The organism is Streptomyces dengpaensis (assembly GCF_002946835.1).
GTDB lineage: Bacteria > Actinomycetota > Actinomycetes > Streptomycetales > Streptomycetaceae > Streptomyces > Streptomyces dengpaensis.
The window spans coordinates 4,231,425-4,287,285 of the sequence record NZ_CP026652.1 but is presented as its reverse complement, the minus strand read 5'-3'; the positions used below and the strand labels follow the sequence as shown (position 1 = coordinate 4,287,285).

At 70.4% G+C, this 55,861-nt stretch carries 52 protein-coding genes and 1 pseudogene (2 of these 53 only partly in view); 33 read left to right on the top strand and 20 right to left on the bottom strand.

Translation table 11 applies throughout. The annotated features are described in order from the left end of the window. The 3 genes from mhpA to C4B68_RS19750 all read left to right on the top strand — a co-directional run. Window positions 1–1,393, top strand: partial view of a bifunctional 3-(3-hydroxy-phenyl)propionate/3-hydroxycinnamic acid hydroxylase MhpA gene (mhpA, locus tag C4B68_RS19760; protein ID WP_099502082.1) — the 3' portion only. 251 nt of this gene lie to the left of the window's left edge; 1,393 of the gene's 1,644 nt are visible here — the last part of the coding sequence; its start codon lies off the left edge, out of view; the stop codon is at window positions 1,391–1,393. Next, complete coding sequence (locus tag C4B68_RS19755; protein WP_099502083.1) at window positions 1,390–3,408, top strand: acetoacetate--CoA ligase; 2,019 nt, start codon at window positions 1,390–1,392, stop codon at window positions 3,406–3,408. Before mhpA ends, C4B68_RS19755 begins: the two co-directional genes overlap by 4 nt. Window positions 3,409–3,557: 149 nt before the next feature. Continuing rightward, window positions 3,558–4,181 (top strand): malonic semialdehyde reductase, encoded by a 624-nt coding sequence (locus C4B68_RS19750; RefSeq protein ID WP_099502084.1) that lies wholly within the window; start codon window positions 3,558–3,560, stop codon window positions 4,179–4,181. A 143-nt stretch (window positions 4,182–4,324) separates the two neighbouring features. Here the strand turns inward: C4B68_RS19750 and C4B68_RS19745 are convergent, their stop codons facing one another. Beyond that, the gene (locus tag C4B68_RS19745) at window positions 4,325–5,290 is read right to left on the bottom strand and encodes an alpha/beta fold hydrolase (protein WP_099502156.1); all 966 of its coding nucleotides are present in this window, start codon (window positions 5,288–5,290) and stop codon (window positions 4,325–4,327) included. 189 nt (window positions 5,291–5,479) lie between these two features. Between C4B68_RS19745 and C4B68_RS19740 the strand changes: the two genes are divergently transcribed. From C4B68_RS19740 to C4B68_RS41955, 4 genes are all read left to right on the top strand, one after another. Next, window positions 5,480–6,199 (top strand): alpha/beta fold hydrolase, encoded by a 720-nt coding sequence (locus tag C4B68_RS19740; RefSeq protein WP_099502085.1) that lies wholly within the window; start codon window positions 5,480–5,482, stop codon window positions 6,197–6,199. Window positions 6,200–6,742: 543 nt separating this feature from the next. Continuing rightward, window positions 6,743–7,129: a hypothetical protein gene (locus C4B68_RS19735; protein WP_099502086.1), complete on the top strand. Its 387-nt coding sequence runs from the start codon at window positions 6,743–6,745 to the stop codon at window positions 7,127–7,129. Window positions 7,130–7,334: 205 nt separating this feature from the next. Then, window positions 7,335–7,751: an SsgA family sporulation/cell division regulator gene (locus C4B68_RS19730; RefSeq protein WP_167459115.1), complete on the top strand. Its 417-nt coding sequence runs from the start codon at window positions 7,335–7,337 to the stop codon at window positions 7,749–7,751. Next, complete coding sequence (locus C4B68_RS41955) at window positions 7,748–8,491, top strand: hypothetical protein (protein WP_167458944.1); 744 nt, start codon at window positions 7,748–7,750, stop codon at window positions 8,489–8,491. The genes C4B68_RS19730 and C4B68_RS41955 overlap by 4 nt, the downstream gene beginning before the upstream one ends. 8 nt (window positions 8,492–8,499) lie before the next feature. Here the strand turns inward: C4B68_RS41955 and C4B68_RS19725 are convergent. Beyond that, window positions 8,500–8,992 (bottom strand): annotated as a pseudogene (locus tag C4B68_RS19725) (alcohol dehydrogenase catalytic domain-containing protein); the annotation flags it as partial. 71 nt (window positions 8,993–9,063) lie between these two features. Between C4B68_RS19725 and C4B68_RS19720 the strand changes: the two are divergent. Beyond that, the gene (locus C4B68_RS19720; protein ID WP_306511304.1) at window positions 9,064–9,543 is read left to right on the top strand and encodes an ATP-binding protein; all 480 of its coding nucleotides are present in this window, start codon (window positions 9,064–9,066) and stop codon (window positions 9,541–9,543) included. Between the two features lie 115 nt (window positions 9,544–9,658). On the opposite strand, the gene C4B68_RS19715 is transcribed toward C4B68_RS19720, so the two are convergent. Further along, complete coding sequence (locus tag C4B68_RS19715) at window positions 9,659–10,312, bottom strand: FMN-dependent NADH-azoreductase (RefSeq protein WP_099502088.1); 654 nt, start codon at window positions 10,310–10,312, stop codon at window positions 9,659–9,661. Between the two features lie 141 nt (window positions 10,313–10,453). Between C4B68_RS19715 and C4B68_RS19710 the strand changes: the two genes are divergently transcribed. From C4B68_RS19710 to C4B68_RS19695, 4 genes are all read left to right on the top strand, one after another. Continuing rightward, window positions 10,454–10,813 carry a winged helix-turn-helix transcriptional regulator gene (locus C4B68_RS19710; RefSeq protein WP_099502089.1) on the top strand — a complete coding sequence of 120 codons (360 nt, stop codon included), beginning with the start codon at window positions 10,454–10,456 and terminating at the stop codon, window positions 10,811–10,813. 237 nt (window positions 10,814–11,050) lie between these two features. After that, the gene (locus C4B68_RS19705) at window positions 11,051–12,418 is read left to right on the top strand and encodes a DUF2252 domain-containing protein (protein WP_240634416.1); all 1,368 of its coding nucleotides are present in this window, start codon (window positions 11,051–11,053) and stop codon (window positions 12,416–12,418) included. Between the two features lie 243 nt (window positions 12,419–12,661). After that, window positions 12,662–13,669 carry a J domain-containing protein gene (locus C4B68_RS19700; RefSeq protein ID WP_099502158.1) on the top strand — a complete coding sequence of 336 codons (1,008 nt, stop codon included), beginning with the start codon at window positions 12,662–12,664 and terminating at the stop codon, window positions 13,667–13,669. Window positions 13,670–13,807: 138 nt separating this feature from the next. Continuing rightward, window positions 13,808–14,137 (top strand): rhodanese-like domain-containing protein, encoded by a 330-nt coding sequence (locus C4B68_RS19695; RefSeq protein WP_099502091.1) that lies wholly within the window; start codon window positions 13,808–13,810, stop codon window positions 14,135–14,137. A 282-nt stretch (window positions 14,138–14,419) separates the two neighbouring features. Here C4B68_RS19695 and C4B68_RS19690 read toward each other — a convergent pair whose 3' ends face one another. The 6 genes from C4B68_RS19690 to paaA all read right to left on the bottom strand — a co-directional run bounded on the left by C4B68_RS19690 (window position 14,420) and on the right by paaA (window position 19,297). Next, on the bottom strand, window positions 14,420–15,553 hold the full coding sequence (locus tag C4B68_RS19690; protein WP_099502092.1) for an acyl-CoA dehydrogenase family protein: 1,134 nt from the start codon (window positions 15,551–15,553) through the stop codon (window positions 14,420–14,422). 127 nt (window positions 15,554–15,680) lie between these two features. Then, window positions 15,681–16,745 carry a 2Fe-2S iron-sulfur cluster-binding protein gene (locus tag C4B68_RS19685; protein ID WP_099502093.1) on the bottom strand — a complete coding sequence of 355 codons (1,065 nt, stop codon included), beginning with the start codon at window positions 16,743–16,745 and terminating at the stop codon, window positions 15,681–15,683. Beyond that, the gene (gene paaD / locus C4B68_RS19680) at window positions 16,745–17,278 is read right to left on the bottom strand and encodes a 1,2-phenylacetyl-CoA epoxidase subunit PaaD (RefSeq protein ID WP_099502094.1); all 534 of its coding nucleotides are present in this window, start codon (window positions 17,276–17,278) and stop codon (window positions 16,745–16,747) included. The genes C4B68_RS19685 and paaD overlap by 1 nt, the downstream gene beginning before the upstream one ends. Then, window positions 17,272–17,988, bottom strand: coding sequence for a 1,2-phenylacetyl-CoA epoxidase subunit PaaC (gene paaC / locus C4B68_RS19675; RefSeq protein ID WP_099502159.1), 717 nt, complete (start codon window positions 17,986–17,988; stop codon window positions 17,272–17,274). The genes paaD and paaC overlap by 7 nt, the downstream gene beginning before the upstream one ends. A 17-nt stretch (window positions 17,989–18,005) precedes the next feature. Then, window positions 18,006–18,293, bottom strand: coding sequence for a 1,2-phenylacetyl-CoA epoxidase subunit PaaB (paaB, locus tag C4B68_RS19670; RefSeq protein ID WP_099502095.1), 288 nt, complete (start codon window positions 18,291–18,293; stop codon window positions 18,006–18,008). 2 nt (window positions 18,294–18,295) lie between these two features. Further along, window positions 18,296–19,297 carry a 1,2-phenylacetyl-CoA epoxidase subunit PaaA gene (paaA, locus tag C4B68_RS19665; RefSeq protein ID WP_099502096.1) on the bottom strand — a complete coding sequence of 334 codons (1,002 nt, stop codon included), beginning with the start codon at window positions 19,295–19,297 and terminating at the stop codon, window positions 18,296–18,298. A 637-nt stretch (window positions 19,298–19,934) separates the two neighbouring features. On the opposite strand from paaA, the gene C4B68_RS41950 reads away from it, so the two are divergent. The 3 genes from C4B68_RS41950 to C4B68_RS19650 are packed head-to-tail and all read left to right on the top strand — an operon-like array spanning window position 19,935 to window position 22,710. Then, complete coding sequence (locus C4B68_RS41950) at window positions 19,935–20,708, top strand: DUF5819 family protein (RefSeq protein ID WP_420824028.1); 774 nt, start codon at window positions 19,935–19,937, stop codon at window positions 20,706–20,708. Continuing rightward, a complete protein-coding gene (locus C4B68_RS19655) occupies window positions 20,705–21,925 on the top strand; it encodes an HTTM domain-containing protein (RefSeq protein ID WP_099502097.1) in 1,221 nt (406 codons plus the stop codon). Before C4B68_RS41950 ends, C4B68_RS19655 begins: the two co-directional genes overlap by 4 nt. Beyond that, the gene (locus C4B68_RS19650; protein ID WP_099502098.1) at window positions 21,922–22,710 is read left to right on the top strand and encodes a TrmH family RNA methyltransferase; all 789 of its coding nucleotides are present in this window, start codon (window positions 21,922–21,924) and stop codon (window positions 22,708–22,710) included. The genes C4B68_RS19655 and C4B68_RS19650 overlap by 4 nt, the downstream gene beginning before the upstream one ends. Before the next feature lie 21 nt (window positions 22,711–22,731). On the opposite strand, the gene paaN is transcribed toward C4B68_RS19650, so the two are convergent. Continuing rightward, window positions 22,732–24,438 carry a phenylacetic acid degradation protein PaaN gene (gene paaN, locus C4B68_RS19645; RefSeq protein ID WP_099502099.1) on the bottom strand — a complete coding sequence of 569 codons (1,707 nt, stop codon included), beginning with the start codon at window positions 24,436–24,438 and terminating at the stop codon, window positions 22,732–22,734. A 148-nt stretch (window positions 24,439–24,586) separates the two neighbouring features. Here paaN and C4B68_RS19640 point away from each other — a divergent pair, with 148 nt between their 5' ends. Both C4B68_RS19640 and C4B68_RS19635 read left to right on the top strand, forming a co-directional pair. Further along, window positions 24,587–26,101: a 3-hydroxyacyl-CoA dehydrogenase gene (locus C4B68_RS19640; RefSeq protein ID WP_099502100.1), complete on the top strand. Its 1,515-nt coding sequence runs from the start codon at window positions 24,587–24,589 to the stop codon at window positions 26,099–26,101. Continuing rightward, window positions 26,098–26,688 carry a TetR/AcrR family transcriptional regulator gene (locus tag C4B68_RS19635; RefSeq protein WP_099502101.1) on the top strand — a complete coding sequence of 197 codons (591 nt, stop codon included), beginning with the start codon at window positions 26,098–26,100 and terminating at the stop codon, window positions 26,686–26,688. Before C4B68_RS19640 ends, C4B68_RS19635 begins: the two co-directional genes overlap by 4 nt. A gap of 23 nt (window positions 26,689–26,711) precedes the next feature. On the opposite strand, the gene C4B68_RS19630 is transcribed toward C4B68_RS19635, so the two are convergent. After that, window positions 26,712–27,197, bottom strand: coding sequence for an Lrp/AsnC family transcriptional regulator (locus C4B68_RS19630; RefSeq protein WP_099502102.1), 486 nt, complete (start codon window positions 27,195–27,197; stop codon window positions 26,712–26,714). 189 nt (window positions 27,198–27,386) lie between these two features. On the opposite strand from C4B68_RS19630, the gene pdhA (C4B68_RS19625) reads away from it, so the two are divergent. The 6 genes from pdhA (C4B68_RS19625) (at window position 27,387) to C4B68_RS19600 (ending at window position 34,808) form a co-directional block, all read left to right on the top strand. Continuing rightward, entirely contained in the window at window positions 27,387–28,544 is a 1,158-nt protein-coding gene (gene pdhA / locus C4B68_RS19625) for a pyruvate dehydrogenase (acetyl-transferring) E1 component subunit alpha (protein ID WP_099502103.1), read from the top strand. Continuing rightward, complete coding sequence (locus C4B68_RS19620; protein ID WP_099502104.1) at window positions 28,541–29,545, top strand: alpha-ketoacid dehydrogenase subunit beta; 1,005 nt, start codon at window positions 28,541–28,543, stop codon at window positions 29,543–29,545. Before pdhA (C4B68_RS19625) ends, C4B68_RS19620 begins: the two co-directional genes overlap by 4 nt. Beyond that, complete coding sequence (locus tag C4B68_RS19615; protein ID WP_099502105.1) at window positions 29,545–31,164, top strand: dihydrolipoamide acetyltransferase family protein; 1,620 nt, start codon at window positions 29,545–29,547, stop codon at window positions 31,162–31,164. Before C4B68_RS19620 ends, C4B68_RS19615 begins: the two co-directional genes overlap by 1 nt. 159 nt (window positions 31,165–31,323) lie before the next feature. Further along, window positions 31,324–32,304, top strand: a complete 981-nt coding sequence (locus C4B68_RS19610) for an NTP transferase domain-containing protein (RefSeq protein ID WP_099502106.1) — start codon at window positions 31,324–31,326, stop codon at window positions 32,302–32,304. Beyond that, window positions 32,301–33,662 (top strand): molybdopterin molybdotransferase MoeA, encoded by a 1,362-nt coding sequence (locus tag C4B68_RS19605; RefSeq protein WP_099502107.1) that lies wholly within the window; start codon window positions 32,301–32,303, stop codon window positions 33,660–33,662. Before C4B68_RS19610 ends, C4B68_RS19605 begins: the two co-directional genes overlap by 4 nt. A gap of 48 nt (window positions 33,663–33,710) precedes the next feature. Then, window positions 33,711–34,808, top strand: a complete 1,098-nt coding sequence (locus C4B68_RS19600) for a potassium channel family protein (RefSeq protein WP_099502108.1) — start codon at window positions 33,711–33,713, stop codon at window positions 34,806–34,808. A gap of 139 nt (window positions 34,809–34,947) precedes the next feature. Here C4B68_RS19600 and C4B68_RS19595 read toward each other — a convergent pair whose 3' ends face one another. Together C4B68_RS19595 and C4B68_RS19590 are read right to left on the bottom strand one after the other, a co-directional pair. Further along, entirely contained in the window at window positions 34,948–35,796 is an 849-nt protein-coding gene (locus C4B68_RS19595) for an ABC transporter permease (protein ID WP_099502109.1), read from the bottom strand. After that, window positions 35,793–36,836 (bottom strand): ATP-binding cassette domain-containing protein, encoded by a 1,044-nt coding sequence (locus C4B68_RS19590; RefSeq protein ID WP_099502110.1) that lies wholly within the window; start codon window positions 36,834–36,836, stop codon window positions 35,793–35,795. Before C4B68_RS19590 ends, C4B68_RS19595 begins: the two co-directional genes overlap by 4 nt. Window positions 36,837–36,980: 144 nt before the next feature. On the opposite strand from C4B68_RS19590, the gene C4B68_RS19585 reads away from it, so the two are divergent. Next, entirely contained in the window at window positions 36,981–37,961 is a 981-nt protein-coding gene (locus C4B68_RS19585) for an NAD(P)H-quinone oxidoreductase (protein WP_099502111.1), read from the top strand. 63 nt (window positions 37,962–38,024) lie between these two features. On the opposite strand, the gene C4B68_RS19580 is transcribed toward C4B68_RS19585, so the two are convergent. Next, window positions 38,025–38,525 (bottom strand): hypothetical protein, encoded by a 501-nt coding sequence (locus C4B68_RS19580; RefSeq protein WP_143674339.1) that lies wholly within the window; start codon window positions 38,523–38,525, stop codon window positions 38,025–38,027. A 234-nt stretch (window positions 38,526–38,759) separates the two neighbouring features. Between C4B68_RS19580 and C4B68_RS19575 the strand changes: the two genes are divergently transcribed. Then, window positions 38,760–39,302, top strand: coding sequence for a bacterial proteasome activator family protein (locus C4B68_RS19575; protein WP_099502113.1), 543 nt, complete (start codon window positions 38,760–38,762; stop codon window positions 39,300–39,302). 178 nt (window positions 39,303–39,480) lie between these two features. Here C4B68_RS19575 and C4B68_RS19570 read toward each other — a convergent pair whose 3' ends face one another. Next, window positions 39,481–41,136: a protein kinase domain-containing protein gene (locus tag C4B68_RS19570; protein WP_099502114.1), complete on the bottom strand. Its 1,656-nt coding sequence runs from the start codon at window positions 41,134–41,136 to the stop codon at window positions 39,481–39,483. 399 nt (window positions 41,137–41,535) lie between these two features. Here C4B68_RS19570 and C4B68_RS19565 point away from each other — a divergent pair, with 399 nt between their 5' ends. Next, entirely contained in the window at window positions 41,536–43,101 is a 1,566-nt protein-coding gene (locus C4B68_RS19565; protein ID WP_104880003.1) for a protein kinase domain-containing protein, read from the top strand. A gap of 128 nt (window positions 43,102–43,229) precedes the next feature. Here C4B68_RS19565 and C4B68_RS19560 read toward each other — a convergent pair whose 3' ends face one another. After that, window positions 43,230–43,619: a pyridoxamine 5'-phosphate oxidase family protein gene (locus C4B68_RS19560; RefSeq protein ID WP_240634720.1), complete on the bottom strand. Its 390-nt coding sequence runs from the start codon at window positions 43,617–43,619 to the stop codon at window positions 43,230–43,232. Window positions 43,620–43,813: 194 nt separating this feature from the next. After that, window positions 43,814–44,500 (bottom strand): response regulator, encoded by a 687-nt coding sequence (locus tag C4B68_RS19555; protein WP_180289256.1) that lies wholly within the window; start codon window positions 44,498–44,500, stop codon window positions 43,814–43,816. A gap of 356 nt (window positions 44,501–44,856) precedes the next feature. On the opposite strand from C4B68_RS19555, the gene pdhA (C4B68_RS19550) reads away from it, so the two are divergent. From pdhA (C4B68_RS19550) to C4B68_RS19540, 3 genes are read left to right on the top strand one after another with little or no spacing between them, the layout of a single operon-like run. Continuing rightward, complete coding sequence (gene pdhA / locus C4B68_RS19550; RefSeq protein WP_099502118.1) at window positions 44,857–46,017, top strand: pyruvate dehydrogenase (acetyl-transferring) E1 component subunit alpha; 1,161 nt, start codon at window positions 44,857–44,859, stop codon at window positions 46,015–46,017. Window positions 46,018–46,019: 2 nt separating this feature from the next. Further along, complete coding sequence (locus C4B68_RS19545; protein WP_099502119.1) at window positions 46,020–47,000, top strand: alpha-ketoacid dehydrogenase subunit beta; 981 nt, start codon at window positions 46,020–46,022, stop codon at window positions 46,998–47,000. Between the two features lie 10 nt (window positions 47,001–47,010). After that, the gene (locus C4B68_RS19540) at window positions 47,011–48,444 is read left to right on the top strand and encodes a dihydrolipoamide acetyltransferase family protein (protein WP_099502120.1); all 1,434 of its coding nucleotides are present in this window, start codon (window positions 47,011–47,013) and stop codon (window positions 48,442–48,444) included. A gap of 88 nt (window positions 48,445–48,532) precedes the next feature. On the opposite strand, the gene C4B68_RS19535 is transcribed toward C4B68_RS19540, so the two are convergent. After that, on the bottom strand, window positions 48,533–49,435 hold the full coding sequence (locus tag C4B68_RS19535) for a D-alanyl-D-alanine carboxypeptidase family protein (protein ID WP_099502121.1): 903 nt from the start codon (window positions 49,433–49,435) through the stop codon (window positions 48,533–48,535). Window positions 49,436–49,686: 251 nt separating this feature from the next. On the opposite strand from C4B68_RS19535, the gene C4B68_RS19530 reads away from it, so the two are divergent. Both C4B68_RS19530 and C4B68_RS19525 read left to right on the top strand, forming a co-directional pair. Further along, window positions 49,687–50,358 (top strand): GntR family transcriptional regulator, encoded by a 672-nt coding sequence (locus C4B68_RS19530; RefSeq protein ID WP_373682226.1) that lies wholly within the window; start codon window positions 49,687–49,689, stop codon window positions 50,356–50,358. Then, window positions 50,355–51,659 carry an MFS transporter gene (locus tag C4B68_RS19525; RefSeq protein ID WP_099502122.1) on the top strand — a complete coding sequence of 435 codons (1,305 nt, stop codon included), beginning with the start codon at window positions 50,355–50,357 and terminating at the stop codon, window positions 51,657–51,659. The genes C4B68_RS19530 and C4B68_RS19525 overlap by 4 nt, the downstream gene beginning before the upstream one ends. 56 nt (window positions 51,660–51,715) lie before the next feature. Here C4B68_RS19525 and C4B68_RS19520 read toward each other — a convergent pair whose 3' ends face one another. Next, window positions 51,716–52,540 (bottom strand): maleylpyruvate isomerase family mycothiol-dependent enzyme, encoded by an 825-nt coding sequence (locus C4B68_RS19520; RefSeq protein WP_099502123.1) that lies wholly within the window; start codon window positions 52,538–52,540, stop codon window positions 51,716–51,718. A 155-nt stretch (window positions 52,541–52,695) separates the two neighbouring features. Between C4B68_RS19520 and C4B68_RS19515 the strand changes: the two genes are divergently transcribed. Beyond that, the gene (locus C4B68_RS19515) at window positions 52,696–53,508 is read left to right on the top strand and encodes a carbon-nitrogen family hydrolase (RefSeq protein WP_099502124.1); all 813 of its coding nucleotides are present in this window, start codon (window positions 52,696–52,698) and stop codon (window positions 53,506–53,508) included. 85 nt (window positions 53,509–53,593) lie between these two features. Here the strand turns inward: C4B68_RS19515 and C4B68_RS19510 are convergent, their stop codons facing one another. Next, window positions 53,594–54,088, bottom strand: a complete 495-nt coding sequence (locus C4B68_RS19510) for an LURP-one-related/scramblase family protein (protein ID WP_099502125.1) — start codon at window positions 54,086–54,088, stop codon at window positions 53,594–53,596. A gap of 201 nt (window positions 54,089–54,289) precedes the next feature. Here C4B68_RS19510 and C4B68_RS19500 point away from each other — a divergent pair, with 201 nt between their 5' ends. Beyond that, window positions 54,290–55,861 carry the 5' portion of a thioredoxin-like domain-containing protein gene (locus tag C4B68_RS19500; RefSeq protein ID WP_099502127.1) on the top strand. The gene runs 297 nt beyond the window's last position, so 1,572 of the gene's 1,869 nt are visible here — the first part of the coding sequence; its start codon is at window positions 54,290–54,292; its stop codon lies off the right edge, out of view.

The window sequence follows — 55,861 nt, the reverse complement described above, 5'->3', positions numbered from 1 at the left end:
CCGCGTGATCGCCGAGTTCCCGCGCTCCTCGCACGGACACCACGGCTTCCCGCAGACCAGCATGTTCGACCAGCCCAAGCTGGAACGCCTGCTGCGCGACGCCCTGGCGCGCCGCCCGGAGTGCGAACTGCGGGGCGGAGTGGAGGTCGTGTCCGTCACCCAGTCCGTCACACGGGACACCGGACCGGACGGTCCGCCGGGTCCGGTCCGGGTTACTTTCCGCCGCGACGGCAGCGACGAGGCGGAGCACGTGTGGGCCGATGCCGTCCTCGGCTGCGACGGCGCGGGCAGCCTCACGCGTGACTCCATCGGCGCCGTGTGGGAGGACCTGCACTTCGAGGAGAGCTGGAGAGTCATCGACGTGCGCACCAGCCGCCCGGTGCGCACCTGGGAAGGCGCCGAGCAGATCTGCTGCCCCACCCGGCCGGCCACCTTCATGCGCGTCGGCGAGGATCGCTACCGCTGGGAGTTCCGGCTGCCCGACGACGAGCGCCTGGACGGCCCGGACGGATGGGAGCGCCTGCGTGAGCTGGTCGCCCCCTGGGTGGACCTGCCGCCCGATGCCTCGCCGGGCGGCGACTTCGAGGTGATACGGCAGGCGCAGTACACCTTCCGGGCCCGCCTCGCCGACCGGTGGCGACGGGGACGCGTCTTCCTGCTGGGCGACGCCGCCCACCTCACCCCGCCTTTCGTCGGGCAGGGTCTGTGTGCGGGCCTGCGGGACGCCCGCAACCTCACCTGGAAACTCGCCCGCGTGCTCCAACAGGGCGCGGACGAGCGGCTGCTGGACACCTACGAGCGTGAGCGCAAGCCGCACGTCCGCCACGTGATCCGCATTGCGGTCGCCGTCGGCTGGGCCATGACCGGCGGCCAGGACCGCGCTGCGGCGATCCGCCGAGCCGTCGTGGGCGCGGCCTGCCGTCTCCCCGGCGTGACCGCGGCGGTGAGCCGCGACCTCAGCCCCGCCCTGGCCGCCGGCCCGCTGGTACGGCGCCGCTCCCGGCTGACCGGCCGCGTGCTGGCCGGCACCTTCTGCCCGCAGCCCCGGGTGCTGCACGACGGCAGGAGAGTGCGCCTCGATGACGTCCTCGGGGACTCCTTCGCCGTACTGACCGCTGTGCCGCCCACTGCGCAGGTGACGGCCGTGGCCACGGCACTCGGCGCACGCACGATCCGCGTCGACGACCTGGGCGACGACGGCAACCTGTCCGCCTGGCTGGCAAGGGGCCGGGCCGACACCGTCCTGCTGCGCCCCGACCGCGTCGTGATGGACACCGTCCCCGCCGGCACCGGCGACTTCACGGGCACTGCCGTGTGGGCACCGCTGCTGCACACGGCCCGCCGTCCCGCCGAGGACCGGCCCGTCCCCCTGCCGAGGAGCACCACACCATGACCACCCCGCACCCCACGCCGTTTCCGGAGCCCTTCTTCACCCCCGACCCACAGGCGGCCACCCGCAGCCGGATCGCGGACTTCGCCCGATGGGCGGCCCGGCACCACGGCGCCGAAGGGATCCAGGACCCCAGGGACTACCAAGCCCTGTACCACTGGTCCGTCACCGACCTGGAAGGGTTCTGGGCCGCGGTGTGGGAGTACTTCGCCGTCGACGCGGCGACTCCGTACGAGCAAGTCCTGGCCGAGGAGACCATGCCCGGCGCCCGCTGGTTCCCCGGCGCCACCCTCAACTACGCCCACCACGCGCTGCGCAACCTGCAGCCGGACGCTCCCGCGATCACCGCGCTGGACGAGACCGGATCCGGTTACGAGATCACGGGCCAGCAGCTGCGCGCCCGGGTCGCGTCCGTCGCAGCCACCCTGCGCGACCTGGGCGTCGGACAGGGCGACCGGGTGGTGGGTTACCTGCCCAACACCCCCCACGCCGTCATCGCCTTCCTCGCCACCGCCAGTCTGGGCGCGGTGTGGTCGGTGTGCGGCCAGGACTACGCACCCAAGGCCGCCGCCGACCGTTTCGCCCAGCTCGAACCCGCGGTGCTGATCACCGCGGACGGCTACCGCTTCAACGGCACCACACACGACCGCCGGACCGCCTCGCTCGAACTGGCCGGCGCGCTGCCGACGCTGAAGGCCACGGTGCTGGTGGATCACGTGGGCCTTGCCTGGCCCGAGGGCGGGCACCCGGGACTGACGGTGCCCTGGGAGGACGCGGCCACCCGCACCGAGTACCTCTCTTTTGCCCCGGTGCCGTTCGACCACCCTCTGTGGGTCGTCTTCTCCTCCGGCACCACCGGCCTGCCCAAGGGCATCGTCCACGGGCACGGCGGGGTCCTGCTCGAGCACTTCAAGATCCTCGGCCTGCACAGCGACCTGGGCGTCGGGGACCGCCTGCTGTGGTACACCACCACCCACTGGATGATGTGGAACCTGGTCGTCTCCACCCTGCTGACCGGTGCCACCACCTGCACGTACGACGGCAGCCCCGCACCGCTTGCGCGCCCGGACATCCTGTGGGAGCTGGCGGACCGCCACAAGGTCACCGTCTTCGGCACCAGCCCCCAGTACCTGCTGGCCATGAGCAAGCTGGGCGTCGAACCCTCCGTGCACGACCTGTCGGCCATCCGCGTCCTCGGCTCCACCGGCTCCGCTCTGCCCGCCTCCGCCTACCCCTGGGTCCGCGACCACGTGGGCGCCGGTGTCCAGCCGGCCTCCACCAGCGGCGGCACGGACGTCGTCTCCGGCTTCGCCGGCAGCGCCCCTACGACCCCCGTCTGGGCGGGGGAGCTGTCCGCTCCCTACCTGGGCGTGGCGCTGGCCGCCTACGACGCGACGGGCACCCCTGTCCTCGACCAGGTCGGCGAACTGGTCGTCACCCGGCCCATGCCGTCCATGCCGCTGTACTTCTGGAACGACCCCGACGGCAGCCGCTACCGCGACGCCTACTTCGGCGCCTACCCCGGTGTGTGGCGGCACGGCGACTGGATCACCCTCACCTCGCACGGTTCGGTGATCGTCCACGGCCGCTCCGACGCCACCCTCAACCGCAACGGCGTACGCCTGGGCAGTGCCGACATCCACGACGTCGTCGAACGCCTCCCCGAGATCACCGAGGCCCTCGTCATCGGCGCGGAGGAACCCGACGGCGGCTACTGGATGCCGCTCTTCGTGGTCCTCGCCGACGGGGTCGGCCTGGACGATTCCCTGCGCGACCGGATCCGCGACGCGATCCGCGCCGGCGCCTCACCCCGCCACGTCCCCGACGAGATCCTCGCCGTACCGGCCATTCCACACACGAAGACCGGCAAGAAACTCGAGGTCCCGGTCAAGCGCCTCCTCCAGGGCACCCCCGCCGAGCAGGTCCTCAACCTCGCGGCGGTCGACCAGCCCGAACTCGTCGACTTCTACGCCCGGTTGGGCGCGGAGCGGAGCAAGCGGTCGACACACCACGCCTGACCGCCGGCCAGGGGATCACAGGCCCAGGTGACAGCACCTGGATTCTGTGCCCGCCCGGCTCCGCAATCCCTGTCCCGCCGAGTGGTGGCGGGGCGGAGACCTCGCGCCACCACCGCACCATCCGCACACCCGAAAGTAAGAGAGAAACCGTGAGCACGACCTACCGCGAACCGCAGGCCCTCGACGCTCTTGACGACGCCGGGCGAAAGCTGCTGTTCACAGAGGCCCGCAGCGCGAACACCTTCGCCGTGACGGCCGTTACCGACGACGAACTCGCCATGATCTGGGAACTCGCCCGCTGGTCGCCGAGCTCCGCCAACTGTCAGCCGCTGCGTGTGCTCTTCGTGCGCACCCGCGAGGGCAAGGAGCGACTGGTCCGGCACATGGACGAGGGCAACAGGGCCAAGACGTTCAGTGCGCCGGCCGTGGCGGTCCTGGCGTACGACGTCGACTTCCACGAGCAGATGCCGACGGTCTTCCCGGCTCGCGGCGAGATGCTGCGAGCGGCGTTCGCCGACCAGATCGAAAAGCGCGAGAGCCTCGCTGCCTACAACTCGGCACTGCAGACCGGGGTCTTCCTGCTCGCGGTGCGCGCGGCGGGGCTCGCGGCCGGTCCTATGGCGGGCTTCGACGAGGCGGGCGTGGACAAGGAGTTCTTCGCCGGTACCGGCTGGCGTTCGCATCTGGTGGTCAACATCGGTCACCCCGGTGCCGACCCGTGGTTCCCGCGGCTGCCCCGCGTGCCCGTCGAGGACGCCGTCGCCTGGGTCTGACGGCACCGCCACCGAACGGTCGCGCCATGCCGAGGTCGCCGGTGCTCTCCTGAGTACCGGCGCCCTTTTTTGTCAGGCGGAGGGGTACCTGGGGGCAGCTCGATGAGGGCGTTGTGCCGACTTGGACGGCAGCCGACTGATCGTCAACTGTTCAGGGTGCCAAGGAAGTCCAGAAGCGCCGCATTCACCTCGCCGGGGCGTTCCTCGGCGATCCAGTGGCCGCAGCCGGGCAGGATGTGCGCCGGTCCGACGGTCGGGTGGAGCGTGGGCAGGGCGGGGATGCGTTGGTCCATGCCCGGGAACCCGTAGACCAGGTCACGATCGCCGGTGAGGTAGCGGCCGGGCATCCGGTACTGTGCGCCGTCCCATGGGGCGGTCAGCTGCCAATTGCGGTCGAAGTTGCGGTACCAGTTGAGGGCGCTGGTGAACCCGGCTTCGGTGAACTCCGTCGCGAGTGTGTCGATGTCGGCCTCGGTGAGCCAGCCGGGAAGTTCTTCGGGGTCCTCGAAGAGGTCCAGGAATCCCTTGCCCGGTGGGACGAGCGGTTCGACCGGCGGGTCGCTGTGCGGGATGTCGCCGGAGAGGCCGTACATCACGCGACGGAAGGTGGCATGCGGGTCCTTCGCGAGCTCGGCGTCCGCGACGCCGGGGGTCTGGAAGTAGTTCCAGTAGAACTGGCCGCCGAACCGCTCGCGCATCGCCTGCAGCGGAGGAACCGGACCGCGCTGCGGCGGCGGGACGCTGAGGCCCACGACCCCCCGGATGACGTCAGGCCGCATCAGCGCGGTGGACCAGGCGACCATGCTGCCCAGGTCGTGGCCGACGACCACGGCCTGCCGTGCGCCGAGTGCGTGGATCAGGCCGATGACGTCACCGACGAGGTGCAGGATGGTGTATTCCTCAACCGCGGCGGGCCGGTCGCTGCGTGCGTAACCGCGCTGGTCAGGGGCGACGACGCGGTATCCGGCCCCGGCCAGGGGTGTGAACTGGTGGCGCCAGTTGTACCAGCATTCGGGAAAGCCGTGGAGCAGGAGGACCAGGGGCCCTTCACCCTCCTCCGCGGTATGCAGCCGAAGCTCTCCAACCGTGACGGTGCGGTGCTCGACCATGGTCACAACCCCTTCCAGGTGGGTTGGTCCGTATCCCACGCTACTCGCGGGTCACACCGACACCGAGTGATCGCCCGCCGTGGTCGCGGGGCCATGGTCCAGGGGCTCCAAGTCGCGGTCCGGGACCGAGGGGGCAATACTGATAAAAATTTCAGCTATGAGGTTTTTGTCCAAGTAAGGAGTTCGCTCATGCCCGCAGTTCTTGTCCACGGCGTCCCCGACACCCACCGTGTATGGGACGGCGTGCGCCGGCACCTGACCCGAAGTGACGTCGACGCCTGGGACCTGCCCGGCTTCGGCGCACCGCGGCCGCAAGGCTACGGCTCCACCAAGGAGGAGTACGTCGCTTGGCTCGTCGATCGGCTGGAACAAGTCGGCGAGCCGGTGGACTTGGTCGGCCATGACTGGGGCTGCGTTCTCACCGCGCGCGTCGCATCGATACGGCCGGACCTGGTTCGCACGTGGGCCGGCAGCAGCGCTCCGGTCAGTGCTCAGTACGTCTGGCATCCGCTGGCCAAGATCTGGCAGGACCCGGTCGAGGGGGACCGGTTCATGAACGAGCTCGACCCGGCGTCCTTCGCCAAGGACCTGAGCAAACTCGATGTCCCGGCTGAACTGGCCGAGGAAATGGCCCGTCGCGTGGACGGGGCGATGAAGGACAGCATCCTCAAGCTGTACCGCTCCGCCGTGACGGTGGGTGCGGAGTGGGAACCGGGACTGGCGAACGTGTCCGCGCCGTGCCTGGTCTTTTGGGGGACGCTCGACCCGGCCTGTCCGATCGGGTTCGCCGATGAACTTGGCGAAGCTGTGCGAGCGTCCCGGGTGGTCAAGCTCGACTGCAGCCACTGGACGGTGCTCCAGAAGCCGGCCGAGGTCGCTGCGGCCCTTGAGGCGCACTGGAGTGCCTGAGGAGCTGTTGTCCTTGCGGCGTGATGAGCGGGTTTGCGCCGGCGGGGCACCGGCTCGGTGATTTCGTGGGATCGGTTGCCTGTCGTCTCGCTGCAACGTTCGCAATCGAGAAGATCTCAACTCTGTTGAGCGCGTGTGGTGCCTCCGGCATTCCGTGACGGCCCTTCTCACGCAGTGCGCAGTCTCAGTATGGCGATTCAGTTCGCCAAGCAGGGCGTCGGCTTCCCCTGCGACGCCCTGATGCCCGCGCCGTGCCGCCGCCATGCGAGCGAGAGGTCAGTCTCTCCCTTGGCTGCGGCGCATCCTTCGACTTTCCATACGGTGCATGGTATTACTGAAGAGAGGTTCCGTACGCTGTATGGAATCTGAGGGTGTTGCACTATCGGCAACCTCTCCCGCGCCCGGTGGCGCAGTGCAGGGCTGGCTGGCGCTCACGAAGAAGAGCGACCCACGCCGCTGCATTCGAACAATGCACAGTGAATTGCACTAGTGATCTGAGCGTCCGTCGTACTGGCGGATCGCTCTGACCTGAAGGAGAAGCTTGTGAGTAACCTCGCGAAGCGCGTGTCTGTCGCCATCGCCTCCCTGGCGGTGGCCGGCGGAGCCGTTCTTGGTGCCGGGGGCACTGCGTCGGCTGCGACGTCGGCGTCCGGGCACGCCCAGCGCCCGGCCGCGAGTGTCGAGGCCAACGACCACCGTTGGGGCGGCGACGACGATCGCTGGGGCCGTGACGATGGCCGTTGGGTCCGTGACGACGACTGCTGGGACCGTCGCGACGGCGGCCGTTGGGTCCGTGACGACGACTGCTGGGACCGTCGTGACGACGGCCGTTGGGTCCGTGACGACGACCGATGGGACCGTCGCGACGACGACCGCTCGGACCGCGACGAGGTGAGCTACCGCGACGACCGGTACAGCGTCGGTCGCTGATACGAAGGTCGCCTTTCTCCGGCAACCGACGTTGGTCACATCCCTGTGATGCTCCCGGCCGTCAGTGGTGGCTTCGCCTGCTCCTGGCGGCCGGGCACGACACCGGCCCCCTACCCCGCTTCTCTGTTCACGCCTCTTGGATTCCGACGGCAGCCCTTCCGGCGGCCCTCCCGGTATGGACTCGAGGCACCAGGAGTAAAGACCAATGAAGTCGTTGAGAACCCTGATTCGGGGGCTACATGTGCAACTCGTCGTCTCGCATGAGATGTCCTTGCCCGTGAGTATGAGGCTGCGGTACGAGCCCAGTGATCCCCATGCCGTCCATGCCGCATTCGCCGCTGTCGGCAGCGACGAGAAGGTGGAATGGATCATTGGACGAGATCTTCTGATCGATGGCCTGAAAGGCCCGTCCGGCGAGGGAGACATACGCATCTGGCCCGCCGACGACCCCTGCGACTTGTACATCCTTCTCAACCCGCCGGGTGGTACGGCCTTGCTCAAAGCCCGAGCGCAGGAAATCAAGACGTTCCTGCAGGAAACAAAGGCCGTGGTGCCCAGGGGGGCCGAGCCCAAGCACATCGACGTGGACGCCTTGCTGGCGCACTTCCTCGCCGAGGGATGAAGGCGGCCCAGTTGCCACTCATCTGGCGCACTGAATCTGTGCTTCCGCTGACAGCCGCTGCTGATCAGAATGCGTCCTCATCGCTTTCTGCTGCCAGCGTTGTGTCGGTCAGTGCATTGGTCTTCACCGTCGCCTCGTTCTGGTGGCTCAACGCCAGACAGGGGTGCCTGAAGTCGTGGGAGCCTCATTCCTTTGCGGCGATTTGCCACGGCTCCATGGTTCGCCTGCGGCTTCCGCTCGTCCTTCACAACACAGGTGCCAAGCCGATAGTCGTGCACGATCTCAGGCTGACCTTCCCTGATGAGCCCGCCTCTCATCTGCCGCTGCTGTGGACGTCTTCACCATCCCGTCTCCAACCCGGGCCGGACGAGGAACCGAAGTTGCCGGCCGGATTCGTTGTGGCCGGCAGAGAAGCGCAACAACTCTTCGTCGAGTTCGAGGCACCGTTTTCCGGGTTCATTCCGGAGGCCCGTGATTACAAGGTCCGGATCCAAGTGAGGGTTGGCCACCGCAAGGGGTGGCGCTCGCTTCTGACGTTCACCTTGAGGACCACCAACATCATTTATCCCGACCGGTACACCGTCTACAACAACGCACCTCTCGAACTGACGAAGGAAGACCAGAAAAAGGCAGACGCTGCGCTCCTGGAGCTGCTGGAGGGGCAGGAGATGGGCACTTCCGCCAAAGGCGAGACCAAGCGGCGAGACTCTTCGAACGACGAGGGCAACGCCGACCCATAGGTCGGGGAGATGGCCTCGTGGGCGCCGACGGCGCGGGCGAGTTCCAGCTTCTCTTCGCTGACGTCCAGGGCGATCACCCGGGTCGCGGTCATCGCCCGGAGCAGTTGGATGGCGACGTGGCCGAGTCCACCCGCGCCGATGACCACCGTGGTGGAACCCGGCAGCAGCTTGGGCAGGGCGCGCTTGATCGCGTGGTAGGGGTCAGGTCCGCGTCGGTCAGGGGGACCGCCGCGACCGGGTCCAGCCCGTCGAGCGGTACGAGGTGCGGGCGTCATCCACGAGCATGTACTCGGCCATCGAGCCGGGCGAGCCGAGCCCCGGGGGATGGATGCCGAGCTTCTTGGCACGCAGGCAGTAGTTCTCCTTGCCTTCGGCGCACTTCGCACACGTGCCGCAGCCCCATGCCCCGTACATCGCGACCGCGTCGCCTTCCGCCGGCCCGGTCACCCCGTCACCGAGCGCGGTGACCGTGCCGACTCCCTCGTGCCCGAGCGTCAGAGGCGGCGTGCCGCACCTCTCCGCGGGCAGCGCGGCGGGCACCTGACCGGCCGCTGCAGGACCTGTGTGACGAGGTGCTCTATCGCCTGCAGGGCAACACCGGCCCCGGCGACGCCATCCTCCTGCTCGCCCGCGCCCACACCGTCCCCGCCGATCACGTCGCCACCTGGCCTCTGGACCGGGACCCCACAGCGGCGGCCACGGCGCGCGCCCACGCTCACCGGCGGCTCGCCGACTGGGGCGTGGACGAGGAGGTGGCTTACGCGACCGAACTGATCGTCAGCGAACTGGTCACCAACGCCGTCCGTTACGGCAGCGCACCGCTGAGCCTGCGCCTGATCAAGGACCGCGTCCTCACCTGCGAGGTCCACGACACCAGCCCCGCCACCCCGCGCCTGCGCCATGCGCGGACCATCGATGAAGGCGGACGCGGCCTGTTCATCGTCGCCCAGCTCGCCCAGAACTGGGGCATGCGGTACACGCCCGACGGCAAGACGGTCTGGACGGAACAGGCGCTCTCCTCGGCGCCCTCGCCGTGTGATCATCCGGGGTGAGGACAGTCACACGGCGGGGTCGCCTGGGGCAGGAGCAGCGGGGCGAGTCGGTCGGTTGCCTGGTGACGCGCTCGGTTACGCGCCGACGCGCTCGGTTACGCCGTGACCTGTTCGGTTACGCGGCGAAGCGCTCGGCGAGCTCCTTGGCCTTGACGGCCGCGTCGTCGAGGGCCTTGGTGCGGGATGCCTCGAAGAGGGGGACCAGCTCGGACATCGCCGGGTTGTGCGGCGCCATCGTGAGCTCCGGGACGATGAAGTCGAGGTCCAGGGCGAGGGTGTCGCGCAGGGTCGCCTCCAGGTAGTTCTGCACGTACTCGTAGGGCTCGCGCGGGGTGCCCGGCGCGTAGGAGCCGCCGCGGCTGGCGACGACGGTGACCGGGGTGCCCTTCACCTTCGACTCCTCGGTCATGGCGGTGCGGCCCATCAGGATCACGTTGTCCAGCCACGCCTTGAGGGTCGACGGGATCGCGTAGTTGTACATGGGGGCGCCGATCAGGATCGCGTCCGCCGCCTCCAGCTCCTCGATGAGCCTCACGCGCTCGGCGAATGCGGCGGCCTGCTCCGGGGTGTGGGCGTCCGGGGCGGCGAAACCGGCGGTGTGGGCGTCGGCGTTGATGTGCGGCACGGGGTTCGTGGCGAGGTCGCGGTAGATCACCGTGCCCTCCGGGTGCTGCTCCTGCCAGGCCTTGCGGAAGGTGTCCGTCACCGCGCGGGAGGCGGAGGCGGAGCCCGGGAACACGGACGAGTCGATGTGGAGGAGGGTGGCCATCGGGTTCTCCAGGTAGGTGGGGGTTTGCGGGGTCGGGGAAGCCAAGCCCGGGGGCTGGGCTTCTGTTTTGTACTCGACTATAGATAACACAGCTACTTACTTTTTTTCATCTCGCGCAAGGAGGGGCAGTACCCTGGACCCATGCCGGAATGGGGAAGCCACGACGTGGGGCCGTGCCAACAGGTCGGTGACGGCATCACCCGGGTCTTTCAACTGCTGGGAAAGCGCTGGACGGGCCTGGTCGTGGCCGTTCTGCTGCAACGCCCTGTCCACTTCGCCGAGCTGCGCAGGGCGATCCCCGGCATCAGCGAACGGATGCTCTCGGACCGGCTCACCGAACTCGGCGCGGCGGGACTGGTCGTGCGCGAGGTCGACGAAGGCCCCCCGCTGCGGGTCGCGTACCGCCTGACGGAGGCGGGCGCCGCGCTCGAGCCCGCGCTCAAGGAACTTGGGTCCTGGGCGGAGATGTATCTGCCAGAGGCGGGGCCGTGCCCGAGGTAGTGCCCGCCCGACGCACCTGCCTTCTGCTGTGACCGTGAAGTTGTCCACAGGTGTCGGGGTGCCAGGCGCCGAGGTCGCCAAGTTGTCCACAGGGTCTGACGCGTTGCGGTGACCCGCTGTACGGTCGGCACGAGTTGATGTTGTTCGTGCACGGGGGAGGCGGTCGCAGTGACCGAGCTCGGGACAGCGGTTGAGGCACAGCAGGCGCCCAGGGCTTTGGGGGTACGGGGATTCGCGGTGCCGGGATTCGCTGTCTGGCCCCCGCAGGGCTCGCCCAAGGAAGAGGGGAAGGCCCTGCGCGGGCGGGTGCCGCGCGGCGCGCACGCCGAGCTGCTGGTCGACGCCGGCCGGCCGGACGCGGTGACCGCCGTCGAGGAGTCCAACCGCGGCCGTATCCCCGAGCTCACCCCGATACGGGTCGGCAGGATGGCCGCCACGCCCTTCGCCTTCCTGCGCGGTTCGGTGGGCCTCATGGCGTACGACCTCGCGCGCACCCCCGCGACCGGCATCGATACCCAGATCTGCGGAGACGCGCACGCGGCGAACTTCGGCCTGTACGGGGACGCGCGCGGCGGCCTCGTCATCGATCTGAACGACTTCGACGAGACGGTGCACGGCCCCTGGGAGTGGGACCTCAAGCGGCTCGCCACCTCGCTGGTGCTCGCGGGCCGGGAGGCCGGGGCGGACGAGGACACGTGCCGGGCGGCCGCGTACGACACGGTGGGCGCGTACCGCCGCACCATGCGCCTGCTGGCCAAGCTGCCGGCACTGGACGCGTGGAACGCGATCGCGGACGAGGAACTCGTCTCCCACACCGACGCCCACGATCTGCTCGGCACACTGGAGCGGGTCTCGGAGAAGGCGCGGGCCAACACCAGTGGGCGGTTCGCCGAGAAGTCGACGGAGGCGGTGGATGGCGGCGGCCGCCGTTTCGTGGACGCGCCGCCGGTGCTGCGCCGGATTCCCGACGCCGAGGCGGCCGGGGTCGCGGCGTCACTGGAGCACTACCTGATGACTCTCTCGGAGGACCGCCTCCCGCTCCTCGCGCGGTATGCGGTCCACGACGTCGCCTTCCGCCTCGTGGGCACCGGCAGCGTGGGCACCCGCTCGTACGTCGTGCTGCTCCTGGACCACCGCGGCGAAGCCCTCGTCCTCCAGGTGAAGGAGGCCCGCGCCTCGGCGCTGATCCCGCACCTGGCGACCGCCGGGCACGCGATCCCCGACGTGCCGCACGAGGGCCGGCGCGTGGTCCTCGGCCAGAAGCGCATGCAGGTCGTCAGCGACATCCTGCTCGGCTGGACCTCGGTCGACGGCCGGCCCTTCCAGGTACGCCAGTTCCGCAACCGCAAGGGCAGCGTCGACCCCGCCGCCCTCGCCGCCGACCACATCGACGACTACGCCCGCATGACCGGTGCCCTGCTGGCCCGCGCCCACGCCCACAGCGCCGACCCGCGCCTCATCTCCGGCTACTGCGGCAAGAACGAGGAACTGGACGAGGCCATTGCGTCCTTCGCCGTCGAGTACGCCGACCGGACGGAGGCGGACCACGCGGAGCTGGCGGCCGCGGTCAGGGAGGGACGGGTGGCTGCGGACGTGGGGGTGTGAGGTCGGGGGCTGGGCGAACCGGTGCTGGGCGAGCCGGTGCTTCGCGAGCCGGTGCTTCGGCGGAGCCGCCGGGGCAGATGCCTAGTCGCGGCCGGGTGGATGTTGTGCCGCCGGGTGGATGTTGTGTCGCGGTTGGGTGGATGTTGTGTCGTGGTCGGGCGGATGGCCTGTCACCGCCGGTCAGGTGGCCGTAGCGGTGGGGAAGGCCGCGAGCCGCACCGACCCGTGGCCTACGCTGGTCAGGTGACGACGCCGGAAGCCGAGCAGAGCCAGTCCGAGCCCACCGATGAGGGGGTTCCGGAGCAGTCCGGTGCCCTGCAGGGCGAAGCGGAGGAGTCCGTCGCGGCGGATTCCTCGGTGACGGCGCCCGCGGGCGGTTCGTCCTCGGAGACGGCACCAGAGGGTGAGACGCCCTCGGTGACGGCGCCCGACGGGGAGATCCCCCAGCCCGCGGACACCGAGGGTGCGCCCCGGCCGGAAGAGCGGTTGGAGCGGGCTGTGCGAGCCGCCGAGCAGGCGTTGATCGAGTTCGAGATCGCCGTGGAGACCTTCCGGGTCGAGGTCGACAATTTCTCGCGGCTGCACCACCAGAAGCTCGGGCCGATGTACTCCCGGCTCGATGAGCTGGAGGCCCAGATCGCCGAGGCGCGCGCCGCGCGCACCGGTGACCCGGAGGACATACGCAAGGCGCACGAGGCACGGGCGCGCGTCATGCCCATGCCCGGCGTCGAGGAGCTGTTCCACGGCTGGATGGACTCCGAGGGCCTGTTCCCGGAGGCCGTGGCGATGCTCACGGAGCAGCCTGTACGGCCCCCGCAGCGCGTGCGCCCCAGCGAAGGGGCCCGCAAGCTCTACCGTGAGCTTGCCCGCAAGGCCCACCCGGATCTGGCGCAGGACGAGAACGAGCGCAAGCGGCGCGACGAGTTCATCGCCCGGGTCAACGCCGCGTACGGCCGGGGCGACGAGGCACTGCTACGGGAGCTCGCCGAGGAGTGGGCCGCGGGGCCCGTGCCCGAGGAATGGAAGCCGAGCCGCAGTGAGGAGCTCTACGCCCGCCTCGAGTGGCTCGCCCAGCGCAAGGAAATGCTCGCTTTCGTCGCCCGCGAACTGGAGGAGAGCGCCATCGGCGCGATGCTCAAGCTGGCCCCGGACGACCCGGATCGCCTCCTGGAGGAGATCGCCGACCAGCTGCTGGCCCAGGTCGACGAGCGCGAGGCCGAGCTGGCGGAGCTGATCGGCCGGGCTTGCTGAGGCTCTGGAGGCTCCGAGTCCTCTGGGACCTTTGAGATCTTTGAGGCCCCTGAGGTCTCTGGCGCTCGTGAGCCCCCGACGGGGATCGGGCTGCCGGGGCCATCAGGTAGCGTCGGAGGCATGAGTTTCGGAGCTGGTGTGCCCACGGTCGGGGTCGGAGATTTCACGGAAGGAGACTTCCTGCTGGATGTCCGGGAGGACGACGAGTGGGAGGCAGGTCATGCCGACGGGGCGCTGCACATCCCCATCAGTGAGTTCGTCGCCCGCTACGGAGAGCTGACCGAGGCCGCCCCGCAGGACGGCCGGGTCCACGTGATCTGCCGCTCCGGTGGCCGTTCGGCCCAGGTCACGATGTATCTGGTCCAGCAGGGCATCGACGCCGTGAACGTGGACGGCGGCATGCAGGCCTGGGCAGCCACCGGCCGCCCTGTCGTGGACGCCAAGGGCCAGCCGGGCTTCGTGCTGTAGATCAGGACGGGCCCTGACAGCCAGGGCGAGCGCGAGCCCGCGCGCTGACGCGGGCTCCGTCCACCGGCGTGACGATCAGCCCGGGGGACACACGCCTCGGCCTTCAGCTCGGCGGAGACACCGTGGCCTGGCCTTCAGCCCGGCAAGCCCGCCGCGGGTTCGGCGCCTGGCCCAGCGGATGCGGCGTGCGCCACGCCAGCCCAGCGGATGGTCAGCGTGCGCCCCATCGAATGGTCAGCGTGCGGCACGCTCAACCCAGCTGATGTGCCGCGGGCTCGGTGTCTAGCCCAGCTGATGTGTCGCCAGCAGGTCCCCCAGTGCCTCCTCGTGTGCCGGCGCCGGTCCGAGGGACAGCTCCAGCTGTTTGGCCCAGGCGTGGTACCGGTGCAGGGGGTAGTCGACGTCGGCACCGAACCCCCCGTGCAGATGCTGCGCGGTCTGCACGACCCGCCGTACCCCCTCCGATGCCCAGATCTTGGCGACGGCCACGTCCCCGGACGCCGGCAGCGCACCCCCCGCCCCCGTACTGATCCGCCACGCGGCCTGCCACAGCGTCGCCTCCATCGCGCGCAGGTCGATATAGCGGTCGGCGGCCTGCACGGCGACCGCCTGGAACGTGGCGACCGGGAACCCGAACTGCTCCCGCTTGCTGGTGTACTCACTCGTCATCCCGAGCACGCCCTCCCCGAGCCCGAGCGCCAGCGCACATGTCCCGGTGGCCAGCAGCTCGCGCAGCCACTCCCACGCCCCCTCCGCGTCGATGACATCCCGGGCGGCGATCCGCGCGGACTCCAGACGCAACTCCCCGAACCGTTCACCAGTGGTGGAGATCTGCTCGGCGAGCAGGACCCCTTGGTGGACGCGGGGGACCAGGGCGAGGACGCTCCGGCCGGCCTCCGTGTGCGCCGGTACGACGGTGAAGTCGGCGTTGTGCGCCCAGGGAACCGTGGTCTGCACGCCGTCCAGCACCCATACGTCACCGTCCTGCCGTGCGGTCACGGCGCGTTCGGCCGGGTCGTGGCCGGTCCGGCCGTGGGCGGCGACGGTCAGCACGAGCTCACCCCGGCCCGCCCGGGCGAGCAGCTCCTCCTTCAACTCCTGGCCGCCGTACGTCTGCACGGCCACCGCCGCCGCGCTGCTCTCCAGCAGCGGCACCCGCGCCAGCACCTTCGCCGATTCGCGCAGCACCAGGCACAGCGCGACCGCGTCGAGCCCCGCCCCGCCGTACTCCGTGTCGAGCAGCAGGCTCAGCAGGTCCGCGTCGGCGAGCCTCGCCCACAGTGCCCGGTCGAAGTCCTCGGCTACGGCGCCGGGGCTGAGCGCGGGGCTGGGCACCCCGTCCGGCGCGACCCCGGCGAACACCGCCTTCGCCGCCTCGACCGCCGCCTGCTGCTCCTCGGTGAAGGTGAAGTCCACGATCCTGTCCTCCCACGCACGCACCGGCCCACCGACCAGGCGGGGCGCCTGATCTGACGGAGCGTCAAGATAGAACAAGTTCCACGAGAAGGGAACGGTCGGCCATGGTCCAGCCATCGCCCACGGCCTACCGGTCGAAGTCCAACTCCACCTTCTCTGTGGCCGGATGCGACTGACAGGCCAGTACGTACCCGGCCTCCGTCTCCTCCGGTTCCAGCGCGAAGTTGCGGTCCATCCGCACCTCGCCCGAGACCAGGAAGGCGCGGCAGGTTCCGCACACGCCGCCCTTGCAGGCGTACGGCGCGTCCGGCCGGTTGCGCAGTACGGCCTCCAGGAGCGACTCACCGTCGTGGACGGGCCAGGTCCCGCCGCGTCCGTCGAGCCGGGCGGTCACCGTGCTGTGCGCGGGAGCCGGTACGGCGGCAGCTGTCGCGGCCCCCGCGTCCACATGGAAGATCTCCTCGTGGATCCGCTTCCGCGCCACGCCGAGCCCGCGCAGCGCCCGCTCCGCCCCCTGCACCAGACCGAACGGCCCGCACAGGAACCACCCCGCCACCCGGTCCACGGGCAGCAACGCCGGAAGCAGGCCGGTGAGCCGCTCCTGGCCGAGTCGCCCGGTGGGCAGCCCCGCCTGCTGTTCCTCCCGGGAGAGCACCGTCACCAGCTGGAACCGCTCGGGAAAGCGGTCCTTGAGGTCGGCGACCTCGTCCAGGAACATCGTCGAGGCCGCCGTCCGGTCGCTGCGTATCAGGCAGAACCTCGCCTCCGGCTCACGAGCCAGCAGCGTCGAGACGATCGACAACACCGGGGTGATTCCGCTGCCGCCCACCACGGCCGCGTACAGCCCGGCCGCGGGTTCGAGCGTGAACCGACCCGCCGGCGTCATCACCTCCACCTCGTCGCCGACCGCGATCTCCTTGAGTGCGTACGTCGAGAACGCGCCACTCTCGACCAGGCGCACCCCGACCCTCAGCGTTGCCGGGCCCTCGTCGCCGGGGGCGGGTGCCGGGGAGCAGATGGAGTACGTACGGCGTATTTCCGTGCCGTCGACCGTGCGGCGCAGCGCGAGGTGCTGGCCGGGCGCGTACCGGTACTCCTCGCGCAGTTCCGCCGGCACCGTGAAGGTCAGGGCCACGGAGTCGTCGGTGAGCCGGTCGACCGCGGCCACCGGGAGCGGGTGGAAGCGGGCCATCACAACTCCTTGAAGTGGTCGAACGGTTCACGGCAGGACAGACAGCGGCGCAGCGCCTTGCACGCGGTGGAGGAGAAACGGCTGAGCAACTCGGTGTCGGCCGATCCGCAGTTCGGGCAGCGCACGGGTTCCCCCTCCGGCTCGGCGGTGACCGTCCGGGTCGGCCCCAGCTCGACCGTCACGGGGCCCGCCGGACGCCCGCCGCGCGGAGGAGCTATCCCGAACTCCCGCAGCTTGCGGCGTCCTTCGTCCGAGATGTCGTCCGTCGACCAGGCGGGACTGAGCACCGTACGCACGGACACCTCCCGTATGCCGTGCTCGTGCAGCACCCGCTCGATGTCCACGGACATCGCCTCGATAGCAGGACAGCCGGTGTACGTCGGGGTCAGCTCGACCTCGACCGCGTCCGCTCCGTGGACGTGCACGGCGCGCAGGACGCCGAGTTCCTCCAGGGTGAGCACGGGCAGCTCGGGATCGGGCACGGACCCCGCCAGCCTGCGCAGTTCGTCCTCGAGGGCGGTCGTGGTCACCATGACGCCCCCGGATGACTGCGGTGCAGATGCTGCATCTCGGCGAGCATCCGCCCGAAGGGTTCGGTGTGCAGGCCCTGGCGACCCGCGCCCGCGGTCCACGCCCCGGACTGCGGCCCTTCGGGGACGGGCAGAGTGGCGCGCCGCAGGATGCCGCCCACGGACTCCAGCCAGGCGGCCCGCATTCCCTCCCAGTCGACGTCCACGCCCTCGACCGGCTGGAACATCTCGCCCGTGTACCGCCACAGCGCCTCGCACGCCTGCCGCATCCGCTCATGGCTGACGTCCGTGCCGTCGCCGAGCCGCAGGGTCCACTGCTCCGCGTGGTCCTGGTGGTAGGCGACTTCCTTGACGGCCTTCGCGGCGAGCGGCGCGAACTCGCCTCCCCCAGCGGCCAGTTCGGCGTACAGGAGGCGCTGGTAGGTGGAGAAGTACAGCTGGCGGACGATGGTGTGCGCGAAGTCGCCGTTCGGCTGCTCGACGAGCTGGAGGTTGCGGAAGGCGCGCTCCTCGCGCAGATACGCCAGCTCGTCCTCGTCACCGACCATGGACAGCAGCACCCGGGCCTGGCCCAGCAGGTCCAGCGCGATATTGGCCAGGGCGACTTCCTCTTCGAGGACGGGCGCGTGACCTGCCCACTCCCCCAGGCGGTGCGAGAGCACCAGGGCGTCGTCGCCGAGGGCCAGGGCGGCGGCGGTCGCGGCCTTGGACATCGAGGGCGTCGGGTGCGTCACAGGTGCTTCACCCCCTCCGGGATCTCGTAGAACGTCGGGTGCCGGTAGGGCTTGTCCGCGGCCGGCTCGAAGAACGGGTCCTTCTCGTCGGGCGAGGAGGCCGTGACGGCGGCTGAGGGGACGACCCAGATCGAGACGCCCTCGCCGCGTCGCGTGTACAGATCGCGTGCGTTGCGCAGGGCCAGCTCGGCGTCCGGCGCGTGCAGGCTGCCGGCGTGGGTGTGCGAGAGGCCGCGGCGCGAGCGCACGAAGACCTCCCACAGGGGCCAGTCGTTGGTGGTCATCCTCACGCCTTCCCAACCGTGTTGTGCTTGTCCGCGTACGCCGCGGCCGCCTCCCGTACCCATGCGCCCTCTTCGTGGGCGCGCCTGCGCTGGGTGATGCGCTGTTCGTTGCAGGGGCCGTTGCCCTTGAGGACCTCCCAGAACTCCGTCCAGTCGATCGCGCCGAAGTCGTGGTGCCCCCGCTCCTCGTTCCACACCAGGTCCGGGTCCGGCAGGGTCAGGCCCAGCGACTCGGCCTGGGGGACGCAGATGTCCACGAAGCGCTGGCGCAGTTCGTCGTTCGAATGGCGCTTGATCTTCCAGGCCATCGACTGCGCGGAGTGCGAGGACTCGTCGTCGGGCGGGCCGAACATCATCAGGGAGGGCCACCACCAGCGGTTCACGGCGTCCTGCGCCATCTCGTGCTGCTCGGGGGTGCCGCGGCTGAGGGCCAGCAGCAGCTCGTACCCCTGGCGCTGGTGGAAGGACTCCTCCTTGCAGATGCGGACCATCGCGCGCGCGTACGGCCCGTACGAGCAGCGGCACAGGGGGACCTGGTTGGTGATCGCGGCGCCGTCCACCAGCCAGCCGATGGCACCGACGTCCGCCCAGGTCAGCGTCGGGTAGTTGAAGATCGACGAGTACTTCTGGCGGCCGGTGTGCAGCTTGTCGAGGAGCTCGTCGCGGCCGGTGCCGAGGGTCTCCGCCGCGCTGTACAGATACAGCCCGTGCCCGGCCTCGTCCTGGACCTTCGCCGTCAGGATCGCCTTGCGGCGCAGCGAGGGCGCGCGCGTGATCCAGTTGGCCTCCGGCTGCATGCCGATGATCTCGGAGTGGGCGTGCTGAGCGATCTGCCGGACCAGCGTTGAGCGGTATGCGTCGGGCATCCAGTCGCGGGGCTCGATGCGCTCGTCGGCCGCCACGGCGGCGTCGAAGACGGCCTCGTACGCCGCGGTGCGCGCGGCTTCGTCCGCCGGTCCGTCCGCCTGTGCGCGGGCCGTGTGGTGCGCTGCTGCTGTCGCCATGCGGTCCCCCTTGACCTCTCACTCCCGACCGACCGATCGTTCGGTCCGCTCGAATCAATGGTCGTTCGAGCGCCGTAAGGTGTCAACCGCTGTGGATAACCTCGTGGGCGCTGGTGTGGCCGCTGTGTCTTGTGGGGCTGTGCCGGGTGGCCGGGGCTGAGTACGGTGCCCGTGCGAACGTCGCGGTGCGCTGCGCTGTGCTGCGGCGTGGCGGTACGGTGCCCGCGGCCCGGCGGCCGGCATCGGATTCGGGATCGGGAATCGGGGCGGAATGGACGCGTACGACGAGAGCGCGAAGACCGGGCCAGGGCCGGACGGGTCCCTGCCCGGCGCGTCCATGCCCGATGGATCCGCGTGCGACGGACCCGCGCCTGAAGGGTCCGTGTCCGACGCTTCCGCGCCTGTCGTGTCCGCGCTTGAAGAGTCCGTGTCCGACGCGTCCGTGTCCGACGAGTCCGCGCCTGTCGTGTCCGCGCCCAGCGGGTCCGCGTGCGATGTGTCCGCGCCTGACGTGTCCGCGCCCGACTCGTGCACACACGACGATTCCTCACGCGACGGTTCCTCACGCGACGGTTCCACTCCTGTCAGGCCTGCGCCCGTCGCGTCCGAGCATGGCAGTCCGGCGCCCGACAGTTCGGTGCCTGCGGCCCGTACGTCCGAGGGGCGTACATCCCAGGTGCGCCCGTTCGGCGACCGCGTCTCCGCCGTGCCCGCCCGGCGACGGACGGAGTCGGCCGAGCCCTCCGCCCCCACCGGCATAGCCGCCCTCTCCCTCCCGTACCAGATCGCCGCCGCCCTCGCTCTCGCGGTCGTCGCGGTCACCGCCTGTGTGCATCTCGGCATGGTGTTCCTGCATGTCGCGCCCTCGAACACGGTCACCAAGCAGCACGGCCAAGCGATCGACGACTGGATCTACCCCGAGTTCGAACAGAACTGGAAGCTCTTCGCCCCCAATCCGCTCCAGCAGAACATCTCGGTCCAGGTCCGCGCCCTGGTCCGCACCGGGAACGGCAGCAGCCGCGAGACCGGCTGGTACGACCTGTCCGCACTCGACGGCCAGGCCATCGCCGGCAATCTGCTGCCGAGCCACACCCAGCAGAACGAACTGCGCCGCGCCTGGGACTTCTACGTGGCAACGCACGACAACCAGGACCGCCCCGCGGGCCTGCGCGGCGACCTCTCGGAACGCTATCTGCGCCGGATCGCCGTGCTGCGCCTGGACCGCGAACTCGCGGGCGGCGAAGGTGCCGTCGTCGAGCGCGTCCAGTTCCGCTCCCGCACCACCAATGTGCCGCCCCCCAAGTGGAGCGAGGAGCAGGTGTCCGACAAGCCCGTCGTCCGCGAGCTGCCCTGGTGGTCGGTCCCCGAGGGCGACCGCGAGGACGGACTGACGGAGGCGAGCGCGCGATGAGCCGATTCGCCCTGTCGGTCTCGCGTGGCCTCACCCGCGTCACCGAGTCCGCGCTCGGCCCGTACCAGACCGCCGTGATCCGCATAGGTTTCGCCGCCACCTGGCTGCTGTTCCTGCTGCGTGAGTACCCGCACCGCCAGGAGATGTACGGGCCCGACGGTCCGTGGAGCTGGGATCTCGCCCAGCAGCTCATCGTGGGCAACGACGCCTTCACGGCCCTGATGTGGTCCGACAGCCAGGTGTGGTTCGAGATCGTCTACGGCCTCGCCGTGCTGTCGAGCGCCCTGCTGCTCCTGGGCTGGCGGACCCGCACGATGTCCGTCCTCTTCATGGTCGGTGTGCTGTCCCTGCAGAACCGCAGCATCTTCATGGGGGACGGCGGCGACAACGTCATCCATCTGATGGCGATCTACCTGGTGTTCACCCGCTGCGGCCAGGTGTGGTCGCTGGACGCGCGGCGGGCACGGCTCGCGTGGGAGGCACGCGCGCGTGGCGAGCGAAACGGGCCCGACCAGGTCGGACCCGCCCTGTGGGGCGTGCTCGGTCTGGCACTGGCCGCGGTGACGCTCGCGGGGTGGCTCGACAGCGGCTGGCCGGCGGTCTTCTGGGGGCTGTGGGCGGTGCAGGCCCTGTGGTGGGTCGTCGGCCGCCGAAGGCGCACCCCGGAGCCGCGGATCCTGCTGGACGTCGTCGCCAACCTCGTGCACAACGCGGCGCTGCTCGTGATCATGGCCGAGGCGTGTCTGATCTACGCGACCGCAGGCTGGTACAAGATCCAGGGTTCGCGCTGGCAGGACGGCACCGCCGTCTACTACCCGCTCCACCTGGACTCCTTCTCGCCCTGGCCCGCGCTGTCCGACCTGATGTCCGCGAACGGCACGATCGTGATGCTGGTGACGTACGGGACGGTCATCGTGCAGGTCGCCTTCCCCTTCACCCTGTTCAACCGGCGGGTCAAGAACGTCCTGCTGGCGGCCATGATGACCGAGCACGCCGTGATCGCCGTGGTCCTTGGGCTGCCGTTCTTCTCGCTCGCGATGATCGCCGCCGACGCGGTGTTCCTGCCGACGTCCTTCCTGCGCCGCCTCGGCGGATGGGCGGCACGCGCGCGTGGACGGCTGTTTCCGGGCGTCGGCCGTACGGCACCGGGGCCGCGCGAGGGGACCCCGCGCACCAAGGAGGCGACCGAGCAGACGCACGTAGGCTTCATCGCATGAACGAGACGGATGCCCGTACGCCGGACGACGACAGCGGCGCGCGGGTTGTACGCGCCTGGCGTCAGCTCGCCGACGGCTCCGTCCTGCTCGACGGTTTCCACGCCCTCAAGCACGCGGTGCGCTTCCAGGCCCGTATCCCGGTGGCCGTCACCACCGACCGGCAGGCTGCCGTGGAACTGGCCGACGAGCTGGCCCCTGACGTACGCGACACCCTCGAAGGACTCCTGACGGAGGTCCCGGAGGCGACGCTGAAGGCGCTCGTCCCCCGCCCGCACCCGACGTCGATCGCCGCCCTGGCCGTACGTCCCTCCCGTGACGCCAACCTGGAGAGGCTGGCCCGCACCCCCCGCACCACGCCCGTCGTCGTCCTCGACAACCCTCGCAACCTCGGCAACGCCGGCGCGGTGATCCGGCTTGCGGCGGGCTTCGGCGCGACCGGCGTGGTCACGACGGGCACGCTCGACCCCTGGCATCCCACGGTCGTACGCGGCGGGGCGGGCCTGCACTTCGCGACCGCCGTGGAGCGGCTGACCGTGGACGAGCTGCCGCCCGGCCCGGTGTTCGCCCTCGACCCGGAGGGCGAGGACATCCGAGGGCTGAAGCTCCCCGACGACGCCGTGCTCGCCTTCGGCTCCGAGCGCAGCGGTCTGTCCCCCGGACTCCGGGCCCGCGCCGACCACTTGGTGTCCCTGCCGATGCGCCCCCAGGTCTCCAGCTACAACCTCGCGACCAGCGTGGCGATGACGCTGTTCCACTGGAGCGCGACCGGGAGCGCATCGCCCTAGACGCCGCACAGGCGCAAACGCTTACGCCTCCCGGCGCACCTCCACCACCCGGAAGCGGTTCGCGACGAACGCCCCGTCGCACAGTGCCGAGTTGGCGGCCGGGTTGCCGCCGGAGCCGTGGAAGTCCGAGAAGGCCGCCGTCTGGTTGACGTACACCCCGCCCGTGAGGTTCAGGGAGAGCTGGGCGGCCTCCTCCAGGCAGGCCTCCTGCACGGCCTGTTCGACCTCCGTGTCGGTGGTGTACGCGCCGACGGTCATCGCGCCCTTGTCCCTGACGGTCCGCCGCAGCAGCTCCACGGCGTCCGCCACCGAGTCGACCGCGACGGCGAAGGAGACCGGCCCGAAGCACTCGCTCATGTAGGCGGCCTCGTCGTCGGCCCTCTCCCAGTATTTCCGCGCGCCGTCGAGCTTGACGATCAGCGGCGTACGGACGACCGCGTCCGGGAACTCCGGGTTGCTGATCTCCTGTGAGGGGAGGGCGACTTCGCCGAGCCCCGCCGCGGCCTCCAGGCGGGCCTTCACGTCCGGGTTGACGATGGCGCCCAGGAGCGCGTTGGCACGGGCGTCGTCGCCGAGGAGCCCGGCGACCGACTTCGCGAGGTCGGAGACCACCTCGTCGTACGACTTGTGGCCCTCCTCCGTGCGGACGCCGTCCCGGGGGATCAGCAGGTTCTGCGGGGTCGTGCACATCTGGCCGCTGTACAGGGACAGGGAGAAGGCCAGGTTGGACAGCATCCCCTTGTAGTTGTCGGTCGACTCCACGATCACCGTGTTGACGCCGGACTTCTCCGTGTAGACCTGCGCCTGGCGGGCGTTGTTCTCCAGCCAGTCGCCGAAGGCCGTCGAGCCCGTGTAGTCGATGATCCGGATCTCGGGCCGTACGGCCAGTGTCTTGGCGATGCCCTCTTCGGGGCGCTCGGCGGCCAGCGCCACCAGGTTCGGGTCGAAGCCCGCCTCGGCGAGCACCTGACGGGCGACCTGGACGGTGAGGGCGAGCGGCAGCACCGCGCGCGGGTGGGGCTTCACCAGGACCGCGTTGCCGGTGGCCAGGGAGGCGAACAGGCCCGGATAGCCGTTCCACGTCGGGAAGGTGTTGCAGCCGATCACCAGCGCGATGCCGCGTGGCACGGGCGTGAACTGCTTGGTCAGCGCGAGCGGGTCGCGCTTGCCCTGGGGCTTGGTCCACTCCGCGTTGTCGGGGGTGCGGACCTGCTCCACGTACGCGTACGCCACGGCCTCCAGGCCGCGGTCCTGCGCGTGCGGGCCGCCCGCCTGGAACGCCATCATGAAGGCCTGGCCGCTGGTGTGCATGACCGCGTGCGCGAACTCGTGCGTGCGGTCGCTGATCCGCTTGAGGATCTCCAGACAGACCACGGCGCGCATCTCCGCGCCCGCGTCGCGCCAGGCCCGCTGTCCGGCCCGCATGGCGGGCAGCAGCGTGTCGATGTCCGCGTGCGGATACGTGACGCCCAGATCGATTCCGTACGGCGAGACCTCGCCGCCGACCCAGTCGTCCGTGCCGGGCTGACCGAGGTCGAGGCGGGTGCCCAGGAGGGCGTCGAAGGCGGCCTTGCCCTCGGCCATGCCCAGGCTGCCGTTCTCGCCGTACGCCTTCGGGTGCTCGGGGTGCGGGGACCAGTACGCGCGCGTGCGGATCGTTTCCAGCGCGTGGTCGAGGGTGGGCCGGTGCTGGGCGATCAGCTGGTGCGCGGTGAGTTCGGCGGCCATCAGGGACCAACTCCTCGTCTCAAGAGCTCTTCGTTGCGCTCATGACCTGGGCAGAAACAGCCGGACAGAGTTAGAGTAACCGAACGATCGGTCGGGACAAGGGGGACCGCCGCATCTGTGGAAAACCCCGTGCGGGAGGATCGCGCACATGACAGCACTCGACCTCAGCAGCCCCGTGGCCGTTGTCGGCACCGGCACCATGGGCCAGGGAATCGCCCAGGTCGCGCTGGTAGCGGGCCACCCCGTGCGGCTCTACGACGCGGTTCCCGGGCGTGCCGACGCGGCGGCCGAAGCGATCGGCGCCCGACTCGACCGGCTCGTCGAGAAGGAGCGGCTCACCGGCGCCGGCCGGGACGCCGCGCGTGCCCGCCTCCGGCCCGTCGCGAGCCTCACCGACCTCGCGGACTGCGTGCTCGTCGCCGAGGCGGTGCTCGAACAACTCGACGTGAAACAGCGGCTGTTCCGCGATCTCGAGGACATCGTCGCGGACGACTGTCTGCTCGCCACCAACACCTCCTCCCTGTCTGTCACGGCCATCGGCGGCGCTCTGCGCAACCCCGGCCGTCTGGTCGGACTGCACTTCTTCAACCCGGCGCCGGTGCTGCCCCTCGTGGAGGTCGTCTCCGGGTTCGCGACCGACGTGTCGTCGGCCACGCGCGCGTACGAGACGGCACGTGCCTGGGGGAAGACCCCCGTCGCCTGCGCCGACACCCCCGGCTTCATCGTCAACCGCATCGCGCGGCCCTTCTACGCCGAGGCCTTCGCGGTGTACGAGGCCCAGGCCGCGGAACCCGCCACGATCGACGCGGTCCTGCGTGAGTCCGGCGGCTTCAGGATGGGCGCCTTCGAGCTCACCGACCTGATCGGGCAGGACGTCAACGAGTCCGTCACCCACTCCGTGTGGCAGTCCTTCTTCCAGGACGTGCGCTTCACGCCCTCGCTCGCGCAGCGACGGCTCGTCGAGTCCGGCCGGCTCGGCCGCAAGACGGGACACGGCTGGTACGACTACGCCGACGACGCCGAGCGCTCCGAGCCGCACACCGCGGAGAAGGCACAGGCGCCCGCATACGTCGTCGCCGAGGGCGATCTGGGCCCCGCCTCCGACCTGCTCGCCCTGATCCGCGCGGCGGGCATCCAGGTCCGCGACGACGAGGAGGACCACGGAACCCGCCTCGTGCTGCCCAGCGGCGGCCAGCTGGTCCTCGCCGACGGCCAGACCTCGGTCGAGTTCCGCGACGTCGTCTACTTCGACCTGGCGCTCGACTACCGGAAGGCCACCCGGATCGCCCTGTCGGCCTCCCAGGACACCGCTCCCCAGACGCTCTCCGAGGCCATCGGCCTCTTCCAGGCGCTCGGCAAGGACGTCAGCGTCATCGGGGACGTCCCCGGCATGATCGTCGCCCGGACCGTGGCCCGGATCATCGACCTGGCGCACGACGCCGTCGCCAAGGGAGTTGCCACCGAGGAGGACATCGACACGGCGATGCGGCTCGGCGTCAACTACCCTCTGGGGCCCTTCGAGTGGAGCCGCAGGCTCGGCAACAGCTGGGCGTGCTCCGTCCTCGACAACCTGCACGAGTGCGACCCCACCGGGCGATACGCGCCGTCCCTCGCGCTCTACCGCCACGCGTACGCCACCGACAAGCGGGAGGGCACCTCATGACCACCGCCAAGCGCGACACCTACACTCCGGAGACCCTGCTCTCGGTCGCCGTCCGGGTCTTCAACGAGCGTGGTTACGACGGCACCTCCATGGAGCACCTCTCCAAGGCGGCCGGCATCTCCAAGTCATCGATATACCACCACGTCTCCGGCAAGGAGGAGCTGCTGCGCCGGGCCGTCAGCCGAGCGCTCGACGGCCTCTTCGGGATCCTCGACGAGGAGCACGCGCGCGTGGGGCGTGCCGTGGAGCGCCTGGAGTACGTCGTACGGCGCATGGTCGAGGTGCTCACCGCCGAACTGCCGTACGTGACGCTGCTGCTGCGCGTGCGCGGCAACACGGACACCGAGCGCTGGGCCCTGGAACGGCGCCGCGGCTTCGACCACCAGGTGGCCGAGCTCCTGAAGGCCGCCGCCGCCGACGGGGACGTACGCGGCGATGTGGAGGTCCGGCTCGCGACCCGGCTGGTCTTCGGGATGATCAACTCGATCGTGGAGTGGTACCGGCCGGACGGGCGCGGCATGGGTGAGCGGGAAGTCGCGGACGCCGTCGTGCAGTTGGTCTTCTCAGGGCTCCGCAGCGGGCACTGAGGCCGGCCCTCCGGCTCCAGAGGTCAGCCCTCCGGCTCCAGATCCTCCTCCTCGAACACCAGCAGCGTCCGTGTGCTGAGCACTTCGGGGATGGCCTGGAGCCGCGTGAGCACCAGCTCGCGCAGCGCCCTGTTGTCCGGCGTGTGCACCAGGAGCAGTACGTCGAAGTCTCCGCCCACCAGCGCGATGTGGGAGGCCCCTGGGAGCAGCCTCAGCTGCTCGCGCACCGTGCGCCAGGAGTTCTGCACGATCTTGAGCGTGATGTACGCCGATGTGCCCTGACCGGCGCGCTCGTGGTCGACGCGCGCCCCGAAGCCGCGGATCACGCCGTCCTCGATGAGACGGTTGATCCGCGCGTAGGCGTTGGCCCGTGACACATGGACCCGTTCGGCCACGGAGCGTATCGAGGCGCGGCCGTCCGCCTGGAGCATCTGCAGGATGTCTTGGTCTATGGCGTCGAGCGGACGGGCGGGTGGCAGAGCGGGGCCGGCCTCCGGCGGCTCGGCCATTTGTTCAGGTGCCATGTCCCCCCGCCTCTCTACCATGGACGTACTGCGTCCATCTCAGGCTGTGGAGAACCGTTTGTCCACAGCCTGGCGGTGCCTGTAGCCAAAATGTGCCGACGACCGAACAATCGGTAGGTGGGGCGCATCACACCCGTGGCGCGCCTGAAGCCGCTCCCACGAGGAGGTGCCGTCATGACGGTCATGGAGCAGCGAGGCGCTTACCGGCCAACGCCGCCCCCCGCCTGGCAGCCCCGTACCGACCCCGCGCCGCTGCTGCCCGACGCGCTGCCGTTCCGCGTCCTCGGCACCGAGGCAGCCGCACAGGCCGATCCGGGTCTGCTGCGCCGTCTGTACGCGGAACTGGTGCGCGGCCGGCGCTACAACGCGCAGGCCACGGCCCTCACCAAGCAGGGCCGCCTCGCTGTCTACCCCTCCAGCACCGGCCAGGAGGCCTGTGAGGTCGCCGCCGCTCTGGTCCTTCAGGAGCGCGACTGGCTCTTCCCGAGCTACCGCGACACGCTCGCGGCCGTAGCCCGGGGCCTCGACCCCGTCCAGGCGCTCACCCTCCTGCGCGGCGACTGGCATACCGGATACGACCCTCATGAGCACCGCATCGCGCCCCTGTGCACCCCCCTTGCCACCCAGCTTCCGCACGCCGTGGGCCTCGCGCACGCCGCCCGCCTCAAGGGCGACGACGTGGTCGCGCTCGCCTTGGTCGGCGACGGCGGCACCAGCGAGGGCGACTTCCACGAGGCACTGAACTTCGCCGCCGTCTGGCAGGCCCCGGTCGTCTTCCTCGTCCAGAACAACGGCTTCGCCATCTCCGTCCCGCTCGCCAAGCAGACCGCCGCCCCCTCCCTGGCCCACAAGGCCGTCGGGTACGGCATGCCCGGGCGTCTGGTGGACGGCAACGACGCGGCGGCGGTGCACCAGGTGCTCAGCGAGGCCATCGCCCACGCGCGCGCGGGGGGCGGTCCGACGCTCGTCGAGGCAGTCACGTACCGCATCGACGCCCACACCAACGCCGACGACGCCACCCGCTACCGGGGCGACGCGGAGGTCGAGACCTGGCGCGCGCACGACCCGATCGCGCTCCTGGAGCGCGAGTTGACCGAGCGCGGCCTGCTCGACGACGACGGCATACGGGCCGCACGCGAGGACGCCGAGACGATGGCCGCCGATCTGCGCGAGCGCATGAACCAGGACCCGGTGCTCGACCCCATGGATCTGTTCGCCCATGTGTATGCCCAGCCCACCACGCAACTGCTGGAGCAGGAAGCCCAGCTGAAAGCCGAGCTGGATGCTGAGGCGGACGGACCGCATCACCTCGGGGAAGGAGCCGGGCGATGACCACCGTTGCCGTCAAGCCTGCCACCATGGCGCAGGCCCTCACGCGCGCGTTGCGGGACGCCATGGCCGCCGACCCCGCCGTGCACGTCATGGGCGAGGACGTCGGCACCCTCGGCGGCGTCTTCCGGGTCACGGACGGGCTCGCCAAGGAGTTCGGCGAGGACCGCTGTACGGACACGCCGCTGGCCGAGGCGGGCATCCTCGGGACGGCGGTCGGCATGGCCATGTACGGCCTCAGGCCGGTCGTGGAGATGCAGTTCGACGCGTTCGCGTACCCCGCTTTCGAGCAGCTGATCAGCCACGTCGCGCGGATGCGCAACCGCACGCGCGGCGCCATGCCGCTCCCCATCACGATCCGTGTCCCGTACGGCGGCGGCATCGGCGGCGTCGAGCACCACAGCGACTCCTCCGAGGCGTACTACATGGCGACTCCGGGGCTCCATGTCGTCACGCCCGCCACGGTCGCCGACGCCTACGGACTGCTGCGCGCCGCCATCGCCTCCGACGACCCGGTCGTCTTCCTGGAGCCCAAGCGGCTGTACTGGTCGAAGGATTCCTGGAACCCGGACGAGCCGACGGCCGTTGAACCGATAGGCCGCGCGGTGGTGCGGCGCTCCGGCCGGAGCGCCACGCTCATCACGTACGGGCCGTCCGTGCCCGTCTGCCTCGAAGCCGCCGAGGCGGCGCGGGCCGAGGGCTGGGACCTCGAAGTCGTCGATCTGCGCTCGCTCGTGCCGTTCGACGACGAGACGGTGTCGGCCTCGGTGCGGCGGACCGGGCGCGCGGTCGTCGTACATGAGTCGGGCGGATTCGGCGGCCCGGGCGGGGAGATCGCGGCCCGCGTCACCGAGCGCTGCTTCCACTACCTGGAGGCGCCGGTGCTGCGCGTGGCCGGGTTCGACATCCCGTATCCGCCGCCGATGCTGGAGCGGCACCATCTGCCCGGCGTCGACCGGATCCTGGACGCCGTGGGGCGTCTGCAGTGGGAGGCGGACAGCTGATGGCCCAAGTGCTGGAGTTCAAGCTCCCCGACCTCGGGGAGGGGCTCACCGAGGCGGAGATCGTCCGCTGGCTGGTGGAGGTCGGTGACGTCGTCGCCGTCGACCAGCCCGTCGTCGAGGTCGAGACGGCCAAGGCGATGGTCGAGGTCCCCTGCCCCTACGGGGGCGTGGTCACCGCCCGCTTCGGCGAGGAGGGCGCAGAACTGCCCGTGGGGGCACCTCTGTTGACGGTCGCGGTGGGCGAGTCGGCCTCCGACGAGGGCGACGCGGGCGACGAGGCGTCCGGAAACGTCCTGGTGGGGTACGGCACGGGTGCGCCTCCGGCGCGGCGCAGGAGGGTACGGCCACCGGCCGGGACCGCCGCTGGTGGACGGCGGGCGCCCGGCACCTCGGCAGGCCCGGAGTCTTCGGCGGGCGCGGGCGCCCCGGCCGGGCGGCCTGAACGGGGACGGCGCGGGCACGCTCCCGCCGCGTTGTCCGGCACCGAGGGCCGTCCGGTCGCCGCTGACCGGGGCCAACCGGTCAGTGGCCGGCGTGGCGACGAGGTGGTGAACGGCGGAGCCGCAGTGCGCGGTGACGGGCCCGTACCGGTCATTTCGCCGCTCGTGCGGCGTCTCGCCCGGGAGAACGGCGTGGATCTGCGGGAGTTGGAGGGCTCGGGGCCCGACGGGCTGATCCTGCGGGCGGACGTCGAGTACGCGTTGCGCGCGGCGGCAGCCGGCCGGCAGCGGACGCCGGCTTCGGCGGAGCCCTTCCAGACCCCTGCTTCCGTGGAGCCCTTCCCGGCCCCTGCGGTCGGGGACGCGCTGGGCACGGCGGTTTCCGCTCCCTCGCCCCAGCCCGCGGCGCCGGGCGCCGCGTCTTCGTACGCGACGCGACCGTCCGCCGCCCCCTCCGCCGCACCCGGGATCTCTCGGGGCGCCGCCCCGCACGGCCTCCGCGTTCCGCTCCGGGGCGTCCGCGGTGCCGTCGCCGACAAGCTCTCCCGCAGCCGTCGTGAGATACCCGACGCGACCTGCTGGGTTGATGCCGACGCGACGGAGCTCATGCACGCGCGCGTGGCGATGAACGCGGCGGGAGGGCCGAAGATCTCGCTGCTCGCTCTGCTGGCCCGGATCTGCACCGCCGCGCTGGCGCGGTTCCCCGAGCTGAACTCGACCGTCGACATGGAGGCCCGCGAGGTCGTCCAGCTCGACCACGTACACCTGGGCTTCGCGGCGCAGACCGAGCGGGGGCTCGTCGTCCCCGTCGTACGGGACGCTCACGCGCGGGACGCGGAGGGGCTGAGCGCGGAGTTCGCCCGGCTGACGGAGGCGGCGCGCACCGGGACGCTGACCCCTGCGGAACTCACGGGCGGCACCTTCACGTTGAACAACTACGGGGTGTTCGGCGTCGACGGATCCACGCCGATCATCAACCACCCCGAGGCGGCCATGCTCGGTGTCGGCCGCATAGTCCCCAAGCCCTGGGTGCACGAGGGTGAGCTGGCGGTGCGGCAGGTCGTCCAGCTCTCGCTCACCTTCGACCACCGGGTGTGCGACGGCGGCACGGCGGGCGGCTTCCTGCGCTACGTGGCGGACTGCGTGGAACACCCGGCGGTGCTGTTGCGGACGCTGTAGCCCGACCGGTCCGGTTGTCCCGTCCGCACGCTGTGCACGGGGCCGACCGGTCCGGTTGTCCCCGTACACATGCTGTGGACGGGGCTGACCAGTCCGGTTGTCTCCGTCCGATGCCGGGCACGGGATGGCAATGATCCGTCGGGCGCTCATACTCGGGGAATGACGTACGAGCCACCGAGTACGCCCGAGCAACCGGGCACGCCTCAGCCGTCGACCGGCCCCGAGCCATCGGGCAGCACCGGCCCCGATGCCCCGTTCGACGCCGTCGTGCTCGCGGGCGGCGCCGCGCGGCGGCTCGGCGGCACGGACAAGCCCGGCGTGCGCGTGGGCGGCCGGGCGCTGCTCGACCGGGTGCTGGCCGCGTGTGCCGATGCCGCTACCACGGTGGTCGTGGCCGAGCCACGGGCGACCGCACGCCCCGTCGAGTGGGCCCGCGAGGATCCGCCGGGCGGGGGCCCGCTCGCGGCGCTCGACGCCGGGCTGCGGCACACCACCGCGGAGTACGTCGTCGTGCTTTCGGCGGACCTGCCGTTCCTGGACGAGGGGACGGTACGGCGCCTGCTGGCACCCCTGCGGGAGAGCGGTCCCGGAGATGACTCGGCCGCCGCCGACGGCGTGCTGCTGACCGACTCCGGCGGTCGCGAGCAGCCCCTCGTGGCCGCGTACCGCGCGGGAGCCCTGCGCCGGGAGCTGGCCGCGCTCGCCGCCGAGCACGGCGCGCTCACGGGGCTGCCGCTGCGACGGCTCACCACAGCGCTCGACCTCACCCGCATTTCCGACTCCGTCGCGTCTTTCGACTGCGACACCTGGGACGACATCGCCGCCGCACGGGCACGTATCAGGGAGCATGGGCACGTGTTGGATGAATGGATTACCGCAGTCAAGAACGAACTTGGCATCGACCTGGACGTCGACACCGGCGCCCTGCTCGACCTGGCCCGCGACGCCGCGCACGAGGTCGCCCGCCCGGCCGCACCGCTGACCACATTCCTCGTGGGGTACGCGGCCGCACAGGCCGGCGGCGGCCCGGACGCCGTGGCTCAGGCCTCCCGCAAGGCCGCGGCGCTGGCGCTCCGCTGGGCCGACGAGGACACCCCTGACGCGAAGTCGGACGCCCACGCGAAGCCGGACGCCGGATGACCGCCGCCCGCTCCACCCGGGACGATGCCGAGGACTTCGACGTCGAGGAGGTGCTCGCCCTGGTGAAGGAAGACGGAGCGAACCCCGAGACCCGTTCCGTGCCCGCGCCCGCCCCGGAGGGGGAGCAGCACGGACGACGGGCCGCCCACGCCCATCACCAGGCCACCCCCTGGCCCGAGGCCCGCGTCGTCGCCGAGCGAGCCGCCCGCTCCGTACCGCGCAGGGCCCCCGTCTCCGTACCCCTCGACGCCTCCCTCGGCCTCGTCCTCGCCGCCCCCCTCACCGCGCTCACGGACCTCCCCTCCTTCGACACCTCCGCGATGGACGGCTGGGCGGTCGCGGGACCCGGCCCCTGGGAGGTACGCGAGGACGGTGTGCTCGCCGGGCATGCGGAGCCGGACCCGCTCGCCGACGGCGAGGCGGTGCGGATCGCCACCGGGGCCAGAATCCCGCAGGACGTCACCGCCGTACTGCGCACTGAGCACGGGCGGACCGACGACAAGGGGCGGCTGCACGCGACCCGGGAGGTCGTGCACGGGCAGGACATCCGGCCGCGTGGCCAGGAGTGCCGCGGCGGTGACCAGTTGCTGCCGGTCGGTGCGCTGGTCACCCCCGCCGTACTGGGCCTCGCCGCGGCCGCCGGGTACGACACGCTCGTCGCCGTCCCCCGCCCGCGCGCCGAAGTCTTCGTACTCGGCGACGAGTTGCTCACCGAGGGCCTGCCTCAGGACGGGCTCATCCGGGACGCGCTCGGCCCGATGCTGCCGCCATGGCTGCGCGCGCTCGGCGCCGAGGTCGTCGCCGTGCGCAGGCTCGGCGACGACGCCAAGGCGCTGCACAAGGCGATCAGCGGCTCCGACGCCGACCTGATCGTCACCACCGGCGGCACGGCTGCGGGCCCCGTCGACCACGTCCACCCCACCCTGCGCCGCATCGGCGCCGAACTCCTCGTGGACGGCGTTCAGGTGCGCCCCGGGCACCCGATGCTGCTGGCCCGCACCAAGGAGAACCAGCACCTTGTCGGCCTGCCCGGCAATCCCCTGGCTGCCGTCTCCGGCCTGCTCACGCTCGCCGAACCCCTGGTACGCGTCCTCGCCAGACGTGCGGCCCCGGAGCCGTACGCGCTGCCTCTCAAGGACGCCGTGCACGGGCACCCGTACGACACGCGGCTCGTCCCCGTCGTGCTGCGTGCCGATGAGGCCGTGCCGCTGCACTACAACGGTCCGGCGATGCTGCGGGGTGTCGCGGCGTCCGACGCCCTCGCGGTTGTACCGCCGGGCGGCGCGCGGGCGGGTCAGGAGCTGGAACTCCTCGACGTGCCCTGGGCCACAGCCGGGATCGATGTGTGCTTCACATGAGGGCGAAGGGCGAGCGATTCGGATGAATCCGAACGGGGTGTGTTTCACGTGAAACTTTCGGGCCATGACGCGATAGCCCGCCAAGCGGACGAGCATCTCGTGACCCACCGGGTGCAACTCCCTAGAAAGGTCGTGGAGCGCCCGATCCGTCGGGCCGGGAAGCGGTTGGCGATGGCGCTGTTGGTGCTCTTCGCCACCGCCCTCATCGTCTGGGCCGACCGCGACGGCTACAGCGACAACTCGGACGGCGCCGTCGACCTGCTCGACGCCTTCTACTACGCCACCGTCACCCTCTCCACCACCGGATACGGCGACATCACCCCGGTCAGCGACGCCGCCCGGCTCACCAACATCTTTGTCATCACGCCGCTGCGCGTGCTGTTCCTGATCATCCTGGTCGGCACCACGCTCGAGGTCCTCACGGAACGCAGCCGGGAGGAATGGCGGCTCAACCGCTGGAGGGCGGCCTTGAGAGATCACACCGTTGTCGTGGGGTTCGGGACCAAGGGGCGGTCGGCGATCGAGACCGTCTGCGGGGCCGGGCTGAAGAAGGACCAGGTCGTGATCGTCGACCCCAGTTCCAAGGTCGTCGACGCGGCGACGGCCGAGGGGTATGCGGGGGTCGTCGGGGACGGGACGCGCAGCGATGTGCTGGTGCGCGCGGAGGTGGGCAGGGCACGGCAGATCATCATCGCCACACAGCGCGACGACACCGCCGTGCTGGTCACGCTGACCGCCCGGCAGCTCAACCGTGCGGCGAAGATCGTCGCCGCCGTACGGGAGGAGGAGAACGCCCCGCTGCTGCAGCAGTCCGGCGCCGACGCCGTCATCACCAGCTCCAGCGCGGCCGGGCGACTGCTCGGCCTCTCGGTGCTCAGCCCCGCCGCGGGGATGGTCATGGAGAACCTCATCCAGCAGGGCAGCGGGCTCGACATCGCCGAACGGCCGGTCATCAAGGCCGAGGTGGGCAAGACACCGCGCGAGACCGACGACCTGGTCATCAGCGTCGTACGCGGGCACCGGGTGCTCGGCTACGACGATCCGGCCGTCGGGACACTCGAGTTGACGGACCGGCTGATCACGATCGTACGGGCGACGCCGAGCGCGCACGTGGCGCCCGACGTCCGGCCCTTGCGCCAGGATTGAGCAACAGGACTGGCCAGCACCGCAGGACTGGCCAGCACCGCAGGGCTGGCCAACGGCACAGCACCGGCGAGCGGTTCAGCACTGGCGAACAGCACATGACTGGTCAACAGCACGATGATGACCGGGCAGCCAGGCTGAGCTACTTGCGGTTGTACAGCCGCATCGTGATCGGCCCGAAGACCAGCACGAACAGGCCGGCCCAGCCCAGCGACCAGGCGATCTCGTCGGCCGGCCAGCTGCCCGCCATCAGCCCGCGCACGGCCGAGGACAGGTGAGTGATGGGGCTGTTGTTGACGAAGGCCTGGAGCCAGCCCGGCATGGTGCTCGGGTCGACGAAGACGTTCGACAGGAAGGTCAGCGGGAAGATCACCATCATGCTGACGCCCATCACCGACTTCTCGGTGCGCAGCATCAGCCCGAACATCGTCCAGATCCACGAGAACGCGAACGAGAAGGCGACCAGCAGCGCGATCCCCGCGACCACGCCGCCGAACCCGCCGTCCGGGCGATAGCCGAGGATCATGCCGACGGTGAGCATCACGACGGACGCGATGGTGTAGCGCAGGGCGTCGCCGAGCAGATAGCCGACCATCGTCGAGGGCCGCCAGATGGGCAGGGTGCGGAACCGGTCGAAGACGCCCTTCTCGATGTCCGTGTTGACCGAGACCCCGGTGTACATCGTGATCATCACGACCGACATCACCAGGATGCCCGGCAGCAGGAACTGGATGTACTTCTCCGGGGAGCCGGCCAGGGCGCCCCCGAACAGGTACGTGTACATCAGCACCATCATGATCGGGAAAGCGGTGACGTCGAAGAGCTGCTCCGGCACGTGCTTGATCTTGAGGATCGCGCGCCAGCCGAAGGTGAGGGAGGCCGACAGGGCACTGGGCCGCGGCGGCCGCTCCCCGGCGATGAGCAGCGCGGCGAGCGAGTCGGCGCTGACGGGGGCGAGTTCCTTGGTCTCGGTGGTGGTCGCGGTGCTCATGCGGCTGCCCCGTCCTTCGCGTCGTCGTGAGCCTTGAGGCCGTCGGCCTTCGGATCGTCGTGGACCCCTGTGTCATGGCCGGTGAGGGCGAGGAAGACCTCGTCCAGACTGGGCTGGCCCAGTGAGAAGTTGTCGACGGTGATGCCGCCGCGGGCCAGCTCGGCGAGTGCGCGGGCCGCCTTCTCGGCAGCCCCCTGCCCATTGACGGTCCCCGCGCCGACGCGTGCGGTCAGCGCCACCGGATCCGGCTCCAGCTGAACGTCCGCGTCCAGGGCCAGCCGCAGCACCTCCTCGGCCTGCGGACGCTGTGCGGGATCGCGCAGGCGCAGGTGTACGGATCCGGCGCCGACGGACGCCTTCAGTTCGCCCTTGGTGCCTTCCGCGATCACCTTGCCCTTGTCGATGACGGCGATCCGGGAGGCCAGCTGGTCGGCCTCGTCCAGGTACTGCGTGGTCAGCAGCACGGTCGTGCCCTGGGCGACCACCGCGCGCACGATGTCCCAGACCTGGTTGCGGCTGCGCGGATCGAGCCCGGTCGTCGGCTCGTCGAGGAACAGCAGCTGGGGGGTGTTGAGGATGGACGCGGAGATGTCGATGCGGCGTCGCATGCCGCCCGAGTAGTTCTTGACCTGCTTGTCGGCCGCGTCCGTCAGCCCGAAGGCCTCCAGGAGCTGCGCGGCCCGCTCCCGCGCGGCCTTCTTGTGGTGCCCGAGGAGCCGGCCGAGCAGGACCAGGTTCTCGAAGCCGGTGAGGTCCTCGTCCACGGACGCGTACTGGCCGGTGAGGCTCACCCGGTAGCGCACCTCGTCGGCCTCGCGTACGACATCGTGCCCGAAGACGTGGGCCTGGCCGCCGTCGGGCCGCAGCAGGGTGGCGAGCATCCTGACGGTGGTGGTTTTTCCGGCGCCGTTCGGACCGAGGACGCCGTAGACCGTGCCGGCGGGGACGGCGAGGTCGACGCCGTCCACGGCCCTGGTGTCGCCGAACGTCTTCACCAGGCCCGCGGTCTCGATGGCCAGGCCGGAGGTCTGCTGGCTCATGGTGGTTTCCTTCCACGTACGGGGGCTACGCATGAGGAGACCTTTACCGTTGCGCAAATTCATCGGTGGCGCACAGGTTTTCCCGGGGACCCGTCCAAGGTCGTAGGCGCATGGGACCGGAGACCGAGGAGTAGCGTCCCCCTCATGCATGCGATCACGATTCCCGAACCTGGTGGGCCCGAGGCGCTGGTGTGGAGCGAGGTCCCGGATCCCGTGCCCGCCGAGGGCGAAGTGCTGGTCGAGGTGGTGGCCAGTGCCGTCAACCGCGCCGATCTGCTGCAGCGGCAGGGCTTCTACAACCCGCCGCCCGGCGCGTCCCCGTACCCCGGCCTCGAATGCTCGGGGCGCATCGTCGCGCTCGGCCCCGGTGTCTCCGGCTGGGCGGTCGGCGACGAGGTGTGCGCGCTGCTCGCGGGCGGTGGGTACGCCGAGAAGGTCGCCGTTCCGGCCGGGCAGCTGCTGCCCGTGCCCGCGGGCCTGGACCTCCGTCAGGCGGCCGCGCTGCCCGAGGTGACCTGCACCGTCTGGTCGAACGTCTTCATGGTGTCCCATCTGCGCCCCGGCGAGACCCTGCTCGTGCACGGCGGATCCAGCGGCATCGGCACCATGGCGATCCAACTGGCGAAGGCCGTCGGCGCGAAGGTCGCGGTCACGGCGGGCACCAAGGAGAAGCTCGACTTCTGCGCCGAGCTGGGCGCGGACATCCTGATCAACTACCGCGAACAGGACTTCGTCGAGGAGATCAAGCGGGCCACGGACGGTCACGGGGCCGACGTCATCCTCGACAACATGGGCGCCAAGTACCTGGACCGGAACGTACAGGCCCTCGCCGTCAACGGGCGGCTCGCGATCATTGGTATGCAGGGTGGAATCAAGGGTGAGCTGAACATCGCCGCCCTCCTCAACAAGCGCGCCGCCATCAGCGCGACCTCGCTGCGGGCCCGCCCGCTCGGCGAGAAGGCGGCGATCGTCGCGGCCGTACGCGAGCACGTGTGGCCGCTGATCGACTCCGGTCACGTACGGCCGGTCGTGGACCGCGAGCTGCCGATGAGCGACGCGGCGGCGGCACACCAGGTGCTGGAGGAGAGCGGCCACATCGGCAAGGTGCTGCTCGTCACTCCCTAGCGCCGATTCCGGGCAAGCGCCGAGCTCTGCTCGCGGCGAGCGCCGCTGGGAGCGTCGTGTCTCTCAGTGGCGCCGTACGCGCAGGGCGACGAAGGCCAGCCCCAGACCCAGGCCCATCAGGATCAGCCCACTACCGAGGGGCAATATCCGGAGAACCGGTTCAGGGGATTGCTCCGGACTGACCACGTTCTGCTGGGCGGGGTGTCCCGCGTTGTGCGACGGGTTGGGGGCGGCGCTCTCCTCCGGCCGCTCCGGGACGGCGGGTTCGCGGCCGGTGCCCCTCGGCTCCCCGTCCCCGGTGTCCGAGCCGTCCGGGTCTTCCGGTGCCAGGTCCTCCGGTGCCACGGGGTCCAGGCGTCCCGGCCGCGCGCGTCCCTCGCCCGCGAGGCTCCCCGCGCGGGAGGCGTCGGCGGAGTGGGTGGCGGAGGGGGTGGGCTCGGCGGCGTACGGGGCGCTCCCGGGGGCGTACGAGACGTGCCCAACGGCGTACGAGGGAGGGTGGCCGGTGGCTATCAGGAGCGCCAGAGGTCCGGCCACGCGCAGCGTGCGGAGCCATGGAGTCACGCCGGTGACCCCCTCCCGTTGCTGGTGGGCCAAGACCGGGTTGCCGAGATCGACGGAACCAGCCTCACATGACGCCGTGCTCACGGCATCTCGACGGAGAGTGAGCTCGCCGTATCCCGACGGAAGGTGACGGGCGCTCCGGGCAAGGGCGCGAACGCGCCCGCGTACGCGGTGGATCACCGCTCAGTGGGGGCACCACCCAGGTGGGGTGCAGGCGTGCGAGAGAATGGCGGCATGGAGATGCCGAGGAACGAAAGGTCGCCGGAGAACCCACAGATCCTGGTCGTAGGCCAGGACGGAATGGCTCTCGGCGGCACCGGAGACGAGGACTCCCGCGAGGTCCCGGTGACGGAGATGGTGGAACAGCCCGCCAAGGTGATGCGCATCGGCAGCATGATCAAGCAGCTGCTCGAGGAGGTGCGCGCCGCACCTCTGGACGAGGCCAGCCGGGTCCGGCTCAAGGAGATCCACGCGAGCTCCGTGAAGGAACTGGAGGACGGCCTGGCGCCCGAGCTCGTCGAGGAACTGGAGCGGCTCTCTCTGCCCTTCACGGACGAGGCGACACCCAGCGACGCCGAACTGCGGATCGCGCAGGCCCAGTTGGTGGGCTGGCTCGAGGGGCTGTTCCACGGGATCCAGACGACCCTGTTCGCCCAGCAGATGGCGGCCAGGGCCCAGCTGGAGCAGATGCGCCGAGCCCTCCCGCCGGGTGTCGGCGGCATTGACGGTGACGAAGATCACCGCACCGCGGGCCGCTCTGGCGGGCCGTACCTGTAGCCCCTTGGATCACCCCAGGGGCATCCCGAACGAAACGGGCCCGGCACTCATGTGCCGGGCCCGTTCCCATGCCGGGAATGCAACGGACCCATGCCGGGAATGCCACGGACCCCTGCCAGGAACGGCTGCGGGCCCCTGCCAGGAACGGCCGCGGGCCCCCGCCGGGAATGCCCACGGCTCAGGCAGGGTCGCCCGTCGAGACCTTCAGCTCTATCTCGGGCATGTCCTTCGGGTCGACGTCCGTTCCGGCGGCGGGGAACTGGTCCATGACCGTGCCCTCGCCGTACGTGTTCTCGTCGACGTTCGTGATGTCCATCTGCCAGCCGGCGGCCTGGAAGCAGGACTTGACCGACTTGATGTACTTGTACGTGAAGTCAGGGACCTGGATCTTGTCGGGGTCGTCGTACGACTCCTGCGGCTCCGTGCACTTCTCCGTCTCGATCGTCTTCGTCGTGTCCGGACCCTTGTGCCCCGCCACCACGGTCGGGGACTCGGTGGCGTCGCCGCCGCCGCCCTCGTTTCCGGGGTTTCCGATGTACAGCATGAGTGCCGCGATCAGGCCGCCGATCGCGACGAGCGCGACCACGATCGACCCGATGACGACCCCCGTGTTGCTCTTGCGGCCGCCCGGACCGCCCGCGACAGGGGTGGTGGGCTGGGGCGTGAGGTTGTACGGCGGCGGAGTGGACGGCGCCTGCTGCGGGGAGTACGCGGCGGTCTGCGGCGGGGCCTGGTAGCCGCCCTGCTGCGGATAGCCGTACGACGGGGAGGGCGTCTGCGCGGGGGCCGGCGTGCCGTACGGGCCCGGCTGGTACGGCGTCTGGACGGGGCCCGGCGCGGGAGCCGCCTCGACGGGCGGGAAGACGGCGGAGCCGACGCCCGCGCCGCTCGACGTCTGGGCGCCCGGCACGATGCTCGGCGCGGCGGCATGGAACGACTGGGCCACGCGCAGACACTCGTCGCGCATGGCCTCGGCGCTCGGGAAGCGCTCGTTCGGGTTCTTCTTCAGGGCGCGGGCGACCAGCGCGTCCACGGCCGGGGGCAGCGAGCGGTTGATCGAGGAGGGCGCGACCGGCTCCTCCTGGACGTGCGCGTACGCGATGGCCAGCGGCGAGTCGGCCTCGAACGGCAGCCGCCCGGTGACCAGTTGGAACAGCATGATGCCGACCGAGTACAGGTCGGACCGGGCGTCCACACCTCTGCCGAGTGCCTGCTCCGGGGAGAGGTACTGGGGCGTGCCGACGACCATGCCGGTCTGCGTCATCGAGGTGACGCCGGACTGCATGGCGCGGGCGATGCCGAAGTCCATGACCTTGACGACGCCCCGCTTCGTCATCATCACGTTGCCCGGCTTGATGTCCCGGTGGACCAGCCCCATCTCGTGGCTGATCTCCAGGGCCGCCAGCACGTCCGCGGTGATCTTCAGGGCCTTGTCGGCGGGCATGGCGCCGTGCTGCGCGATGTCCTGGTCGAGCACGGAACCGAGGGGGCGGCCCTCGACGTACTCCATGACGATGTACGGCGTCGGCGTGCCGGAGCCCGCGGCGGAGCCGCTGTCGAGCAGCGTGTCCTCGCCGGTGTCGAAGACCGAGACGATGTTCGTGTGCGTGAGCTTCGCCACCGACTGGGCCTCGCGGCGGAACCGCTCGCGGAAGGCCTGCTCGCGGCCGAGTTCGGTGTGCAGGGTCTTGATCGCGACCTGCCGGTCGAGCACCGAGTCGTACGCGAGATGCACCGAGGCCATACCGCCCTCGCCGAGCAGATCGCGCAGCTGGTAGCGGCCGCCGGCGACCGCACGCCCCGCGTACCGGCCCTGTGCGCCGTCCTGGCTCATGTTCTGCGTCCCCCATCGGCGCGGCGGCAGCGGCTGGTTGCTCCCGCGGTCCGTGATCGATTGTCGATCGATGGTCCGGTGCGCGCCGGTCAAGTCATCCGGTGCGCGGCCGGTCTTCGGTGATCGATTGGCCCATTCCCGCCAAGTCTGCCCCAGGGCACTGACACGTCAAGCTCGGTGCCCGTTCCGTGACCGTCTGCGAAAGAAGCGTCGTGGAAGCGTTACAGGTGTCGTACGGGCGGTACACAGAATGTGCACGTGGGCACATGGGGCAGGTTTGATGGCCCGTCCATCTCACTTCCATCTCGGGTCGACGCCTTGCGCGGAGCCTGTAGCGTGGCCCGACGGAGACCGTAACAACACCGCGCAGACCGCGGGCAGAAACGACGGCGAGGACTGATGGCACAGCAGCAGCGCGCTCAGGGCCCGTCCGACCCCGAGGCGACTGGCGGCGGTATGTCAGATGCGCCGGAGATGTGGGGTAACGGCGGACTGGTCGGGGACGGCCGATATCGGCTGACCCGCAGACTAGGCCGGGGCGGCATGGCCGAGGTGTTCGCGGCCGAGGACGTGCGCCTCGGGCGCACGGTCGCGGTCAAGCTGCTCCGCTCCGACCTGGCCGAGGACCCGGTGTCCAAGGCCCGCTTCACGCGCGAGGCCCAGTCGGTCGCCGGGCTCAACCACCATGCCGTCGTCGCCGTGTACGACTCCGGCGAGGACGTGGTCGGCCACGGCGTCGTCCCGTACATCGTGATGGAGCTCGTCGAGGGCCGCACCATCCGCGATCTGCTGCTCAACGCCGAGGCCCCCGGGCCCGAGCAGGCGCTGATCATCGTCTCGGGTGTCCTGGAGGCGCTCGCCTACTCGCACCAGCACGGCATCGTGCACCGCGACATCAAGCCGGCGAACGTGATCATCACCCAGACCGGTGCGGTGAAGGTGATGGACTTCGGCATCGCGCGCGCCCTGCACGGCGCCCAGTCGACGATGACCCAGACCGGCATGGTCATGGGCACACCGCAGTACCTCTCCCCGGAGCAGGCGCTCGGCAAGGCCGTCGACCACCGCTCCGACCTGTACGCGACCGGCTGTCTGCTCTACGAACTCCTCGCGCTGCGGCCCCCGTTCACCGGAGAGACTCCGCTGTCGGTGGTCTACCAGCACGTCCAGGACATTCCGGTGCCCCCGTCCGAGGCGTCGGACGCGGCGCCGCCGGAGCTCGACGGGCTCGTCATGCGCTCCCTCGCCAAGGAGCCGGACGACCGGTTCCAGACCGCCGAGGAGATGCGCGGGCTCGTCCAGTATGGGCTGCAGATGCTGTACGACCAGGGCGGGCACACCGGCACCTGGAACACCGGCCCCGTCACCCTGCACGAGGGGCGGCACACCCCGTCCGCGGGCTTCGCGGGCACGACGGCGCTGCCGCACCCCGGCGACTCCGGCACCACGCAGATCCCGGCGCCGATCATCCCGCCGTACGGCGGTGGGGACGACGGCGGCTTCGAGGGGCGCGGCAACCGGGGCGGCGGCCGCGGCAAGCTGTGGATCCTCGCGGTCTTCGCGGTGATCGCCATCGCGGCGGGTGTCGCGCTCGCCCTCAACAACGGCGGTGGCGGCAAGGAGGGCGGGACCAGCACGACGCCGTCACCGACCTCCACGCAGTCCAACCAGGAAGACAAGCCGAGCGAGACGCCCAGCGGCGAGGCGACGGACGACGAGACCGAGGACTCCACCGGCGGCTCGACCAGCACCGGCAGCGACTGGGACTACACGCCGTCGTACACGCCGTCCCCGAGCCAGCCCACTCAGCCCACGGACGAGCCGACCGACGAGCCGACCGAGCCGACGGAGGACCCGACGACGCCGACGGAGGACCCGACGACGCCGACGGAGGACCCGACGCTTCCCACGGAGGACCCGACGGACCCCGGCACCGGCAACGGCGGTGGCGACGGGGGCGAGTGACCGTGCCCGATCGGCTCTGATCGCCCCTGCTGATCGGGACTGATCGAAAACACCCTCCGCGCGCGTGTGGCCCGAAACGGGCTCCACGCGCGCGTGCCGTTTGCGGCCCCCCGGCCCTCCAGGGGGCATCACCCCGCGAAGGCCTCGTGCACGGACGTGCCATCCTCGGAGTGCACGGTGGCGAACTGCGGTTCGATGCCCAGATAGGCCGGCTCGAAGGGCTCGCCGTCCGCCAGGCGCGGCGCGGGACCGAAGCGTTCCCGTTCGGCCGCGGTCGGCTCGACGGGCTCGCACTGGCCCACGATCTGCACCGACCACAGGCTGTCGCCCGGCCGCGCGGAGCTCAGGTTGTCGGTGCCGTACGCGACGACGCTGCCGGCCCACGCGCGGTGGTATCCCCAGCCGCGGGGCATCCGCAGCAGGACGCGGCCGTCGACCACGATGTGCCGGGCGAGCGCGAGGAAGGGCAGGGCGCCCATGCTGGTGGCCACCCGGCCGTAGGCGGTGCGGCCGATCATTTCCACGGCGAGCTGTTCGTCGGAGGGCCGTTCGTCAGAGGGCTGTCCGCCGGTGAGCCGTTCGTTGGCGGACCGTTCGTCCGTGGTCATGCCTCCAATCTGCGGCACCCATCAGGCACAGAAAAAGAGGCACCCGCCCCCCCGATGAGGGGCCATAAGTCCCGAATAACGTCTCGCGTCCCGGCCCGAAACGCTCAGCGGTTCTGCCTCTCCGCCTGTTTCCGCGCCACATACGCCGCCGCCTCGGACCGTCGTTCCATACCCAGCTTGGACAGCAGGCTCGACACATAATTCTTGATCGTTTTCTCGGCGAGATGAAGCCGTTCCCCGATCGCGCGATTGGTGAGCCCCTCGCCGATCAGGTCGAGGATCCTGCGCTCCTGCACGGTGAGCTGCGCGAGCTTGTCGTTGCTCTTCGCGCCGCCGTGGCGCAGCCGTTCCAGGACGCGGGCGGTGGCCACCGGGTCGAGCAGCGACCTGCCTGCGGCGACGTCCCGTACGGCCGAGAGCAGTTCGCTGCCGCGGATGGCCTTGAGGACATAGCCCGAGGCACCCGCCATGATCGCTTCGAACAGGGCCTCGTCATCGGCGAACGAGGTCAGCATCAGGCACTTGATGTCCTCGTTCTGGGACCGGATCTCCCGGCAGACCTCCACGCCGCTGCCGTCCGGGAGCCGTACGTCCAGGACCGCCACGTCCGGACGGATGGCCGGAATCCGCGCCAGGGCGTCGGCCACCGTGCCCGCCTCGCCGATCACCTCGATGTCGTCCTCGACCGAGAGCAGCTCATGGACTCCGCGACGGACCACCTCGTGATCATCGAGGAGAAATACGGTGATTTTCCCGTTTAGGGGCACTCTGTCAGTGTCACACACGGTCATGGGGACTGCCCCGGGTCAGCTCTTCCCGTGCCCGGGGTGACCGGGATAACGTGCCGGTGTTCCGGCCCCCTGCAAGGCTGTTACCAGTGCTGTGACCAGGACTGTTCCCGACCGACTCGATTTAGTAGGAATCCCAAGTTTGAAAGTACTTGGATTTCCTATCAAAATCCCAGGTCAGGAGGGGTTTCACAGAAATGTGAAGCACTGGGTAACGTGGCTGCCGCAGGGCGCTCGCCGGGGCACCTGTCACGCCTGTTCCCGGCCGAGTGGCACCCACCCCGTGCACGGGTACTGGATCAGGCGAGCCGCACTGGCCACCCGGCAACCCTGGGGGCCGGACCGACGGAGGAGCACACGTGACCGTGGAGAGCACTGCCGCGCGCAAGCCGCGACGCAGCGCGGGTACCAAGAAATCGCCGCGTACGACGGGCGCCGAGCCCGAGCTCGTTCAGCTGCTGACCCCGGAAGGCAAGCGGGTCAAGGACGCCACGTACGACCCGTACGTCGCCGACATCACCCCCGAAGACCTGCGCGGCCTGTACCGGGACATGGTGCTGACCCGCCGTTTCGACGCCGAGGCCACCTCCCTGCAGCGCCAGGGCGAACTGGGCCTGTGGGCCTCGCTGCTCGGCCAGGAGGCCGCACAGATCGGCTCCGGGCGGGCCACCCGCGAGGACGACTACGTCTTCCCGACCTACCGTGAGCACGGTGTCGCCTGGTGCCGCGGGGTCGACCCGACCAACCTGCTCGGCATGTTCCGCGGTGTGAACAACGGCGGCTGGGACCCGAACAGCAACAACTTCCACCTGTACACGATCGTCATTGGTTCGCAGACGCTGCACGCCACCGGCTATGCCATGGGTGTCGCCAAGGACGGCGCGGACTCGGCGGTGATCGCGTACTTCGGCGACGGTGCGTCCAGCCAGGGCGATGTCGCCGAATCGTTCACCTTCTCCGCGGTGTACAACGCGCCGGTGGTGTTCTTCTGCCAGAACAACCAGTGGGCGATCTCCGAGCCGACGGAGCGGCAGACCCGTGTCCCGCTCTACCAGCGGGCGCAGGGCTTCGGCTTCCCCGGCGTACGCGTGGACGGCAACGACGTCCTCGCCTGCCTGGCGGTGACGAAGTGGGCGCTGGAGCGTGCGCGCCGGGGTGAGGGCCCCACGCTCGTCGAGGCGTTCACGTACCGGATGGGCGCGCACACCACCTCCGACGACCCGACGAAGTACCGGGCGGACGAGGAGCGCGAGTCCTGGGAGGCGAAGGACCCGATCCTGCGCCTGCGCACCTACCTGGAAGCCTCAAACCACGCGGACGAGGGATTCTTCGCGGAACTCGAGGCCGAGAGCGAGGCGTTGGGCAAACGAGTACGCGAAGTCGTACGGGCCATGCCGGACCCGGACCATTTCGCCATCTTCGAGAACGTGTACGCGGACGGGCATGCGCTCGTCGACGAGGAGCGGGCCCAGTTCGCCGCCTACCAGGCGTCGTTCGCGGATGAAGGGGAGGGCAAGTAGCGATGGCGGCAGAGACGATGGCGCTGGCCAAGGCGATCAACGAGTCGCTGCGCACGGCCCTCGACGCCGACCCCAAGGTCCTCATCATGGGCGAGGACGTCGGCAAGCTCGGCGGTGTCTTCCGGGTCACCGACGGCCTGCAGAAGGACTTCGGCGAAGAGCGGGTCATCGACACCCCGCTCGCCGAGTCGGGCATTGTCGGCACCGCGATCGGCCTCGCCCTGCGGGGCTACCGTCCGGTGGTGGAGATCCAGTTCGACGGCTTCGTCTTCCCGGCGTACGACCAGATCGTCACGCAGCTCGCGAAGATGCACGCGCGAGCGCTCGGCAAGATCAAGCTCCCTGTCGTGATCCGCATTCCGTACGGCGGTGGAATCGGCGCGGTGGAGCACCACTCGGAGTCTCCCGAGGCGCTGTTCGCGCACGTGGCGGGCCTGAAGGTGGTCTCCCCGTCGAACGCGGCGGATGCGTACTGGATGATGCAGCAGGCCATCCAGAGCGACGACCCGGTGATCTTCTTCGAGCCGAAGCGGCGTTACTGGGACAAGGCCGAGGTCAACAGGGACGCGATCCCCTCGCCCCTGCACGGGGCGCGCGTGGTGCGCGAGGGCGGCGATGTGACGCTGGCCGCGTACGGGCCGATGGTCAAGGTCTGCCTGGAGGCCGCCGCGGCCGCCCAGGAGGAGGGCAAGTCGGTCGAGGTCCTGGACCTGCGCTCGATGTCGCCCATCGACTTCGACACCGTGCAGGCTTCGGTGGAGAAGACCCGCCGCCTGGTCGTGGTGCACGAGGCGCCGGTGTTCCTGGGCACGGGTGCGGAGATCGCCGCCCGGATCACGGAGCGGTGTTTCTACCACCTCGAGGCCCCCGTTCTGCGGGTGGGCGGCTATCACGCCCCGTATCCGCCGGCGCGGCTCGAGGAGGAGTACCTTCCGGGCCTGGACCGGGTGCTCGACGCCGTCGACCGCTCGCTGGCGTACTGAGGAGAGGGTCGTGACGACGATGACTGAGAACGCGTCGGGACTCCGTGAGTTCAAGATGCCCGATGTGGGCGAGGGTCTGACCGAGGCCGAGATCCTCAAGTGGTACGTCCAGCCCGGCGACGCGGTGACCGACGGCCAGGTCGTGTGCGAGGTCGAGACGGCCAAGGCCGCCGTGGAACTGCCCATCCCCTACGACGGTGTGGTGCGCGAACTGCGCTTCCCCGAGGGGACGACGGTGGACGTCGGCCAGGTGATCATCGCGGTCGACGTGGCCGGTGGGGCACCCGCCGGACAGGCCCCGGCAGCCGAGGCTCCCGTCGCCGAGCAGGCCCCCGCCGCTCCCGCCGAAGAGCCCAAGACCGAGGGCCGCAAGCCGGTCCTCGTCGGGTACGGCGTCGCCGAGTCCTCCACCAAGCGCCGCCCCCGCAAGGGCACCGAGGTCCCGGCCCAGCAGTCCGAGACGCTCCTCGCGGCCGCCGCGCTGCAGGGCGAGCTCAACGGACACGGACACGCGCCCGCCCAGCAGCGCCCCCTCGCCAAGCCGCCGGTGCGCAAGCTCGCCAAGGACCTCGGGGTCGATCTGACGACGATCACGCCGTCGGGCCCGGGCGGCATCATCACGCGCGAGGACGTGCACGCGGCGGTGGCACCGGCTCCGGCCGTGGAGGCACCCGCGGCCTCCGCCCCCGCCCAGGCACCCAGTGGGGTCCCGGCTCCCGCCCCGGTCGTCACCTACGACACGGCGCGCGAGACCCGTATCCCGGTCAAGGGCGTCCGCAAGGCCACGGCCGCAGCGATGGTCGGCTCGGCGTTCACCGCGCCGCATGTCACCGAGTTCGTCACGGTCGACGTGACGCGCACGATGAAGCTCGTCGAGGAGCTGAAGCAGGACAAGGACATGCAGGGGCTGCGGGTGAACCCGCTGCTGCTCATCGCCAAGGCCCTGCTCGTCGCGATCAAGCGCCACCCCGAGGTCAACGCGTCCTGGGACGAGGCGAGCCAGGAGATCGTCCAGAAGCACTATGTGAACCTGGGCATCGCCGCCGCCACCCCCCGTGGCCTGATCGTCCCGAACATCAAGGACGCCCACACCAAGACCCTGCCCCAACTGGCCGAATCCCTCGGCGAACTGGTGGCCACGGCCCGTGAGGGCAAGACCTCACCCGCCGCGATGCAGGGCGGCACGGTCACGATCACGAACGTCGGCGTCTTCGGCGTCGACACGGGCACGCCGATCCTCAACCCCGGCGAATCCGCGATCCTCGCGGTCGGCGCGATCAAGCTCCAGCCCTGGGTCCACAAGGGCAAGGTCAGACCACGCCAGGTCACCACCCTCGCGCTGTCCTTCGACCACCGCCTCATCGACGGCGAGCTGGGCTCCAAGCTCCTCGCCGATGTGGCGGCGATTCTGGAACAGCCCAAGCGGTTGATCACCTGGGCGTGAGCCCGGAGAAGGTGACTACTTGGGCGTGAGCCCAGAGAAAGGGCCTGTCGCGCACCGCGCGGCAGGCCCTTTCCTCATGGCGCGTCGCTTACTTGGCGAAGCCGTAGGAGAGCAGCTTCTTGGCGTCCGACGTGCGGGCGCTGGTCGACGTGGAGGCGAGGACCGTACCGATGACCGTCTTGCCGTTGCGGGTGGCGGCGAAGACCAGGCAGTACTTGGCCTCGGGGCCGGAGCCGGTCTTCACTCCGGTGGTGCCGCTGTAGCCGGTGAGCAGCGGCTTGTTGGTGTTCTCCCACGCGTAGTTGCGGTAACCGCCGCTCTTGGTGGTGACCTTCTGCGTGGTGTTCTGCGTCTTCACGATCGTGCGGAACGTGGAGTTCTTCATCGCGCTGCTGGCGAGTTTCGTGAGGTCGCGCGGCGTCGAGTAGTTGGCGCCGTGGCCGATGCCGTCGAACGAATCGAAGTGCGTGTTCGTCATGCCGAGGTTCTTCGCGGTGGTGTTCATCTTGCCGATGAACGACTTCACACGGGCGGCGCGCGTCGTGCCCGTGCCGAACTTGTCGGCGAGCGCGTACGCGGCGTCGCAGCCGGACGGGAGCATCAGCCCGTACAGCAGCTGGCGGACGGTGACCTTGTCGCCGACGATCAGGCGGGCCGAGGAGGCCCAGTTGTTGTCGACGATGTAGTCGCTGTACGCACCCTGGATCGTGACCTTGGCGTCCAGGTTGAGGTTCGGCTGCGAGAGCACGACCTTGGCAGTCATGATCTTGGTGGTCGAGCCGGTCGAACGGCGGGTGTCGGCGGCCTTCGTGTAGAGGGTCTTGCCGGTGCCGTCGTTCATGATGTAGCCGCCCGCGGCGGCGATCGTGGGCGTGGCCGCGGCGGCTCCCGCGGGAGCCGCACCGAGGGCTCCGGCCGCCAGTACGGCGCCGGTCGTGACGGTCACAGCGGCGGCCCTGCGAAAACGCGTGCCCTTAATGCCGGTAGTCAAAATGAACGCTCCGAATGCGCGAAATGCCCTTGGGAGAACGGCACATGAGAGTGCCGTCTCACGTACGGACTCATGAGAAGGGCAAAGGGATGTACGGCGAATGAGGGTGAATTTGTGTTACGTGGTTGACGTGGAGGGACACGCGGGGTCCGCATGCTGAAATGGCCACGACCATGCGTACACGTTGTATCTATGATGTGCGCATGCCCTCAGCCCCGCCCGCGCCCGTGAACGAACCCGCGCAGCAGGCCATGAACCAGACCGCGAGTCAGCCCGTGAAGTCCATGAAGCAACCCCCCGCCGCCGACCGCGTCTACGCACACGTCAAGCAGGGCGTCCTGGGACGCCGTTACGAGGGCGGGACGCTGCTCACCGAGGGCGAGCTCGCCGAGGCGGTCGGGGTCTCGCGGACGCCCGTACGCGAGGCGCTGCTCCGGCTCGAGGCCGAGGGTCTGATCAAGCTCTACCCGAAGAAGGGCGCGCTCGTCCTGCCCGTCTCCGCGCAGGAGATCGCGGACGTGGTCGAGACCCGGCAGCTCGTCGAGGAGCACGCCGCGCGCAAGGCCGTACCGGCTTCACCGCAGCTCATCGCGCGCCTGGAGGAGTTGCTGGCACAGCAGCGGGAGCAGGCCGCGGCCGGGGATCTGGCGGGCGCCGCCGTCACCGACCGCTGCTTCCACGCCGAGATCGTCCGCAGCGGCGGCAACGAGATCCTCTCCCGGCTCTACGACCAGCTCCGCGACCGGCAGTTGAGGATGGGAGCCGCCGTGATGCACGCCCACCCCGACCGGATCACCAAGACGCTCACCGAGCACCAGCAGATCCTCGAAACACTGCGCTCCGGTGACGCGGAGGCGGTCGTCGGCATGATCCACCGGCACGTCAGCCGGCTCTCCAACCTGGCGCGGGGAGAGGTCCGATGAGCTCCCACTCGGCCACGTCGCTCCCGGGAGACCCTCCGGGCGGCCGCCGCGCCATCGCCGTATGGGGCATAGGCGTCGCCGTCTACTTCGTCGCCGTCATCTTCCGTACGTCGCTGGGGGTGGCCGGACTCGACGCGGTGGACCGCTTCCACGTGGGCGCCTCGGCCCTGTCCACCTTCTCGATCCTCCAACTCCTCGTCTACGCGGGCATGCAGATACCCGTCGGCCTGCTCGTCGACCGGCTCGGCACCAAGAACGTGCTGACCATCGGCGTCCTGCTGTTCACGGCGGGGCAGCTGGGCTTCGCGTTCTCCCCCTCGTTCGGTACGGCGCTCGCCTCGCGCGCGCTGCTGGGCTGCGGTGACGCGATGACCTTCATCAGCGTGCTGCGGCTCGGCACCCGGTGGTTCCCGGCCCGGCGCGGTCCGCTGGTCGCCCAGCTCGCGGGGCTCGCCGGCATGGCGGGCAACCTGGTGTCGACCCTCGTCATCGCGCGGCTGCTGCACGGGGTGGGCTGGACGGCGGCGTTCGCGGGAAGCGCGCTGGCGGGTGTGGTCGTGCTCGTACTGCTGCTGCTGTTCTTGAAGGATCACCCCGAGGGGCATGAGCCGGAGCCGTTCCCGCACCAGGGGGCGGCGTACGTCCGCCGCCAGATCGTCGCGTCCTGGCGGGAGCCCGGCACCCGGCTGGGGATGTGGGTGCACTTCACGACACAGTTCCCGGCGATGGTGTTCCTGCTCCTGTGGGGCCTGCCGTTCCTGGTCGAGGCACAGGGGCTGTCACGGGTGACGGCCGGCGAACTGCTGACGCTCGTCGTCCTCTCCAACATGATGGTCGGCCTGGTGTACGGGCAGATCGTCGCCCGGCATCACGCGGCGCGGCTTCCCTTGGTGCTCGGCACGGTGAGCGCGACCGCGGCCGTCTGGGCAGGCACGCTGGCGTACCCCGGCGATCACGCGCCGCTGTGGGTGCTGGCCGTGCTGTGCGTCGTGCTGGGGGCCTGCGGCCCTGCCTCGATGATCGGCTTCGACTTCGCTCGGCCCGCGAATCCGCCCGAGCGGCAGGGCACCGCGTCCGGGATCACCAACATGGGGGGTTTCGTCGCCTCGATGACGACGCTGCTGGCCGTTGGTGTCCTGCTGGACGCGACGGGTGACAACTACCGGGTTGCCTTCTCCGCCGTGTTCGTCCTTCAGGCGGTCGGTCTGAGCCAGATCTTCCGGCTGCGCAGGCAGGCGGCCCGGCGGGAGCGGGAGCGGCTGGTGGCCAGTCGGGTGGAGACGGTGCACGTGCCCGCGTAGTTCCGGCGTGGGTCGCGGCGTGGGGGCTTTCGCCCCCTCCGCCCCTGCCCGCCGCCCTACGGCGTGATCGTCAGGCTCCTCAGGATCGCCGCCGTCAGCTCCTGGTCGCCCTCCGCCTTGATGCGGTCGGACACGGCGTCGGCGTGGACGCGGCCGCAGGCCAGGCGGACGAAGGTTTCCCAGTCGAGCGCGAGGGTGGCGGCCGGGCCGAGGGAGGGGGCGCCGTCGATGGAGCCGCGGCCGTCGGCGTCCACGCGGACCGTGCGGAGGAACTCGACCGGGCCGTGGACGTCGAAGACCACGGCCGAGTTGGCAGGCGCGCTCGCGTCCTTGGCGACGATCTTCGGCAGGGCGGCGAGGAGCTGGTCGCGGACGACGAGCGCGCCCGGGGAGTCGAGGTTGCCCGGCCGGCCGAGGGCGGCGCGGAGGTCCTGCTCGTGCACCCAGACGTCGAACGCGCGGTTCCGCATGGCCTGTTCGAGCGTGACCTCGGTGCCGAGTGGACCGCGCACCTTGGTGTCGGGCTGCCGGTTCTCGTTCCGCAGCTGGCGGTTGCGGCGGATGATCGTGTACTCCAGCTCGGAGGTCATCTCCGGCGCCGTGTGGTGGCGGCGTACGTCGACCTGCATCTCCATGTACCGCTGGTGCTCGTTCGTCACGTGGTACAGGTCACGGGGGAGCGTGTGAATCGGCCGCGGGTCGCCGAGCATCTCGCAGTCGAGGCCGATGACATGCGAGACGACGTCACGGACGGACCACCCCGGGCACGGGGTCCGCCGGTTCCACTCGCCTTCCACAAGCGGCTGGACCAGCTCCGATATCGCTTCGATCGAGTGGGTCCAGGCGTCGGCGTAGGACTGAAGACTGGGATGCAGACTCACGGAACGGGACCCCTCGGGCGGTTGGGACGCGGGCAGTGCACAGGCAGCGGGTGTCTTGGGACGCTAAGTTACGCTGCTGTGAGGCACCCCGGCAGTGCTTTCGTGTGACGATCGTAGGCCCGTATGGACGGCTCGAATGCCAGGACGGTGGTAGTGTGCGCGCCTCTCTCCTCCAGATCGACGTAAACGACACCGAATCGGTCGATTCGCGCCGGCGGCGTGTGGCGGCTCTCGTACGGGAACAAGACGGTGCCGATCTCGTGGTGCTGCCCGAGCTGTGGACGACCGGCGCGTTCGCGTACGAAGGGTTCGGGGCGGAGGCCGAGCCGCTGGAAGGGCCCACGTACGAGGTGATGGCCAAGGCGGCGAGTGACGCGGGCGTGTGGCTGCACGCGGGCTCCATTCCCGAGCGGCCCGCGTCCGACAGCGGCTCCGCCGAGGGCCCCCTCTACAACACCTCCCTCGTCTTCTCGCCCACCGGTGAACTCGCCGCCGCCTACCGGAAGATCCATCGCTTCGGCTTCGACAAGGGCGAGGCCGTGCTGATGGGGGCCGGGTCCGAACTGGTGACGGTCCGGCTGCCGGAAACCGTGATCGGCGTGGCCACCTGCTACGACCTCCGCTTTCCCGAGCTCTTCCGCGGGCTCGTCGACGCGGGGGCCGAGACGCTCGTCATTCCGGCCGGGTGGCCGGAGCGGCGGCGGTCCCACTGGACGCTGCTCGCGCAGGCGCGGGCTGTGGAGAACCAGGCGTTCGTGCTTGCGTGTGGAACGGCCGGTACGCATGCCGGAGTTCCCCAGGCAGGGCACTCCATCGTGGTCGACCCCTGGGGGGAGGTTCTCGCCGAGGCGGGGCCCGGCGAGGAGGTCCTCACCGTGGAGTTCGACCCGGCGAAGGTCGCGACGACCCGGGAACAGTTCCCGGCGCTCAAGGACCGGTTGCTGGGGCTGGACGTTCCGCGTCGCTGACTCCCCGGGGCGGGAGGTATCACGGCCCGGTGCTGTCCCGGTCCACCGCTGCCCACGTCCGGTGCTGTCTCCCTCGGCTGCTGTTTCAGTCCTCGGCGCGCTCCTTTTCCGCCAGATGGATCACGCACACCGCGATGGCGATGAGCAGCGCCGGATCCGCGTCCTCCCGTACGACATCCAGGCCGTACGTCTCGCGGATGTGGAGCCAGCGGCGGGAGATCTGGGCGAGGAGTTCGTTGTCGTAGTCGATGGCGAACTCGCGGTCGAGGATCTTGCCGCTGACGTCGAGTTCGGTGCCGTCGACCAGGGACACGCGGTAGTGGTTGCGGAGCAGGGACAGGCGCTTGCGCTTGATGGTCGCGAGCGGATCGCCGTCCCGCTCGATGATCATCGTGTCGCGCAGGGCGAGCATCTTCTGGTGGATGTCGATCAGGACCCGCCCCTGCGTGTCCTTCAGCTCGAAGGTGTCCCGCAGCCGCATGGCCTTGCCGTCGACGAGGAAGACCTTGTTGCCACGGTCGTCCTCGATCCAGTAGTCGTCGCCGAAGCCGAGGAGCCGGTCGCGTACGAGGTATCTCATACCCTCACCGGTTCCCCGGCAGGCGGCCCGAAACGCCGCCGGTAGGCCGACGGGCCGAGTCCGGTCACCCGCCGCAGCCGGGCCCGCAGGTTTCCATCGTCCTGCGGCTGCCGGCCGGTCGTACGCCCCTGCCCGCCCCGTGTATGCCGCCACGGGCCATGCCCTGAACTGAGTGTCAGTGGCGGGTGGCACTCTTGAGTCATGAACGAGTCCGCGCCGTCCGCCACCCCGGCCACCCCCCGTCGCGTCCGTGTCCGCGCCCCCGAGCTGACCGGCAAGGGCGGCTGGCTGAACACGGGAGATGAGCAGTACACCCTCGCCGACCTGCGAGGACGTATCGTCATCCTCGATTTCTGGACGTTCTGCTGTATCAACTGTCTGCACGTCCTGGACGAGCTGCGGGAGCTGGAGGAGAGGCACCGGGACACGGTGGTGTTCATCGGGGTGCACTCGCCGAAGTTCGTGCACGAGGCGGAGCACCAGGCGGTCGTGGACGCCGTCGAGCGGTACGGGGTCGAGCATCCGGTTCTGGACGACCCCGAGCTCGCGACCTGGAAGCAGTACGCGGTGCGTGCCTGGCCGACGCTCGTCGTGATCGACCCCGAGGGGTACATCGTCGCGCAGCACGCCGGTGAGGGGCATGCGCACGCGATCGCCCAGCTGGTGGAGGAGCTGGAGGCCGAGCACACGGCGAAGGGGACCCTGCGGCGCGGCGACGGGCCGTACGTGGCGCCGGAGCCCCAGCCGACCGCGCTCCGCTTCCCGGGCAAGGCGCTCGCCCTGCCGAACGGGAATCTGCTGGTCAGCGACACGACCCGGCACCAGCTGGTGGAGCTGGAGGCCGACGGGGAGTCGGTTGTGCGGCGGATCGGCTCGGGCGTACGGGGCTTTGTGGACGGTGCGGCCGACTCCGCCGGGTTCAGCGAACCGCAGGGGCTCGCGCTCCTCGACGACGGCTCGGTCGTCGTCGCCGACACCGTGAACCACGCTCTGCGCCGCCTCGACCTCGAGACCGGCGAGGTCACGACCCTCGCGGGGACGGGGCGCCAGTGGCGGCAGGGTTCGCCCACGTCCGGTCCCGCGCGCGAGATCGACCTGTCCTCGCCGTGGGACGTGGCCCTCTTCGGCGGGCGCGTGTGGATCGCCATGGCCGGTGTGCACCAGCTGTGGGCGTACGACCCCGCTGGCGGTACCACCCAGGATTTCGGCTCTGGGGGAGCGACCGTCGGGGTCGCCGCCGGTACGACGAACGAGGGGCTCGTCGACGGACCGGGGGCCGAGGCCTGGTTCGCGCAGCCGTCGGGGCTCGCGGCCACCGCCGACCGGCTGTGGCTCGCCGACTCCGAGACCTCGGCGCTGCGCTGGGTCGACCTCGACGGCGTCGTCCACACGGCCGTCGGCACCGGTCTCTTCGACTTCGGCCACCGTGACGGCGCCGCCGAACAGGCCCTGCTCCAGCACCCGTTGGGCGTCACGGCCCTCCCCGACGGCTCGGTCGCGGTGAGCGACACGTACAACCACGCGCTGCGTCGCTACGACCCGGCGACGGGCGAAGTGACCACGCTGGCCACGGACGTGCGGGAGCCGAGCGACGCGGTGCTCGTCGGCGACGACATCGTGGTCGTCGAGTCCGCCCGCCACCGGCTGACCCGGCTGCGCCTGCCGGAGGAGGCGGTACGGGTCGAGTCGGTCGCCCACCGGACCCAGCGCGCGGCCACCGAAGTCGCGCCGGGTGGGCTCCAGTTGGACGTCATCTTCCAGGCCCCGGCGGGG

Coding starts and splice junctions, on each gene's coding strand:
- C4B68_RS19615 (WP_099502105.1), top strand. CDS start 29,545: ATGGCCCAAGTGCTGGAGTTCAAGCTCCCCGACCTCGGGGAGGGGCTC.
- C4B68_RS19655 (WP_099502097.1), top strand. CDS start 20,705: ATGAGCCGATTCGCCCTGTCGGTCTCGCGTGGCCTCACCCGCGTCACC.
- C4B68_RS19510 (WP_099502125.1), bottom strand. CDS start 54,088: ATGAGATACCTCGTACGCGACCGGCTCCTCGGCTTCGGCGACGACTAC.
- C4B68_RS19745 (WP_099502156.1), bottom strand. CDS start 5,290: ATGGTCGAGCACCGCACCGTCACGGTTGGAGAGCTTCGGCTGCATACC.
- C4B68_RS41955 (WP_167458944.1), top strand. CDS start 7,748: ATGAAGGCGGCCCAGTTGCCACTCATCTGGCGCACTGAATCTGTGCTT.
- paaA (WP_099502096.1), bottom strand. CDS start 19,297: ATGGCGACAGCAGCAGCGCACCACACGGCCCGCGCACAGGCGGACGGA.
- C4B68_RS19555 (WP_180289256.1), bottom strand. CDS start 44,500: ATGACCGTGTGTGACACTGACAGAGTGCCCCTAAACGGGAAAATCACC.
- C4B68_RS19575 (WP_099502113.1), top strand. CDS start 38,760: ATGGAGATGCCGAGGAACGAAAGGTCGCCGGAGAACCCACAGATCCTG.
- C4B68_RS19570 (WP_099502114.1), bottom strand. CDS start 41,136: ATGAGCCAGGACGGCGCACAGGGCCGGTACGCGGGGCGTGCGGTCGCC.
- C4B68_RS19640 (WP_099502100.1), top strand. CDS start 24,587: ATGACAGCACTCGACCTCAGCAGCCCCGTGGCCGTTGTCGGCACCGGC.
- C4B68_RS19595 (WP_099502109.1), bottom strand. CDS start 35,796: ATGAGCACCGCGACCACCACCGAGACCAAGGAACTCGCCCCCGTCAGC.
- C4B68_RS19620 (WP_099502104.1), top strand. CDS start 28,541: ATGACCACCGTTGCCGTCAAGCCTGCCACCATGGCGCAGGCCCTCACG.
- C4B68_RS19525 (WP_099502122.1), top strand. CDS start 50,355: ATGAGCTCCCACTCGGCCACGTCGCTCCCGGGAGACCCTCCGGGCGGC.
- paaD (WP_099502094.1), bottom strand. CDS start 17,278: ATGGTGACCACGACCGCCCTCGAGGACGAACTGCGCAGGCTGGCGGGG.
- C4B68_RS19530 (WP_373682226.1), top strand. CDS start 49,687: ATGAACCAGACCGCGAGTCAGCCCGTGAAGTCCATGAAGCAACCCCCC.
- C4B68_RS19685 (WP_099502093.1), bottom strand. CDS start 16,745: ATGGCCCGCTTCCACCCGCTCCCGGTGGCCGCGGTCGACCGGCTCACC.
- pdhA (WP_099502103.1), top strand. CDS start 27,387: ATGACGGTCATGGAGCAGCGAGGCGCTTACCGGCCAACGCCGCCCCCC.
- C4B68_RS19755 (WP_099502083.1), top strand. CDS start 1,390: ATGACCACCCCGCACCCCACGCCGTTTCCGGAGCCCTTCTTCACCCCC.
- C4B68_RS19630 (WP_099502102.1), bottom strand. CDS start 27,197: ATGGCCGAGCCGCCGGAGGCCGGCCCCGCTCTGCCACCCGCCCGTCCG.
- C4B68_RS19650 (WP_099502098.1), top strand. CDS start 21,922: ATGAACGAGACGGATGCCCGTACGCCGGACGACGACAGCGGCGCGCGG.
- C4B68_RS19605 (WP_099502107.1), top strand. CDS start 32,301: ATGACCGCCGCCCGCTCCACCCGGGACGATGCCGAGGACTTCGACGTC.
- C4B68_RS19635 (WP_099502101.1), top strand. CDS start 26,098: ATGACCACCGCCAAGCGCGACACCTACACTCCGGAGACCCTGCTCTCG.
- paaC (WP_099502159.1), bottom strand. CDS start 17,988: ATGTCCAAGGCCGCGACCGCCGCCGCCCTGGCCCTCGGCGACGACGCC.
- C4B68_RS19590 (WP_099502110.1), bottom strand. CDS start 36,836: ATGAGCCAGCAGACCTCCGGCCTGGCCATCGAGACCGCGGGCCTGGTG.
- C4B68_RS19740 (WP_099502085.1), top strand. CDS start 5,480: ATGCCCGCAGTTCTTGTCCACGGCGTCCCCGACACCCACCGTGTATGG.
- paaB (WP_099502095.1), bottom strand. CDS start 18,293: ATGACCACCAACGACTGGCCCCTGTGGGAGGTCTTCGTGCGCTCGCGC.
- C4B68_RS19730 (WP_167459115.1), top strand. CDS start 7,335: ATGAAGTCGTTGAGAACCCTGATTCGGGGGCTACATGTGCAACTCGTC.
- paaN (WP_099502099.1), bottom strand. CDS start 24,438: ATGGCCGCCGAACTCACCGCGCACCAGCTGATCGCCCAGCACCGGCCC.
- C4B68_RS19710 (WP_099502089.1), top strand. CDS start 10,454: ATGCCGGAATGGGGAAGCCACGACGTGGGGCCGTGCCAACAGGTCGGT.
- C4B68_RS19715 (WP_099502088.1), bottom strand. CDS start 10,312: ATGGCCACCCTCCTCCACATCGACTCGTCCGTGTTCCCGGGCTCCGCC.
- C4B68_RS19545 (WP_099502119.1), top strand. CDS start 46,020: ATGGCGGCAGAGACGATGGCGCTGGCCAAGGCGATCAACGAGTCGCTG.
- C4B68_RS19585 (WP_099502111.1), top strand. CDS start 36,981: ATGCATGCGATCACGATTCCCGAACCTGGTGGGCCCGAGGCGCTGGTG.
- C4B68_RS19565 (WP_104880003.1), top strand. CDS start 41,536: ATGGCACAGCAGCAGCGCGCTCAGGGCCCGTCCGACCCCGAGGCGACT.
- C4B68_RS19610 (WP_099502106.1), top strand. CDS start 31,324: ATGACGTACGAGCCACCGAGTACGCCCGAGCAACCGGGCACGCCTCAG.
- C4B68_RS19560 (WP_240634720.1), bottom strand. CDS start 43,619: ATGATCGGCCGCACCGCCTACGGCCGGGTGGCCACCAGCATGGGCGCC.